General features: G+C 38.7%; 52 protein-coding genes and 1 tRNA gene (1 of these 53 cut by a window edge). 33 read left to right on the forward strand and 20 right to left on the reverse strand.

Going from position 1 to position 57,671, the window contains the following annotated elements:
* Positions 1-25 precede the first annotated feature (25 nt).
* The 4 genes from yihX (at position 26) to rluF (ending at position 3,152) form a co-directional block, all read left to right on the forward strand.
* Positions 26-643 carry a glucose-1-phosphatase gene (gene yihX, locus AACQ49_RS02445; RefSeq protein WP_020946398.1) on the forward strand — a complete coding sequence of 206 codons (618 nt, stop codon included), beginning with the start codon at positions 26-28 and terminating at the stop codon, positions 641-643.
* 79 nt (positions 644-722) lie between these two features.
* Entirely contained in the window at positions 723-1,160 is a 438-nt protein-coding gene (gene dtd / locus AACQ49_RS02450) for a D-aminoacyl-tRNA deacylase (protein ID WP_036904836.1), read from the forward strand.
* Between the two features lie 23 nt (positions 1,161-1,183).
* Complete coding sequence (gene fabY, locus AACQ49_RS02455; protein WP_004246811.1) at positions 1,184-2,098, forward strand: fatty acid biosynthesis protein FabY; 915 nt, start codon at positions 1,184-1,186, stop codon at positions 2,096-2,098.
* A 175-nt stretch (positions 2,099-2,273) separates the two neighbouring features.
* Positions 2,274-3,152: a 23S rRNA pseudouridine(2604) synthase RluF gene (gene rluF / locus AACQ49_RS02460; protein WP_004246812.1), complete on the forward strand. Its 879-nt coding sequence runs from the start codon at positions 2,274-2,276 to the stop codon at positions 3,150-3,152.
* Positions 3,153-3,239: 87 nt separating this feature from the next.
* On the opposite strand, the gene AACQ49_RS02465 is transcribed toward rluF, so the two are convergent.
* The 3 genes from AACQ49_RS02465 to AACQ49_RS02475 all read right to left on the reverse strand — a co-directional run bounded on the left by AACQ49_RS02465 (position 3,240) and on the right by AACQ49_RS02475 (position 6,894).
* Positions 3,240-3,479 (reverse strand): hypothetical protein, encoded by a 240-nt coding sequence (locus AACQ49_RS02465; protein WP_004246813.1) that lies wholly within the window; start codon positions 3,477-3,479, stop codon positions 3,240-3,242.
* 89 nt (positions 3,480-3,568) lie between these two features.
* Positions 3,569-5,257, reverse strand: a complete 1,689-nt coding sequence (locus tag AACQ49_RS02470; protein ID WP_161741959.1) for an AsmA family protein — start codon at positions 5,255-5,257, stop codon at positions 3,569-3,571.
* Positions 5,258-5,502: 245 nt separating this feature from the next.
* Positions 5,503-6,894 carry a uracil-xanthine permease family protein gene (locus AACQ49_RS02475; protein WP_004249087.1) on the reverse strand — a complete coding sequence of 464 codons (1,392 nt, stop codon included), beginning with the start codon at positions 6,892-6,894 and terminating at the stop codon, positions 5,503-5,505.
* Between the two features lie 242 nt (positions 6,895-7,136).
* Here AACQ49_RS02475 and gltS point away from each other — a divergent pair, with 242 nt between their 5' ends.
* Positions 7,137-8,351, forward strand: a complete 1,215-nt coding sequence (gene gltS, locus AACQ49_RS02480; RefSeq protein ID WP_004246816.1) for a sodium/glutamate symporter — start codon at positions 7,137-7,139, stop codon at positions 8,349-8,351.
* Between the two features lie 112 nt (positions 8,352-8,463).
* Here the strand turns inward: gltS and recG are convergent, their stop codons facing one another.
* From recG to AACQ49_RS02510, 6 genes are all read right to left on the reverse strand, one after another.
* The gene (gene recG / locus AACQ49_RS02485) at positions 8,464-10,551 is read right to left on the reverse strand and encodes an ATP-dependent DNA helicase RecG (RefSeq protein ID WP_124725295.1); all 2,088 of its coding nucleotides are present in this window, start codon (positions 10,549-10,551) and stop codon (positions 8,464-8,466) included.
* 7 nt (positions 10,552-10,558) lie between these two features.
* Complete coding sequence (trmH, locus tag AACQ49_RS02490; RefSeq protein WP_004246818.1) at positions 10,559-11,278, reverse strand: tRNA (guanosine(18)-2'-O)-methyltransferase TrmH; 720 nt, start codon at positions 11,276-11,278, stop codon at positions 10,559-10,561.
* A 2-nt stretch (positions 11,279-11,280) separates the two neighbouring features.
* Positions 11,281-13,407: a bifunctional GTP diphosphokinase/guanosine-3',5'-bis pyrophosphate 3'-pyrophosphohydrolase gene (spoT, locus tag AACQ49_RS02495; RefSeq protein ID WP_004246819.1), complete on the reverse strand. Its 2,127-nt coding sequence runs from the start codon at positions 13,405-13,407 to the stop codon at positions 11,281-11,283.
* 29 nt (positions 13,408-13,436) lie between these two features.
* Positions 13,437-13,712, reverse strand: coding sequence for a DNA-directed RNA polymerase subunit omega (rpoZ, locus tag AACQ49_RS02500; RefSeq protein ID WP_004246820.1), 276 nt, complete (start codon positions 13,710-13,712; stop codon positions 13,437-13,439).
* Between the two features lie 54 nt (positions 13,713-13,766).
* Positions 13,767-14,390, reverse strand: coding sequence for a guanylate kinase (gene gmk, locus AACQ49_RS02505; RefSeq protein ID WP_004246821.1), 624 nt, complete (start codon positions 14,388-14,390; stop codon positions 13,767-13,769).
* A 301-nt stretch (positions 14,391-14,691) separates the two neighbouring features.
* Positions 14,692-15,309 (reverse strand): trimeric intracellular cation channel family protein, encoded by a 618-nt coding sequence (locus AACQ49_RS02510; RefSeq protein WP_004246822.1) that lies wholly within the window; start codon positions 15,307-15,309, stop codon positions 14,692-14,694.
* Between the two features lie 136 nt (positions 15,310-15,445).
* On the opposite strand from AACQ49_RS02510, the gene AACQ49_RS02515 reads away from it, so the two are divergent.
* From AACQ49_RS02515 to AACQ49_RS02530, 4 genes are all read left to right on the forward strand, one after another.
* Positions 15,446-16,732, forward strand: coding sequence for a DUF3748 domain-containing protein (locus tag AACQ49_RS02515; protein ID WP_017628657.1), 1,287 nt, complete (start codon positions 15,446-15,448; stop codon positions 16,730-16,732).
* 216 nt (positions 16,733-16,948) lie between these two features.
* Complete coding sequence (locus tag AACQ49_RS02520) at positions 16,949-17,179, forward strand: hypothetical protein (protein WP_237612794.1); 231 nt, start codon at positions 16,949-16,951, stop codon at positions 17,177-17,179.
* Between the two features lie 35 nt (positions 17,180-17,214).
* Positions 17,215-17,832: an endonuclease/exonuclease/phosphatase family protein gene (locus tag AACQ49_RS02525; protein WP_237612795.1), complete on the forward strand. Its 618-nt coding sequence runs from the start codon at positions 17,215-17,217 to the stop codon at positions 17,830-17,832.
* Complete coding sequence (locus tag AACQ49_RS02530) at positions 17,825-18,259, forward strand: hypothetical protein (protein ID WP_004246827.1); 435 nt, start codon at positions 17,825-17,827, stop codon at positions 18,257-18,259. Before AACQ49_RS02525 ends, AACQ49_RS02530 begins: the two co-directional genes overlap by 8 nt.
* Before the next feature lie 61 nt (positions 18,260-18,320).
* On the opposite strand, the gene glyS is transcribed toward AACQ49_RS02530, so the two are convergent.
* Positions 18,321-20,393: a glycine--tRNA ligase subunit beta gene (glyS, locus tag AACQ49_RS02535; RefSeq protein WP_049218505.1), complete on the reverse strand. Its 2,073-nt coding sequence runs from the start codon at positions 20,391-20,393 to the stop codon at positions 18,321-18,323.
* Between the two features lie 9 nt (positions 20,394-20,402).
* Positions 20,403-21,308, reverse strand: a complete 906-nt coding sequence (gene glyQ / locus AACQ49_RS02540; RefSeq protein ID WP_004246832.1) for a glycine--tRNA ligase subunit alpha — start codon at positions 21,306-21,308, stop codon at positions 20,403-20,405.
* A 250-nt stretch (positions 21,309-21,558) separates the two neighbouring features.
* Here glyQ and AACQ49_RS02545 point away from each other — a divergent pair, with 250 nt between their 5' ends.
* Positions 21,559-22,140, forward strand: a complete 582-nt coding sequence (locus tag AACQ49_RS02545; RefSeq protein ID WP_012368524.1) for a DNA-3-methyladenine glycosylase I — start codon at positions 21,559-21,561, stop codon at positions 22,138-22,140.
* Positions 22,141-22,312: 172 nt separating this feature from the next.
* Positions 22,313-23,566 (forward strand): valine--pyruvate transaminase, encoded by a 1,254-nt coding sequence (locus AACQ49_RS02550; RefSeq protein ID WP_036908872.1) that lies wholly within the window; start codon positions 22,313-22,315, stop codon positions 23,564-23,566.
* 272 nt (positions 23,567-23,838) lie between these two features.
* Here AACQ49_RS02550 and AACQ49_RS02555 read toward each other — a convergent pair whose 3' ends face one another.
* A complete protein-coding gene (locus AACQ49_RS02555; RefSeq protein WP_049218506.1) occupies positions 23,839-25,497 on the reverse strand; it encodes a putative transporter in 1,659 nt (552 codons plus the stop codon).
* Between the two features lie 378 nt (positions 25,498-25,875).
* Here AACQ49_RS02555 and AACQ49_RS02560 point away from each other — a divergent pair, with 378 nt between their 5' ends.
* Positions 25,876-26,205, forward strand: a complete 330-nt coding sequence (locus AACQ49_RS02560) for a YceK/YidQ family lipoprotein (protein WP_004246836.1) — start codon at positions 25,876-25,878, stop codon at positions 26,203-26,205.
* 57 nt (positions 26,206-26,262) lie between these two features.
* On the opposite strand, the gene AACQ49_RS02565 is transcribed toward AACQ49_RS02560, so the two are convergent.
* Positions 26,263-26,565: a DUF5339 family protein gene (locus AACQ49_RS02565; RefSeq protein WP_004250065.1), complete on the reverse strand. Its 303-nt coding sequence runs from the start codon at positions 26,563-26,565 to the stop codon at positions 26,263-26,265.
* Positions 26,566-26,864: 299 nt separating this feature from the next.
* Between AACQ49_RS02565 and AACQ49_RS02570 the strand changes: the two genes are divergently transcribed.
* The 10 genes from AACQ49_RS02570 (at position 26,865) to AACQ49_RS02615 (ending at position 39,521) form a co-directional block, all read left to right on the forward strand.
* Positions 26,865-26,941 (forward strand) — tRNA-Pro (locus AACQ49_RS02570).
* Positions 26,942-27,167: 226 nt separating this feature from the next.
* Positions 27,168-28,850: a ShlB/FhaC/HecB family hemolysin secretion/activation protein gene (locus AACQ49_RS02575; RefSeq protein WP_049219547.1), complete on the forward strand. Its 1,683-nt coding sequence runs from the start codon at positions 27,168-27,170 to the stop codon at positions 28,848-28,850.
* A gap of 522 nt (positions 28,851-29,372) precedes the next feature.
* On the forward strand, positions 29,373-30,980 hold the full coding sequence (gene dppA, locus AACQ49_RS02580) for a dipeptide ABC transporter periplasmic-binding protein DppA (protein WP_004249098.1): 1,608 nt from the start codon (positions 29,373-29,375) through the stop codon (positions 30,978-30,980).
* A 169-nt stretch (positions 30,981-31,149) separates the two neighbouring features.
* Entirely contained in the window at positions 31,150-32,169 is a 1,020-nt protein-coding gene (gene dppB, locus AACQ49_RS02585) for a dipeptide ABC transporter permease DppB (RefSeq protein ID WP_004246841.1), read from the forward strand.
* 10 nt (positions 32,170-32,179) lie between these two features.
* The gene (gene dppC / locus AACQ49_RS02590) at positions 32,180-33,082 is read left to right on the forward strand and encodes a dipeptide ABC transporter permease DppC (RefSeq protein WP_004249100.1); all 903 of its coding nucleotides are present in this window, start codon (positions 32,180-32,182) and stop codon (positions 33,080-33,082) included.
* Positions 33,083-33,094: 12 nt separating this feature from the next.
* Complete coding sequence (gene dppD / locus AACQ49_RS02595) at positions 33,095-34,078, forward strand: dipeptide ABC transporter ATP-binding protein (RefSeq protein WP_004250066.1); 984 nt, start codon at positions 33,095-33,097, stop codon at positions 34,076-34,078.
* The gene (dppF, locus tag AACQ49_RS02600; RefSeq protein ID WP_036895743.1) at positions 34,071-35,072 is read left to right on the forward strand and encodes a dipeptide ABC transporter ATP-binding subunit DppF; all 1,002 of its coding nucleotides are present in this window, start codon (positions 34,071-34,073) and stop codon (positions 35,070-35,072) included. The genes dppD and dppF overlap by 8 nt, the downstream gene beginning before the upstream one ends.
* 126 nt (positions 35,073-35,198) lie before the next feature.
* Positions 35,199-36,893 carry a two-partner secretion domain-containing protein gene (locus AACQ49_RS02605; protein ID WP_161778878.1) on the forward strand — a complete coding sequence of 565 codons (1,695 nt, stop codon included), beginning with the start codon at positions 35,199-35,201 and terminating at the stop codon, positions 36,891-36,893.
* Between the two features lie 232 nt (positions 36,894-37,125).
* Complete coding sequence (locus AACQ49_RS02610; RefSeq protein ID WP_004246847.1) at positions 37,126-37,836, forward strand: HAMP domain-containing protein; 711 nt, start codon at positions 37,126-37,128, stop codon at positions 37,834-37,836.
* Positions 37,837-38,048: 212 nt separating this feature from the next.
* The gene (locus tag AACQ49_RS02615; RefSeq protein ID WP_237612796.1) at positions 38,049-39,521 is read left to right on the forward strand and encodes an insulinase family protein; all 1,473 of its coding nucleotides are present in this window, start codon (positions 38,049-38,051) and stop codon (positions 39,519-39,521) included.
* Between the two features lie 92 nt (positions 39,522-39,613).
* Here AACQ49_RS02615 and AACQ49_RS02620 read toward each other — a convergent pair whose 3' ends face one another.
* The 3 genes from AACQ49_RS02620 to AACQ49_RS02630 all read right to left on the reverse strand — a co-directional run bounded on the left by AACQ49_RS02620 (position 39,614) and on the right by AACQ49_RS02630 (position 41,591).
* Positions 39,614-39,820, reverse strand: a complete 207-nt coding sequence (locus tag AACQ49_RS02620; protein WP_004246849.1) for a 2-hydroxymuconate tautomerase family protein — start codon at positions 39,818-39,820, stop codon at positions 39,614-39,616.
* Between the two features lie 79 nt (positions 39,821-39,899).
* Positions 39,900-40,922 carry an inner membrane protein YhjD gene (gene yhjD / locus AACQ49_RS02625; protein WP_004246850.1) on the reverse strand — a complete coding sequence of 341 codons (1,023 nt, stop codon included), beginning with the start codon at positions 40,920-40,922 and terminating at the stop codon, positions 39,900-39,902.
* 276 nt (positions 40,923-41,198) lie between these two features.
* Complete coding sequence (locus AACQ49_RS02630; RefSeq protein ID WP_004246851.1) at positions 41,199-41,591, reverse strand: DUF1090 domain-containing protein; 393 nt, start codon at positions 41,589-41,591, stop codon at positions 41,199-41,201.
* 180 nt (positions 41,592-41,771) lie between these two features.
* On the opposite strand from AACQ49_RS02630, the gene AACQ49_RS02635 reads away from it, so the two are divergent.
* The 5 genes from AACQ49_RS02635 (at position 41,772) to AACQ49_RS02655 (ending at position 48,413) form a co-directional block, all read left to right on the forward strand.
* Positions 41,772-42,614 carry a 23S rRNA (adenine(2030)-N(6))-methyltransferase RlmJ gene (locus AACQ49_RS02635; RefSeq protein ID WP_004246852.1) on the forward strand — a complete coding sequence of 281 codons (843 nt, stop codon included), beginning with the start codon at positions 41,772-41,774 and terminating at the stop codon, positions 42,612-42,614.
* 145 nt (positions 42,615-42,759) lie between these two features.
* A complete protein-coding gene (gorA, locus tag AACQ49_RS02640) occupies positions 42,760-44,112 on the forward strand; it encodes a glutathione-disulfide reductase (protein ID WP_004246853.1) in 1,353 nt (450 codons plus the stop codon).
* 413 nt (positions 44,113-44,525) lie between these two features.
* A complete protein-coding gene (locus tag AACQ49_RS02645) occupies positions 44,526-45,947 on the forward strand; it encodes an NAD(P)/FAD-dependent oxidoreductase (protein ID WP_004246855.1) in 1,422 nt (473 codons plus the stop codon).
* A 40-nt stretch (positions 45,948-45,987) separates the two neighbouring features.
* Positions 45,988-46,485 (forward strand): RidA family protein, encoded by a 498-nt coding sequence (locus AACQ49_RS02650; protein WP_004246856.1) that lies wholly within the window; start codon positions 45,988-45,990, stop codon positions 46,483-46,485.
* 269 nt (positions 46,486-46,754) lie between these two features.
* Positions 46,755-48,413 (forward strand): alpha-glucosidase, encoded by a 1,659-nt coding sequence (locus AACQ49_RS02655; RefSeq protein ID WP_161778880.1) that lies wholly within the window; start codon positions 46,755-46,757, stop codon positions 48,411-48,413.
* A gap of 89 nt (positions 48,414-48,502) precedes the next feature.
* Here the strand turns inward: AACQ49_RS02655 and mobB are convergent, their stop codons facing one another.
* Together mobB and mobA are read right to left on the reverse strand one after the other, a co-directional pair.
* Positions 48,503-49,021 (reverse strand): molybdopterin-guanine dinucleotide biosynthesis protein MobB, encoded by a 519-nt coding sequence (gene mobB / locus AACQ49_RS02660; RefSeq protein WP_049221038.1) that lies wholly within the window; start codon positions 49,019-49,021, stop codon positions 48,503-48,505.
* 11 nt (positions 49,022-49,032) lie between these two features.
* Positions 49,033-49,617: a molybdenum cofactor guanylyltransferase MobA gene (mobA, locus tag AACQ49_RS02665; protein ID WP_049257554.1), complete on the reverse strand. Its 585-nt coding sequence runs from the start codon at positions 49,615-49,617 to the stop codon at positions 49,033-49,035.
* 218 nt (positions 49,618-49,835) lie between these two features.
* Between mobA and AACQ49_RS02670 the strand changes: the two genes are divergently transcribed.
* The 5 genes from AACQ49_RS02670 (at position 49,836) to polA (ending at position 55,948) form a co-directional block, all read left to right on the forward strand.
* Positions 49,836-50,105, forward strand: coding sequence for a YihD family protein (locus tag AACQ49_RS02670; protein WP_004246861.1), 270 nt, complete (start codon positions 49,836-49,838; stop codon positions 50,103-50,105).
* A 14-nt stretch (positions 50,106-50,119) separates the two neighbouring features.
* On the forward strand, positions 50,120-51,115 hold the full coding sequence (locus AACQ49_RS02675; protein ID WP_004246862.1) for a serine/threonine protein kinase: 996 nt from the start codon (positions 50,120-50,122) through the stop codon (positions 51,113-51,115).
* Positions 51,116-51,135: 20 nt separating this feature from the next.
* The gene (gene dsbA, locus AACQ49_RS02680) at positions 51,136-51,759 is read left to right on the forward strand and encodes a thiol:disulfide interchange protein DsbA (RefSeq protein WP_004246863.1); all 624 of its coding nucleotides are present in this window, start codon (positions 51,136-51,138) and stop codon (positions 51,757-51,759) included.
* A 681-nt stretch (positions 51,760-52,440) separates the two neighbouring features.
* Positions 52,441-52,839 (forward strand): SemiSWEET family transporter, encoded by a 399-nt coding sequence (locus AACQ49_RS02685; RefSeq protein WP_004246864.1) that lies wholly within the window; start codon positions 52,441-52,443, stop codon positions 52,837-52,839.
* Positions 52,840-53,149: 310 nt separating this feature from the next.
* Positions 53,150-55,948, forward strand: a complete 2,799-nt coding sequence (gene polA, locus AACQ49_RS02690; protein WP_161778881.1) for a DNA polymerase I — start codon at positions 53,150-53,152, stop codon at positions 55,946-55,948.
* 223 nt (positions 55,949-56,171) lie between these two features.
* Here the strand turns inward: polA and def are convergent, their stop codons facing one another.
* Complete coding sequence (gene def / locus AACQ49_RS02695) at positions 56,172-56,690, reverse strand: peptide deformylase (protein WP_020946372.1); 519 nt, start codon at positions 56,688-56,690, stop codon at positions 56,172-56,174.
* A gap of 286 nt (positions 56,691-56,976) precedes the next feature.
* Here def and AACQ49_RS18415 point away from each other — a divergent pair, with 286 nt between their 5' ends.
* Positions 56,977-57,024, forward strand: coding sequence for a hypothetical protein (locus tag AACQ49_RS18415; RefSeq protein WP_438361642.1), 48 nt, complete (start codon positions 56,977-56,979; stop codon positions 57,022-57,024).
* Between the two features lie 124 nt (positions 57,025-57,148).
* Here the strand turns inward: AACQ49_RS18415 and yihA are convergent, their stop codons facing one another.
* Positions 57,149-57,671 carry the 3' portion of a ribosome biogenesis GTP-binding protein YihA/YsxC gene (gene yihA, locus AACQ49_RS02700; protein ID WP_004249106.1) on the reverse strand. The gene runs 101 nt beyond the window's last position, so 523 of the gene's 624 nt are visible here — the last part of the coding sequence; the start codon falls outside the window, past its right edge; it ends in the stop codon at positions 57,149-57,151.

The raw sequence follows: 57,671 nt of genomic DNA on the forward strand, positions 1-57,671 counted from the left end.
GAGTTTTCTATTATGGAGAGAATTTATGCTTTATATCTTTGATATGGGTAATGTGATTATCGATATTGATTTCAATCGTGTTTTTGCCGTGTGGAGTAAACTCAGTGGGGTTCCATTAGCCAGTATAAAAGATAATTTTACGACTGGGGAAACCTTTAAATTACACGAACGAGGCAATATTACGGATATAGAATTTGCAGAAGCTGTCTGTGCTGAGCTTGGTATTGGACTGAGTTTTGAACAGTTTGCGGAAGGATGGCAGGCTATTTTTATCGCTGTTCGCCCAGAAGTCATAGATATAATGAATAAGCTAAGAGAGCAAGGTCATCGTGTGGTGGTATTGTCAAATACTAATCGATTACATCAAGATTATTGGCCTCAGCACTATCCTGAAATCGCCGCTTCAGCGGACTTTCTCTATTTATCCCAAGATATCGGTATGAGAAAGCCAGATCCTGAAGTGTATAAATATGTGCTACAGTCCGAAGGCGTTGAAGCACAAGATGCTGTCTTCTTTGACGATTTACAAACCAATGTCGATGCAGCCATTGCGCTAGGTATTCAAGGCGTTCATGTCGTAGATAAAAATACGATTGTTGAATACTTTAAAGATCATGATTTTACTCTCCCAGTAACAGAATAACGTTGTAATAGGATAACAATTAATTGAATTTGTTATCCTTTTTTATAAACACATATTCGGTGTTAATCAGGAATACAGTATGATTGCGTTAATCCAAAGAGTGACACAAGCGAAAGTCGATATTGCCGGTGTGACTGTTGGCGCCATTAATCACGGCTTACTCGTGCTATTAGGAGTAGAAAAAGACGATAACCAACAGAAAGCAAAAAGATTGTGTAAAAAAGTGTGTGGTTATCGTATTTTCAGTGATGAAAATGACAAAATGAATCTGAATGTACAACAAGCAGGTGGTAGCCTATTAGTCGTATCGCAATTTACACTGGCTGCCGAAACCCAAAAAGGGATGAGACCGGGTTTTTCTAACGGAGCGCCTCCTGAAATGGCTGAAAATTTATATCACTATTTTGTTGAGCAGTGTAAGCAACAAGGTTTAGAAACCCAAACAGGGCAATTTGCTGCTGATATGCAGGTCACCCTGACTAATGATGGCCCAGTAACATTCTGGTTGCAGGTCTAGTTGAATTATAATAGGAGCTTACTATGTATCATTTACGAACCCCTAAGACGCAAGCAGAATTAGCAGCTTATTATACTTTTCGTTGGGAAATGCTTCGTAAACCGTTACATCAGCCCGAAGGCTCCGAAAAAGATGGTTATGATACCTTAGCGCATCACCAGATGGTGGTTGATGACAGTGGGCAACCCGTTGCTATTGGTCGTCTCTATATAAATGCCGATAATGAAGGTGCAATCCGCTTTATGGCGGTACGTGAGGATGCTCAAGGTAAAGGATTAGGCTCTTTAGTTGCCATGGCGTTAGAGTCTTTAGCTCGCCAAGAAGGGGTAAAGCGTATTGTTTGTAGCGCCAGAGAAGAGTCTGTTCGTTTCTTTGAAAAATTAGGTTATGAGAATTGTGGTTTAGTCACAGGTCCTCAAACTACCCCGATCAAACATTACTTTATGAAAAAAAGTATTGAATCATTAGATGATATTCTCCATCGTCCTGATTGGTGTGCGGAGTTACAAAAACAGTGGCATCAGCATATCCCCCTAAGTGAAAAAATGGGGTTACGTATTACGCAATATACGGGCACCCGTTTTTATACCACGATCCCTGAATCCGGTAATCAAAACCCACACCATACTATTTTTGCCGGTAGCCAGTTTTCTTTAGCAACACTGACCGGTTGGGGGCTGATTTGGTTGTTAATGCAAGAGCATAAACTGCAAGGCGATATTGTGCTGGTGGATGCGCATATTCGTTATCGTAAACCAGTCTCTGGTCGGCCGTCAGCCGTTGCTGATATGGAAAATTTAAGTGGTGATTTAGGACGATTAGCGAAAGGAAGCAAAGCACGTATTAAGTTAGATGTTGATATTTGTGGTGATGAAGGAACGGGGGCGGTTTTTAGCGGCACTTACATTGTGTTACCCTCACAAAATAAACAGTGCTAAATAATAAATCTCTATTTAATTGAAAATTAAGTTATTTATTGTTTTTATCTCTCTTTTTTTCTACCTTTTTCTTATCATGGAAATGGGGAGTGAGAAATCTCTGCTTTAGTGTCTACCTAATAGTGTTTCTATCGTCACTTAATTGAGGTATATTCCGCAGTTTACGGAGGGAAGCATGGACACCAATTTATCTACTCGTCTTAATAAATATATCAGTGAAAGCGGTATCTGTTCACGTCGTGAAGCCGACCGTTATATCGAGCAAGGTCTGGTTCTTATCAATGGTAAGCGCGCAGGCATTGGCGATCGCGTAACGGCTGGCGATGAAGTGAAAGTGAATGGACGATTAATTGAAGCGCAAGATAATTCTGAGCTGGTGTTGATCGCACTGAATAAACCTGTAGGTATCGTCAGTACCACAGATGAAGGTGAGAAAGATAATATTGTTGATTATGTTAACCATAGCACCCGTGTTTTCCCAATTGGTCGTTTAGATAAAGATTCTCAGGGACTGATTTTTTTGACTAACCATGGTGATCTGGTCAATAAAATCTTACGGGCGGGTAACTCCCATGAAAAAGAGTATTTGGTCACGGTTGATAAACCCATTACTGATGAATTTATTCGCGGTATGGGGGCGGGTGTTCCTATTCTGGGACAAAAAACCAAGAAATGTAAGGTGAAAAAAGAAGCTGCAATGGTATTTCGTATCACCTTAGTACAAGGTCTAAACCGTCAAATTCGTCGTATGTGTGAATATTTTGGTTATGAAGTCACCAAGCTTGAACGTATCCGTATTATGAATGTTAGTTTGGCGGGATTACCTGTCGGGGAATGGCGTGACTTAACGGATGATGAGCTGATAAAGCTATTTGATGCTATTGAAGCATCAAGCTCTGAAGCCCCTAAACAGAAGCAAAATAAACCTAAGAAACAGATAAGTAGTAATGCGAAAGCGTTAGGGATCCATATTCCGAAAACAAAAGCCAAAGAGACGGAAAATAATACGCGTAAACGCTTTGCACAACCGGGGCGTAAAAAGAAAAAACGTTAGTTTGTTTCTTTTGTCATTCTGAGTTAAATAAGCGCCTATAGCGGGAGAAATTAGCGCTTATCCCGCTTTATTCCTCACTGCAATCAATCACTCTAAATCCAGTTCATCGAGTTTCTTTTGGCGACGTTCAAGTACAATGGCGGCTAATTCTGCATCCATAATACGCCCCATTAGCGTGTCATAATCCTGTTTTGATAGGCAATAAAATAACGGAGTTTGGTTATTATCACACACTTCGACACTACTACTATTTTCAAGTGCGGTTAAGGGTGCTTGCTGAAATTCATCAAGAGTGATTGTTGGCAGGGAAAAATTGTCATCAGACATGAAAACTCCGCAATAAGAAAATAGAAAGAGTCTGCATTGTAACGCTTTTTGCAGCAGGCGCAATCTATGCGCCTGCTAAACCATCAACATCAAAAGGATAAATTATTTATTATTTCGCCGTCTTGCATCCTGTCATCGATAGGCGTTTGGTCATCTTTTTTACCTATTAATGTACCATTTAAGGTCGGTATAACAGCGTCAGCGGCTAAGTTGCCTTTAAGCTTTAAGGTAAATTGTCCTGTTTCATCGGTAGGTTGCGATAATTTCCAACCCATATTATTAGGCAAAGAGAGGGGCACATTCAGCCCATTGACGATAAGAGAAAATAGTCTTTGGTTATTGTTTTGTTCTAATGCAGCAGAGCCACGCACGATGCCTTTATCTACGAAAGCAGAAAACTGTGGAATAATGGCAGTATCTTGTTGTGTGATTAATGTTAGGTCAGGGCGGCGAAGCTCTACGCCATTTAATGTACCACTATCAGCACTTAACGTCGCGGTGCCTTGCCATAATCCCCATTGCCCATCTTTGGCGATGATTAAATTTTTCAGTTGGCCTGTTAGGCCGGTAAATTGAAAAGGAAAGAGGGGATTAATATCAATGAGGATAGATTGGTTTAATGATAACTGCTTAATATTGATACTCTTCACATCTTGCTCAATAGGTTTAGCAAAGAAGGAGAGCCATTGCTCAGGTAGGGTATATAAAATACCTGAGAGTGTTGCATCTTCAATATTTAAAGTCTTTGTCTCGCTGTTCCATTGTCCTGCTAGTTTTATTAGCCCTTTTTCATAGCGTAAGCTTAAATTATCTATGTTAAATAAATCATCTTGCTGATTTAACTTAGCGATCACATCAGTGACATGTTGATTTTTATACACAATATCATCGGTGTTTAGCTCACCGGATGTCAGTGATAGGCTATTATTCCACGCAATTTGAGAAAACTGCCCAGCCAATCCACTTATTGCCCACTGTTTCCCTTCGGCAGTAAAATCAACAATGTTCAATTGCTTGATAGTCATTACTGGAGATTGACTTAATGATTGTTGTAACTCTTCTAAGGTTTTTGTGGATTGCCAACGCAGTCCGGTTAAGTAAACATCATTAAGTTGCCATTGGTTATCTTGATATTGGCCTGATAAAGAGAGTGAGCCATTAAGGAACTGGGTGGCTAATTTTTCAATCAAAATACGATTTGGTTGATATTCGCCAGCAACGATAAAATTATTAAAGCTATTTTTTCCTATCATGCCATCAGCAATGGAAAACTGAAAATGCCCCGCACCAATAGGATCGGTCGAGGTAGGTTTCCAAGGTGTGATACCTCCCGTTATTTTGTTAGCGCTAAAGGTGAATGTTGTGCTAGATGTTGGCATGCTATCTAACTGCATATTTTTAAACTGGAGAATATCTGCACTAACAGGAAGGGGAGCTATTTTATTAGCTAAAATAATTTTACCATTCTCTAAAGTAATTTTTTGCAGATGAGACGGCATAGTAAAAAATTGCCAGTTAAACCTAAGTTGTGCTGATTGGGCTAATACGGCGGTTTTATCTTGTTTGGGGTTAATGGACAGATCATAAACAACAATTTGTTCTGGTTGAGTTAAATCATGTTCAATACCGGAAAAGCGAATGTCATAATCACTATACTGTGTTAACCATTCACTGGTTTTTTGCGCACCCCATTGTGTTTGAAGAAAGGCATAAATCACAATAATAAATAAAATAACGATAAGTATCAGAGATACCAAACTTTTTATCAGCCAGCGCATAACCTTTCTCCTGTTTTATACTCCATCAAAACATCATACAGTTATGCCTGAAAATTGACTTTTGCTCAAGTATTCATCAATAAAAGAGTAATTATGACATTCTCTTTTATCTAGCCGATATTCTTGCCTAAAAGTAAATAATAATTTTGTTGCCTTAAGTAATAATTAAATAATGTTATTAATCAATTTATTAAATGCGCTATTCCGATCAAAGAGTGAAATAGCGCCGGATTGTGTTTCAGCTATTATTTTTCGGGTGGAAAAATCAGGTTTAAAATAATAGCGGTTAGACCGCCTGCAGCAATACCGGATGACAGTAATGTTTTTAGCCAATCTGGTGCAAACTGTAATATTTGAGGTTGCTGTGATACCCCAAGTCCTACGGCTAAAGAGATGGCGAGGATCATAATAGCACGACGATTTAGCGCTTCTTTAGAGACGATACGCACCCCAGATGCAGCGATAGTACCAAACATAACAAGCGTTGCCCCCCCTAGTACAGGTTCAGGAATTCGTTGTACAAATTCTGCCACAGAGGGAAATAACCCTAAAATAATCAACATGGCTGCTACGACATAGCCCACATAGCGACTTGCCACACCTGTTAATTGAATAACGCCGTTATTTTGCCCAAAACAGGAGTTTGGAAAGGTATTAAAAAACGCAGAAACCATAGAGTTCAATCCATTTGCTAATACGCCCCCTTTAATGCGCTTCATATAAAGTGGCCCACTGACGGGTTGTTCTGAAACATCTGAGGTGGCAGTAATATCACCAATGGTTTCTAATGAGGTGATCATAAACACCAGCATTAGTGGGATAAGCAAATGCCAATCAAATGAGAGGCCATAATAGAAAGGTTCTGGTACGGTGATAATCGGTGTTTCTTGTTGTTCAGGCGGTGTAGGTAGCATATCTAGCCACCATGCCAAAATATAACCGACAGCCATAGCAATCACTAAAGAAGCGACACGTAAATAAGGATTTCTTTGGCGGTTAAGTAAAATAATAACCACTAATACCGAACCCGCTAATAAAAGGTTTTTAGGTGAGCCAAAGGTGTTACTTTCAATAGCGGCGTAACCACCACCAATAGAAGTAAGCCCAACTTGAATTAAAGAAAGGCCGATAATCATCACCACAATTCCTGATACCAATGGTGTGATAATCCGGCGAGCTAAATGTAAAAAACGCGATAATAGCACTTCGGTAAGTGAAGCAACCATTAAAGTGCCAAATAGAGCCGCCATCATTGTTGAAATATCCGCGCCACCATTTTTTAATGCCAACCCCCCCATAATCAGAGGAGCCACAAAATTAAAACTGGTGCCTTGAATTGATAATAAACCTGAACCTACGGGACCCCAAGCTCGAATTTGGATCAGTGATGCAATACCTGAGGCGAATAATGACATGCTGATAATGCGTTGAGTGTCATGTGCAGGTAACCCTAATGCTTGGCAAATTAAGATAGCAGGGGTTATTACGGCGACAAACATGGCTAATAGATGCTGACAAGCCGCAAATAGTGTTTGTGGTAATGGAGGCTTTTCTTCTAAAGCGAATAGAAGCTCACTCGTTTTTTGGGGCGAAATCTGACTACTTTGTGACAAATTACGATTTTCTGAAGTAACCATGATGTGAATTTCTTATCTGGCAAAAAGCGTATTTTAATGATCTGCGCCACAAAAGCAATCGTTTGCGTAAAATTGATGTTATCAAAATGCATAAGAGGCGCTCACATTTTTATATGTTTTAACTTGTGTTTATCGTCGTTTTTTTTTCTAATCGGGGTATACCTGCTTTTGGCGTTGTTCATGGATGAACTTAGCGTCGTAGTTTTTTTATACAAAATTAACAAATAAGACGGGGTACATAAATGTATCATCTCGATGTTTATGGCACGCTAGTCGCGGCCACTTTGGTTCTTTTACTCGGACGTAAGTTAGTGAAATCTGTTCCTTTTTTAGAACGGTATACGATCCCAGAACCCGTTGCAGGTGGGTTACTTGTTGCAGCTCTTTTACTTGCATTAAAATCATTTATGGACTGGGAAATTAGCTTTGATCTCTCCTTAAAAGATCCACTGATGCTCGCTTTTTTTGCAACAATTGGTTTAAACGCGAACCTTGCCAGCTTAAAAGCGGGAGGAAAAGCGCTATTTATTTTTGTGTTTGTGGTCGTTGGATTACTTTTAGTTCAAAACACAGTAGGTATTGCATTAGCAGAAATGCTAGGCCTTGATCCTCTTATGGGATTATTAGCCGGTTCTATCACCTTATCAGGTGGTCATGGAACGGGTGCCGCTTGGGGGAAAACATTCGTTGAAAGCTACGGCTTTATGAGTGCCTCTGAAGTGGCTATGGCTTGTGCAACCTTTGGTTTAGTGTTAGGTGGATTAATTGGTGGCCCTGTTGCGCGTTATTTAATTCGTAACATTCCAACCCCTGGCGCAGGCAGTGATGATCATGAAATGCCTACAGCCTTTGAGAAACCCGCTACGGGGAGAATGATCACTTCAATGGTGTTATTGGAAACCATTGCGATGATCTCTATCTGTTTAATGGCTGGGACTTTCTTATCTCAGTTACTAGAAGGTACGGCTTTCTCATTACCTACCTTTGTGTGTGTACTGTTCATTGGCGTTATTTTAAGTAATAGTCTATCAATGCTCGGTTTTTATCGTGTATTTGATAGAGCCGTTTCTGTTTTAGGTAACGTTAGTTTATCGTTATTTTTAGCGATGGCGCTGATGAGCTTAAAATTATGGGAGCTGGCATCACTGGCAATACCTATGTTGGTTATTCTCGGTGTTCAAGCGGCAGTAATGGCATTGTATGCAATTTTTGTCACTTTCCGTGTTATGGGTAAAAATTATGATGCGGCAATTTTGGCAGCGGGTCACTGTGGTTTCGGTTTAGGCGCTACGCCAACGGCTATCGCTAATATGCAAGCTGTGACAGATCGTTTTGGTCCTTCTCATCTTGCATTCTTAGTTGTTCCGATGGTCGGTGCATTCTTTATTGATATAGTGAATGCGATAGTGATCAAATTATATCTGATGCTACCATTCTTTACGCCTATAGCAGGGTGATGACAGTGTTCATCTAGTTCGAATGAGAACGGCACAGATAAGTCTGTGCCGTTTTCTTTTATAACAAGTATTAAGCCCTCAAGTGCGCTCTAAGCCATTTAAACGGTGTCGTTTAAGCTTGGCTATATTGGGTCTTTGCAGGTAGCCAGCGTTCGATTAACGCTTGCGAATGCTTAGGATAATGTTGATGTAAATAACGAGCAATACGTTGTACTTCAGGAATAAGCGCCTGATCGCGTAATAAGTCTGCGACTTTAAATTGAGCATTGCCCGTCTGCTTAGTTCCTAATAGTTCACCTGGTCCTCTTATCTCGAGATCTTTTTGTGCAATAACAAAGCCATCATTACTGTCTCTGAGCACTTGTAAACGTAAACGAGCAGTTTGAGTTAACGGCGTTTTATATAATAAGACACAATGGGAAGCCACAGCACCTCGACCAACACGCCCTCGTAGCTGATGTAATTGTGCAAGACCTAATCGTTCAGGGTTATCAATGATCATTAAACTGGCATTAGGTACATCTACCCCGACTTCTATCACGGTCGTTGCGACCAAAAGCTGTAGTTTGTTTTCTTTAAAGTCGGCCATCACCGCCTGTTTTTCTGCCGGCTTCATTCGACCATGAACCAATCCAATCTTGATTTCCGGTAAGGCAATCGTCAGCTCATCATAAATAACTTGTGCTGCTTGTGCTTCAAGGACTTCGGAGTCTTCAATTAACGTACAAACCCAATAGGCTTGGCGATTTTCTTCGCTACAAACCACCCTGATACGTTCAATGATGTCATTTCGCCGAGTGTCAGGGATAGCCACTGTCGTTACTGGGGTTCTACCAGGAGGTAGCTCATCGATAATGGAGGTATCCATATCCGCGTAAGCGGTCATCGCCAGTGTTCGAGGAATGGGGGTTGCGGTCATCACCAATTGGTGTGGATGAAAGCCTTGCTCTTCGCCTTTTTTCCATAATGCAAGGCGTTGATGTACTCCAAAGCGATGTTGCTCATCGATAATGACTAATGCGAGAGAGTGAAACTTAACTTGCTCTTGAAAAATGGCGTGAGTGCCAATAATGATGGAAACCTCACCATTAGCTATTGCATTTTGTTGTGCTTCTCGCGCTTTACCTTTTTGTTTGCCAGCCAACCACCCCACTTGAATACCAAAAGGCTCAAACCATTTTCTAAAGGTGAGGGCATGTTGCTCCGCTAGTAACTCAGTGGGCGCCATTAAAGCCACTTGTTTACCATTGGCTATCGCTCTTAATGCACTTAGTGCAGCAACTAAGGTTTTACCTGAGCCAACATCCCCTTGAATTAGGCGCATCATAGGATAATTTTTTTCTAGATCTTGCTCTATTTCATGGACGACGCGCTGTTGTGCTGTGGTGGGTGTAAAGGGCAATGTTGCAAGAAATTGTTCACGTAATGTTGAGCCATGTGGCATTAGTAAGGGTTCTGCACGATAGGATTGTGCTCCTGCCCGAGCATTAAGCATACCTAAGTTATGCGCCAATAATTCTTCAATAATCAGCCGTTTTTGTGCAGGATGTTGCCCCTTTTCAAGTTCAGCAAATGCAATATCAGGGGGAGGATTATGTAAGGTTCGTAACGCGGTAGCGAGTGGCGGTAAACCATAAATAAATTGATCAGGAAGCAGTTCATTAATGGCACAAGTATCAAGTAAGGTTAAGGCTTGTTCTATTAATTTACGCAATGATGTCTGGCGTAAGCCTTCTGTTGTTGAATAAATAGGGGTAAGCGTTTCTTGTAACTTAACTTCTGAGCCAGCTACTTTAATTTTGTATTCGGGGTGAATAATTTCAGGGCCTCGACTTCCTCGTTTTATTTCACCATAAGCGATAACTTGCTTACCCTGAGCAAGGTTATTTTTCATGGCTGCCGTGAAGTTAAAGAAGCGTAAGGTTAAAATACCTGAACCATCAGAAATTTGGCAGGTCATCATTTTTCGACGACCAAAATTTACTTCGGTTCTTAAGATTTCACCGGAAACAGTGGCTGGAATACCAGGAAGTAGATCGCTGATGGCATATAGATGGGTTTGATCTTCATAGCGTAAAGGAAGATGAAGCAATAAGTCTTCCACAGTGACTAACCCTATTTTGGCCAGTTTATCTGCCTGACTTGCACCTACGCCGTGAAGAGTGGTTAAGGGGATTGCATCAAGCAGTTTTCCTTTCATGGGAAAGTTACTCCGTCAGTTTAAATTTCCTAAGTTGTTTTTGTGTCATTTGCATTTCTGCCCACCATGAGTCCGGTGCTTCAATTTCACCACGATCATTAATATAAGGGCGAGGCAGTCCTTTACGACGAGAAACTTCAGCAAGTACTGGATAGCCACCTTCAAAGAGTAAAATTTGTTGCTCTTCTGCAGTTAATGCACTTTCGGTTCGATTATACATGCCCGCCGCCTGACGTTGGCGTTGTGCTTCATATAAAATTAATGCACTCGCCACAGAAACATTCAAAGATTGCACCATACCCATCATCGGTACAATGATATCTTGATCGGCCAGCGCGATAGCTTCTGGTGATATACCGGTTTTTTCTTGCCCCATAATAATACAGGTTGGTTGTGTGTAATCAATCTCACGAAAATCAACCGCTTTATCTGAGAGATGGGTCGCAAGAACTTGCATGCCCTGTGCACGAAAAGTGTTGATGGCGTCGGCAATGGTTGGATGAGTGTTAACATTTACCCAGCTATTACTGCCCGCTGCGGGAGAAACCAGCATACGCATTTTTTCTTCAGGCCAGATAGCATGGATTTTAGGGATCCCCACCGCGTCCGCAGTGCGTATTACAGCAGCAACATTATGAGATTTATGCACTTCTTCAAGGCAAACAGTGAGATCAGGTTGCCGCATCGCCATCATTTGGCAGATGCGGGCATAGCGTGTTGGATTCATAATTAGTTTTTATTACGGCTGACACGTAATACATCAGGCATGATACGAAGTTTACGCATAATATTGGCTAATTGGATGCGATCTTTGGCTGTCAGTCGAATAAATGCACAATAGACGCGTCCATCTTTCTCTTCGGTATTCATGCTCTGAATGCTTGAATTAGCGTCATTAATTGCTGCGGTTAAATTCGCTAATGCACCTTGATGGTTTATCATATCGACTTTGATTTCGGTAATAAAATCACCATCAATATCTTTATCCCACTCAACTGGCATGAATTTTTCTGGCTCTTTTTGATAACCGCGAATATTACGACAAGATTCGTGGTGAATAACTAAGCCTTTACCAGGGCTAATGTGCGCAACAATAGGATCACCAGGAATAGGGCGACAACATTTAGCAAATGAGATAAGTACACCATCAGCCCCTTTAATAGGTAATTTAGGTGTTTCGTCATTGGTTATGCTTAGATGTGTGTGTTCTTCTTGTTGTTGGTTGTCAATCAATAAGTTACGCGCCACGACAACACTCATCGCATTACCTAAACCTATCTCAGCCATAATATCGTCCATTGAGTGAAGCTTCATGCGCTTCAACTCTCGTTCAATATTTTCTAGCGGAATATCTGCCACTTTATGATGGCCTAAAGCGTGATTAAGTAGACGACGACCTAAATTAATAGAGTCTTCACGTTTTAGATTTTTGAGCAACTGTCTTATCTTTGAACGGGCTCTTGAACTGACGACAAAGTTTAACCAAGCCGCATTTGGTCTTGCACCCGGCGCAGTAATGATTTCAACGGTCTGTCCGGTACGTAAAGACTGTGAGAGTGGATAAGGTTGTCTATCAACCCTTGCACCGACACAAGCATGACCAATATCAGTATGAACTGCGTAAGCAAAATCAACCGGAGTCGCACCCGTTGGTAATTCAACAATGCGACCTTCTGGGGTGAAAACGTAAATTTCATCAGGAAAAAGGTCTGATTTCACGTTTTCGATAAATTCAAAAGAGCTACCTGCACTTTGTTGCAATTCAAGTAAACTTTGCATCCAACGTTGTGCTCTGACTTGGGCTGTTGTCCCCGGCTGCTCACCTTGCTCTTTATAAGCCCAATGGGCCGCAACGCCCATTTCAGCCATTTGATCCATATCTTCGGTACGAATTTGTACTTCAACAGGGACACCATGAGGACCAATGAGCGAAGTGTGAAGGGATTGATAACCATTAGCTTTGGGGATAGCAATATAGTCTTTAACGCGGCCAGGGCGAGGTTTATAAAGGCTATGCATTTGGCCTAACACGCGATAGCAGGTATCGACATCTTTAACGATGACGCGAAAGGCATAAATATCCATAATTGAGTGAAAACGTTGCTCTTTTAGCAACATTTTACGATAAATGGAATAAAGGTGTTTTTCGCGACCGTTAACTTTGCATTGAATACTCGCTTCTGTAAGGCGCCCTTCAATTTCAGAGAGGATTTTATTAATCATCTCTTTACGGTTACCACGAGCTGCCTTAACAACTTCTTTAATCACGCGGTAGCGATTAGGATGTAGTGCCTCAAAGCCTAATTCTTCTAGCTCAGTTTTAATATGGTGTATACCTAAACGGTGAGCAAGAGGACTATAAATTTCCAGCGTTTCGCGTGCAATACGGCGACGTTTATCTGGGCGTAGTGAACCCAGCGTGCGCATATTGTGAGTTCGGTCTGCCAATTTGATCAAAATAACGCGAATGTCTTTTACCATCGCCATGATCATTTTGCGAAAGTTTTCAGCCTGAGCCTCTTTTTTATCTCGAAACTTTAATTTATCGAGTTTTGAGACGCCTTCAACCAGATCTGCCACCGTACTGCCAAACAGAGTTTCGATATCTTTAAATGTTGCAGGTGTATCTTCAATGACATCATGCAACAATGCCGCCATTAGCGTTTGATGATCTAATCGCATATCGGCAAGAATACAGGCAACCGCCACAGGGTGAGTAATATAAGGCTCACCACTTGAACGAGTCTGCCCCTCGTGGGCATCTCTGGCGACGATAAAGGCTTTTTTGAGTTGTTCAACTTGCTCAGGTGGCAAGTATTTTTGAACGATTTGATTCAGGCTTTCAAACAGGTACAAGGCAGACCTACCCCTATTTTATGAGACGATTAACGACGACCTTCCGCAATCGCTGAAACCGCTTGTAATTCTGCGGCTTCTTGCTCTTGCTGCTCTTGACGTTCACGAGCATCAAGAATTTTACCGTTAATCAAACCTTCTTCGATTTCGCGTAGTGCGATAACCGTCATTTTATCATTTTCTTCTGGTACTAAAGGATCTTTAGCGCCAACTTGTAACTGGCGCGCACGACGTGCTGCGACCAGAACGAGGTCAAAACGGTTACCAATTTTCTCTACAGCGTCTTGAACGGTTACGCGTGCCATATTTGTGTTACTCCACCATTAACGAAATGACTGGGCATAATACTGAAACTTGTCTCAGTCTGCCAATAATTTGCTGATTAAATCACCATGTCGTAGTGTTTGACGATCAAGGCGTAATTTTTCTGAGCGAATGATTGATTGTAAATCAGCAAGCGCAGTATTGAAATCATCATTGATGAGCAAATAGTCATACTCATTAAAATGTTCCATTTCAGACACAGCTTGTGACATACGTTTAGCAATCACTTCTTCACTATCTTGCCCACGCCCGCGAAGTCGGCGGTAAAGCTCTTCTTTAGACGGTGGCAGAATAAAAATACTGCGAGCTTCAGGCATCTTTTTACGTACCTGCTGCGCACCTTGCCAATCGATATCTAAAAAGACATCAACGCCACTGGCTAAGATCTGTTTGATAACTTTACCCGATGTACCGTAATAGTTACCAAACACACAAGCGTGTTCGATAAAATCTCCACTTGCTATCATACTTTTAAATTCTTCTTCAGTGACAAAGAAGTAATGCTCACCATGGTTTTCTCCTGGTCTCATTGGGCGGGTAGTATGAGAGACAGAAACCTGTGTGTCATATAAAGGCTGTGTTTTTAATAAAGCCTGAATAAGACTTGATTTACCCGCACCGCTTGGAGCGGAAACAATATAAAGTGTTCCTTGGATCATGATGACTTTCTGAATTTGACTGGAGAATTAATATAAATGTATGTCTAGGGAGCAAATCCCCCTATAGTATACACATACCACGAAGCACATACAGTGCCCTTGTTTAATACAGGGCTATTTTTTTCTTAATTCAGCTATTTTTTTGTTTTGAAATAAGAGAAAAATTGAGTAAGCCCAATATTAACATACAAATAACGTCTCAGTGATAGGAATTGCCTTTTATCATCATCGAGAAAAGAGATGATACTTTGAGATACCCCACAGAATCTACAATAATTGCTGTTGTTATTACTCCGTTTCGCTAATCTTGATTTTCATAATTAAATACGGGTAAGCCAAGCTTATAGCGGATAGCGAGTAGCCGAGCCGTGAGTCCGGCAACAAGCGTAATAATAATCACGACATCTTTAGGGAGTGGCGTGTAAAACAGTAATCCCATGTAGAGCCAAGCGGCGCCAAATGCGACACCCGCATAGATCTCTTTTTGGAAGACGAGGGGAATGGTATTACACAGCATATCACGTAAAACGCCACCAAAAGCGCCGGTGATCACGGCTGCAATGGCAGCAATAATAGGACCATATTCCATATCGAGTGCAATTTGGGCACCGATAATAGAAAAAACCATCAATCCGATGGAGTCTAAAATGAGAAATAAGCGTCGTAGGTGTTTCATCATGGGGGCGACCCAAATAGTGATCACCGCAGCACAAGCTACTGTGACAATATACTCAGGGTGTTTGACCCAACCTAAAGGGTAGTGACCAAGAAGAATATCTCTTACTGAACCACCACCAATAGCAGTGGCTGATGCAATGATGATAACGCCAAAAACATCCATTTTACGGCGACCAGCGGCAAGTGCCCCTGTCATGGCTTCTGCGGTAATACCAATAATATAAAGAACACTAAGTAACATGATTTTTTAATTTTTTGACTGTTTAGTGAGGGTAGAGTAATCACCTTGCGAAAAAGTCTCGACTGAGTTTTTTTAGTGCCAGGTAAAATCAATTAGTTTTTATAATGTGGAAATTTATTTCCCGATAAGGATAACTATGTCTTTTCAGGAACAACAGATTACATTTGATAGTCGTCATCATCAGTTAACCAATATAAATGTTTGGACACCAGATAGCCAGTGGTTAGTTTATGATGTACGTCCCAATGGTGGATCATTTACAGGATTAACCATAGAAAAAATTCATGCGAAAACAAAACAGCAACAGATAATTTACACCGCCACTCAAGGTGCTCATGTTGGGGTTGCCACAATCAGCCCTGTGGCACCGGTACGTTATGCTTTTATTCATGGCCCAGAAAATCCCGATGATTTATGGCATTATGATTTTCATCACCGTCGCGGTGTGATTGTTAATGAGCAGGAAGATCTTGGTGCAGTTAATATTGATGCTTGTTCCCTGACATCGCCTTATCAAGCTGGCGCGTTACGTGGTGGAACCCATGTGCATGTGTTTAGCCCTGATGGTACACGTTTAAGCTTTACTTATAATGATCACATAATGCATGAGTTAGGGCGTGAGTTCGATCAACGTAATGTTGCAATCGCAGTGCCACTCAAAGCCGTTAAAGTTGCGAAAAAGCACCCTCGTGAGTATGACGGTGAATATTTCTGTACCTTGATAAGCCAAACAGTCGCTCATCCACAAAAAGGCAGTGATGAAATTAATAAAGCCTATGAAGAGTGTTGGATAGGTAAACAAGGTTATACCAAAGCTGATGGCTCACAACAGCGCTGGGCTATTGCTTTTATTGGTGATACGGTCAGTGAAAGTGGTGAGAAGGTCGCTGATATCTTCTTAGTTGATTTGCCAGATGATGATCATGCTTTCAGTCTAGAAGGTGATAAACCTCTGGCAGGAACAGAGACGACGATGCCAGCTCCTGCACAAGGGATTGAACAAATTCGCTTGACGAATACCCACCATAGAAAATATCCCGGTGTTTTAAATCAACCTCGTCATTGGTTAAGAAGTTCACCGCAAGGAGATGCGATTGCTTTTCTGATGAAAGATGATGATGGTGTTGTCCAGCTATATACCGTTTCGCCAACTACCAAAGCGATTAGACAGGTCACTTCACAGCAATGGGATATTCAATCTGCATTCACTTGGAGCTATAGCGGAGAATATCTCACCTTTATTTGTGATAATAGCGTGATGTTATGTAATGCTAAAACAGGTGAATTAACGCGATTAACTGATAAAACAGCACAAGCACCAAGTGGTGACGCAGTCGTATTTTCACCTAATGATCAGTATATTGCTTTTATGCGTGATATTGATGGTTATCGGCAAATATTTACGGTAGAAAGTGGGTTATAACGTTTTTTATTGTGAAAGGTAACTGATTTTGATGTTACCTTTTCTATTATTATTAATATACATATTATTTAAATAAAAATTAAAATATTTATTTGTCTTGATTCATTTTATTGGTTTTTATAAAGCTAATTGTCATGTTAAAGTTAACTTATTGTTTTAATAATAGTTATTAGTGATTAAAAATCAAATATATTTTAATGGATATAAAATATAACAATGGAATTAAATTTATGCTGGTGGAATATAGGAATATCTCCACCGACAAAATCAAAACAGAACGTCAAGACTGAAAAAGTTGGCTTAGCGAAAAAATATCTTGAAGAACTTATCATTAAAAAAACGCTTGATATCATTGTGTTGAGTGAGGTTTCTGAAAACGAGAGCTACGCTTTTAAGCAGTTGGCGACTCAATTAAAAATGGGTATATCGATCTCTCAGGAAAAATAGGCCGGATTATTATTGATATATCATTAATATATCAAATGAATAAACTAGAGTTTATTTCAAGTAAGTTTTTAACTAAACTCCAGCCTGATAATAGAATGGTAAGGGTAGGCGTTGCTGTTGTATTTAAAGAAATCGAACATCAAAAAATAATCACCCTTTTTTTATCACATTGGCCATCAATATTAAGTGCTAATGATACAACTCGAGAAGTGGCAGCTGCAGGATTAAGAAGTAGTATTAATAAACTCTTTGAAAATAATGGAGATGATGTTCAGTTTATTTGTATGGGGGATTATAATACAGAGCCTTATTCTAATGCGATGCTTAATATATTGTATGCGACAAGAGATTATCATTTAATAAAAAAGAAAAGAAAACTATTATTTAACCCATTTTGGTATCTCTTATCTGATAAGAAGACTAATAATTTAGGTACATATTATTATAATTCCGCATCTATTAATCGTTGGTATGTGTTTGATCAAATGATTTTTTCTTCATCATTTTTATATGGAAAAGAAGATTGTTTTAAATTAGATCTTGAACAGCTTGATTTTTATCGCGTCCTAAATGATGATAATCACTGCCTTGATGATATCTTTTTTAAAAAATTTGATCATTACCCCATATTTTGTAGGATCTTCCATGAATGATGAACATAAGATATTCGAAAAAATAAAAGCTTCACTCAATAGAGCATCTTTTATTATTGATCTACGAAGTAAGATAGAAGATAAAATCAGTGCAGTGGTCAAAAAGCTAGAAGTGATCACCAATAATAAAGTTAAAGTATCATTTGAAGATAATAATAAAAGTAATATTCATTTTATAAATAGTGAACGCCTTGTTTATATTAATAATGCTGATTTAAGTAAAGAGGGTGGTTTTATACTATTTGGTTATAGCTTTAGTAAAATAAATGGCTTTCCTATTGAGATAGAAACGGAAATAGAATCTTTTCACGCAGAAGATATTGAAAATTTATTACATATTATTGTTAATATTATTGATAATGAGTCTATCAGGATCATCGAACTTACTCATCATACTATTTATAATAAATTGATTAATCACCAATAAAAAAACCGGCACTGCTTTCGCAATGCCGGTTTTATGTTGTTGTATGACTAAGTTTTATAACTTATTGTAAAACAGAAATATCAGCGACTTTTAAGAACAACTCGCGTAATTCATGTAGCATGGTTAAACGGTTGATACGAATTTCTTCGTCTTTATCCATTACCATCACTTTATCAAAGAAGTTATTCACAACATCACGTAAAGAGGCGAGTTCAACTAATGCTTCTTGGTATTTACGTTCAGCAAATAGAGGGGCTAGCTTATCTTGTAGCACAGAAAGATTAGCCGCTAGCTGAACTTCTTCAGGCGCTTTTAGCACCGAGGCTAATACTTTATCGTTGAGCTTAACATCTGCTGATTTTGCTAAGATATTAGAAACACGTTTATTGGCTTCGGCTAATGCAGCTGCTTCTTCTAAGGTTCGGAAGTAAGTAACGGCTTTTACACGAGCGTTAAAGTCAGCAGGTTGTGTTGGGCGGCGCGCTAATACCGCTTGAATAGTATCAATACTATAACCCAGCTCTTGATACCAAGCACGGAAACGACCTAGCATAAACTCTACGACATCACTGACGACATTTTTGTTCGTCAGTTTGTCACCATATAGGCGAGCCGCTTCTTGGGTTAATTCTTCAATATCTAATGGTAAATCTTGTTCAACAATAATACGTAGCACACCAAGGGCAGCACGACGTAAAGCGAAAGGATCTTTATCCCCTTTAGGGTGTTGACCAATACCAAAGATACCCGCCAGCGTATCCATTTTTTCAGCTATAGCGACAGCACTTGCTACTGGGTTAGATGGTAGTGCATCACCTGCAAAACGTGGTTGATATTGCTCTTTTAATGCGACAGCAACTTCTTCATCTTCACCATCATGGCGAGCATAATGCATCCCCATAACCCCTTGGGTATCGGTGAATTCAAACACCATATTGGTCATTAAGTCACATTTTGATAATAAACCAGCACGTGTTGCTTTATTGACATCAGCACCCATTTTCTCAGCAATAAAACCGGCGAGAGCTTGAATACGGTCTGTTTTGTCGCGTAGAGAGCCTAAATCTTTTTGGAAAAGAACAGTTTCAAGGCGTGGTAAGTTATCTTCTAAACGCTGTTTTCGGTCAGTTTTAAAGAAGAATTCCGCATCCGCTAAACGAGGGCGAACCACTTTTTCGTTACCACTGATTATCTGTTGAGGATCAGAGGATTCAATGTTAGAAACGAAAATAAAGTGAGGTAATAGCGCACCTTGTTTATCGTAAACAGGAAAATATTTCTGATCGCCTTTCATGGTGTAAACCAGTGCTTCAGCCGGAACTTCAAGGAATTTTTCCTCAAATTTTGCCGTTAACACCACAGGCCATTCAACTAATGAAGTGACTTCTTCAACTAGGCTGTCACTTAAATCAGCGACACCACCTAGTTTTTCAGCCGCAAGACGTGCATCATGAAGAATGATGGATTTACGGTTTTCGTAATCGGCAATGACCTTACCACGTTCATAAAGGATTTCAGGGTACTGGTCCGCATTATCGATAGTAAATTCAGCTTCACCCATAAAACGGTGGCCACGAATAATACGATCGCTTTGTACACCTAAGATTTCACCGTCAATGAGGGTATCACCCAATAATAAAGTAACAGTATGCACTGGACGCACAAAATGCGTTTCTTTATCACCCCAACGCATTAATTTAGGGATAGGCAGTTTTGCCAGTGCATTGCTTACCATACCAGCCAGTAGTTGGTTAACGGCTTCGCCTTTAACTTCAGCACGATAAAAGAGCCACTCACCTTTATCCGTTGATAAACGTTCAGCTTGATCAACAGTGATGCCGTTACCTCTAGCCCAACCTTCTGCGGCTTTAGTTGGCTTACCTTCAGCATCAAATGCTTGCGCTATAGCAGGGCCTCGTTTTTCAACGATCCTATCTGCTTGAGATTTCGCCATATTCGCCACTTTGATGGCTAAACGACGAGGAGCGGCAAACCAAGATACATCACCATGAGTAATATTGGCGTTATCCAGTTCAGCCGTAAAATGGGTCGCAAAATATTCGGCTAAAGAACGAAGCGCTTTCGGCGGTAACTCTTCTGTGCCGATTTCCACAAGGAAAGTCTCAGTTGTCATAATAGCCTCTTACTTTTTACACATAGGGAAACCAAGCGCCTCACGGGAAGCATAATAAGCTTCAGCGACGGCTTTGGTTAAAGTACGGATACGTAAAATATAGCGTTGACGCTCTGTAACAGAAATCGCTTTACGTGCATCCAATAAGTTAAAAGTGTGACCTGCTTTTAAGATACGTTCGTAAGCAGGTAAAGGCAGAGGTTTTTCTAACTCTAACAACTCACGAGCTTCTTTTTCATATTGTTCGAAACAAGAGAATAAGAAGTCAACATCTGCATATTCAAAGTTATAAGTTGATTGTTCCACTTCATTTTGGTGATAAATATCGCCGTAGGTGGTTTTACCTAATGGGCCATCACACCAAACTAAGTCATAAACGCTATCAACGCCTTGAATGTACATTGCCAGACGCTCTAAACCGTAAGTAATTTCGCCAGTGACGGGTTTACACTCTAATCCGCCAACTTGTTGGAAATAGGTAAATTGCGTCACTTCCATGCCGTTGAGCCAAACTTCCCAGCCTAATCCCCAAGCACCTAATGTTGGGTTTTCCCAGTTATCTTCAACAAAACGAATATCATGGATAGTAGGATCTAATCCTAATTCTCTTAAAGAGCCAAGATAAAGCTCTTGGATGTTATCCGGTGATGGCTTGATGATAACTTGGAATTGGTAATAGTGCTGTAGACGGTTAGGGTTTTCACCGTAACGTCCGTCAGTTGGACGGCGTGATGGTTGAACATAAGCCGCTGCAATAGGCTCTGGACCTAATGCTCGTAAACAGGTCATTGGGTGTGAGGTACCTGCTCCTACTTCCATATCTAATGGTTGAACAATGGTACAGCCCTGACGAGCCCAATAATCCTGTAATGTCAGGATCAGCCCCTGAAAGGTTTTGGTATCAAACTTTTGCATGTTATATCCGCATGGCGATACATAGAATAAAAAGAAAGGTTTCAGTATACCTTCTAGACGAAAGATATACAGCAAGGAATACGGGCAATTTTCTCTTGATCAAAAAAATAGTGCCTTAATCGTTGTTATAACTATGCTCAAATAGGCAGAATGATTTTTTCTTAGTCTATTTACATGTGTTTTTATACAGTATATAAAGAGCGATATCAATTGTATGAATAACACCTATAAAGAACAAGGAATGTAGCAAATGAATAAACAACGTTGTGATTGGGTAACTCAAGATCCTGAATATCTCGCATACCATGATAATGAATGGGGAAAACCACAGCGAGATAAATACAAACTTTTTGAGATGATCTGCCTTGAAGGACAACAGGCAGGTTTGTCGTGGTATACCGTATTAAAGAAAAGAGCGGGATTTCGTCGTTGCTTTTTTGATTTTCGTCCTGAAAAAATAGCACTAATGACTGAAAAAGATGTGGAAACACTACTACAAGATCCGTCTATTATTCGTCATCGTGGCAAAATTAACGCCATTATCAATAATGCGCGTGCCTTTTTAGCGATGGAAGCTCAGGGTGAAGATTTCAGTGAATTTATTTGGCAATTTGTTGATGGAAAACCCATTGATAACCAGTGGCAGACTATTTCACAGGTTCCTGCTTTTACTGAAATTTCAGATGATATGGCTAAGGCGTTAAAGAAAAAAGGGTTTAAATTTGTTGGTACCACCACCTGTTATGCATTTATGCAAGCAGTAGGCATGGTTAACGATCATATACTCTGTTGTTTTTGTCGGCAATCTCAGCTGGAAAGTAGTATTAAATAGAAGAATACTAGTTTAGTTATCTTTAATTGGATTTAAAACTGAATTTATATTTCAATATTGGTTTTAAGGTTGGTGTTGATATTTAAGTATACATCTGTTAACGGTTGATGCTGAGTCCGGCTCACGGTATGGTGTTTATCTAATGAAAAACGACAAAGAAGATCCTGCAAAGATGACTCAACTATCACGATTTGGGCAAAAATTTGCTCGCCACTCAGGTATTTCTCGCTTGATGCAAGACTTAAATGAAGGAATACGTACACCAGAAGCGGTGATGTTAGGAGGAGGAAATCCTGCCCATATTCCTGAGATGGACAGCTATTTTCACCAATTATTACAAGAGATGGTGAATAATGGCTCATTAAGTGATGCCGTATGTAATTACGATGGGCCACAAGGTAAAGATGCGATGCTCAACGCCTTGGCTATTTGTTTAAAAGAAAAATTAGGATGGAATATTTCCGCTAAAAATATTGCGCTTACTAACGGCAGTCAAAGTGCTTTCTTTTATCTTTTTAATTTACTCGGTGGCCAATCTGCTGAGGGTAAAAAGCGCAAAATTCTTTTTCCCATCGCTCCGGAATATATTGGATATGCCGATGCCGGATTAGAAGAAGATTTGTTTGTTGCGAATAAACCCACTATTGAAATGCTACCTGATGGACAATTTAAATATCATGTAGATTTTGAACATTTAACGATAGGTGATGATATTGGTGCTATTTGTGTTTCTAGACCAACAAATCCAACAGGTAATGTGATCACTGATGATGAAGTAAAAAAGCTGGATGCCTTAGCGAAAAAACATGATATCCCACTGATTATTGATAATGCTTACGGCGTGCCCTTTCCGGGGATTATTTTTTCCCAAGCAACTCCCCACTGGAATGACAACACCATTCTTTGTATGAGCCTCTCTAAGCTAGGATTACCGGGGGCTCGTTGTGGCATTATTATCGCTAATGAAGAGCTTATTACTGCAATCACGAATGTGAATGGCATTATTAGTCTTGCCCCTGGAGGTATTGGCCCTGCGATGGCATTAGAAATGCTCAAACGTGATGATTTAATGCGATTATCCCAAGAGATAATTAGATCTTTTTATCATCAACGAGTACTTGAAACTATTGATATTATTCGTCGCTATCTACCTAAAGAGCGTTGCCTTATCCATAAACCGGAAGGGGCTATTTTCTTGTGGCTTTGGTTTAAAGATTTACCAATCTCAAGTGAAGAACTCTATCGGCGTTTAAAAAAACGTGGTGTATTGATGGTTCCTGGTCACTATTTCTTTCCAGGCTTAGAAGAGTCGTGGCAACATGCACATCAATGTATGCGAATGAATTATGTACCAGAGCCTGCATTAATTGAAAAAGGAATAAAGATCCTATCGGAAGAGATAGAACGATGCTTATCGCCAGAATAAATAAGTAATAAAAATGCCCCTTCAGCGAGAAGAAGGGGCAAAGACAATAACGAGGACTTTTGAGCATAAGTTTGACGGAAAGAAATTGATTACTAAAAGTTAGCAATCCGTCTCAATCTAAATTTCTTAGCACGAGCGCTATTAAAACAGATAATAATAAAATCGATGGCTTAAATAAGCCCCTTTTAAGCCCTTTATTATCCTTCTGTAAAGTGAAATTAAGCATTTGATAACAAATTGACTGCAACCATTTAATATATCTATTAAATTCGCTACAAAGCCCAAATAATCAGTGCCATTAGTTGTGGCGTGATGATGCGTAAAAACATAGCTAAAGGATAAACCGTGGCATAAGAAAGTGCGGCTGCACCGCTATTTTGATGAATAGAATTAGCGAATGCTAGAGCGGGAGGATCAGTCATCGAGCCTGCAAGTACGCCACATAGGGTAAGGTAATTTAACTTAAAAACGAGACGAGCCATTATACCGACTATCAATAATGGGAGTAGTGTGATCGCGATACCATAGCCAATCCAACTTAATCCTTGTCCATATATTAAGGTATCAATAAACCCGCCACCGGAATTAAGGCCAACCACAGCTAAAAACATGACGATCCCGAGTTCACGTAGTGCAAGATTAGCACTTGGGGGCATAAACCAATAGAGTTTCCCGAAAGTACCAATACGGCCTAAAATCAAGGCCACGATCAGCGGCCCGCCAGCAAGGCCTAATTTTAGTGCAACAGGGATCCCCGGAATAAAAATAGGGATAGAGCCTAATAAAACCCCTAAACCAATGCCAATAAAAACAGGCAACATTTGTACTTGTTCTAATTTTTGTCGTGCATTACCCAAAAGTACCGTAATTGCTTCTATGGCCCCAGGTCTACCCACAACATTTAAAATATCGCCAAACTGTAGCATACTGTTATTACTAGGAATTAATTCAATTCCAGCTCGATTCAATCGTGTGATAACAACATCATATTTTCTTTTTAAATCGAGATCTTTTAATCGTTTACTCAATACTGTGTCATTCGTGACAACAATGCGCACAGATTGTAATTGATGGGTTGAGGTAGAAAGTGAAGCATCTACTTCTTCGCCTAAAATAAGGCGAACCTTATTGAGATCTTCTCTTGAGCCGACAATATGCAGTAAATCGCCTAACTGAATAATAGTGGAAGGCATCGGAACCATAATCTCGTCGCCACGTTTCAAACGTGAACAGACAAGGGCATCTTCATTGAGTAGTGGGATATCTTGCATTAATAAGCCATCTAAATTGGGATTGCGAATGGCAATGTTAATGGTATGCAGTGTCTCTTTAGTGCTGTTTTGCTGATGGTTAAAGTGTTTTGCTTCTCGCTCTATATTGATTTTAAACAGCACGCGAATAAACCACATGACCAAAAGAATGCCACAAATTCCCATGGGGTAAGCCATAGCATATCCCATTCCCATTTGACTGATTATGGCTGGATCGATATTAAGGTCGGTGAGGATTTGTTGCCCTGCACCTAATGAAGGCGTGTTCGTTATCGCTCCGGAAAAAATGCCAAGAATAATGGGTAGTGGCACATTAAATAAGTGATAAATAAAGGCTGTTACTAGTGAACCAAGTAAAATAATCAAAATGGCAAAGGCATTGAGCTTAAGCCCAGATACACGTAAAGAAGAGAAAAAACCAGGGCCGACTTGGATACCAATGGTATATACAAAGAGGATAAGGCCGAATTCTTGAATAAAATGGAGTATCTGTGTGTTGAGCACCAGTCCATAACGTTGAGCTAAATGGCCGACAATGATCCCTCCAAACAGCACTCCGCCAATTCCTAAACTGACCCGATAGATTTTAACGTTACCTATCCAAAGTCCTAAGGCGCCTGCTAATGACAACATCACCATTGTTAATGCAATATCACTCATAAAACAGATCCTATGCCAAGTGAAATAGCCAAGTAACTCACTAGCTAAAACGATACATCTAGTTTGCCAAAAAGATAAAAAAACGCTGTGTCTTATTGCACAAATTCAGCATATATAACGATCAAAAAAATAAAAAAGATAAATATTCAGTTAAAATATTTATTTAAAATGAATAGGGTTGAATTTTAATATCAGTGAAACATAATAATTTATAACATCAGAATTATTATATAAAATGAGTTTATTTTTAGATTAAATTAATTACCTGTGTTATTAAAAATAAACCCCTTAGATCTTCTTTTTCTTGTCCTAACAAGGAAAACAGGTTTAACTATGTAATAAAGGTGTTTAACCCTAACGGCTTTTTATAGGTGCTCTATGAGATCCATAATCATTAACAAGTTAATACTAGCGACGTTTATGCTATCACTGACAGGGTGCTCAAGTGTTATGACGCATGCAGGCCCTAATAACGAGCTTTATTCAGGAACAAAAAATAACGTTAATATGCTTTCTGATGATGAAACAGGGTGGGCAATGAAACCGTTAGTTATTCTTGATCTTCCTTTTAGTGCGTTATTAGATACTTTATTGCTTCCTTATGATTATTATACACAACATGATGACAACAGTGATAATTCACCTAAAGAAAGGATAAAAAAATTAGGTAGCACTAATGATACACTTAATACTGGAAATAAAACCTAATTATTATAAATAAGACTAAATATAATCACTTATTTATTATTTAGTCATTATTTATATTTATTTTTTTGCTGTAGCTTCTTTTGGACCAAACATCTTGTTAAGGTTATCAAGCTCTTGCATTCCTTTTTCACAAATTGCTTTTTGCTCTTTTAGGGTGGAAGAACTGATCAACTTTTTATTTTGTTCAAAATTACCTTTTATTTCAGGCATGTTCTGTTTTAAGTCATCTCTTGTAGCAATATATTGTAAGAATTTATCGGCTTCTTTAAAGTAAACCCGACAAGTTTGTGATGTAGTCGCTTGGACTGAAAATGTGGTGACGAATAAAAGTAATGTGCTAATGCCCCAACGTGATTTCATGCTCTAAATTCACCTAACTGATTTGACATAGGGTAATTATATAAAAAGTGCATGAAATAAACGATAACAATAAAGAATAAATTTGTCATTTTTCATGATGTTTTCTGATAACTGTAAAGAAAAATAGCTGTTTCATATAACTTAAGTAAAAGTAGGGTTTATGATGCGGTTAATTTCAGCAATAGTGCTAATAAAAAGTTAAAAATCAGTCGTTTTGGTTGAAAACCATACGAACAGTTGGGAGATAAGAAAAAAGTATTGACGCTTTGGCTTTCAGGCAGTAAGATGCACCTCGTTTTCGGCGAGTAGCGCAGCCTGGTAGCGCAACTGGTTTGGGACCAGTGGGTCGGAGGTTCGAATCCTCTCTCGCCGACCATATTTAGAAACCCCGCTTTTTTAAAGCGGGGTTTTGTCGTTTTAAGGCATCTCTTTATAAATAATCGCTTATGATTTTTTACTCTCTGATCTGATAAGTCGACATAGTTGCATTATTGGTAACTGTGTAGGTAAGCCAGGGTAAAAAGACGGTTTTTATAAATCTTTTTTGTTTCTCTTTACATATACATAGCACTCCTATTTCCGGTGATAAGAGTGTAAATTGAATGCGTATTGAGTTGTCTATTTTAATCTATTGTATTTTATGGTGTTGTGCTTTTTTTTCTGTAGCGAATGAAAGTCATATCGATCCCCCTGTACCAGTAGATTTACCGACAGAAACACAACTTAGAGATCAATTACTACAACAAAATGACAATGTCTCTTTAGTGAACTTAGCACCACAAAATAAAAGGGAATTTATCACACCTTCTGTACATTGTTTTTCAATCAAACAGGTAAAACTCCATCATCTCGATGAGTTTTCTTCCCCATCACTGCAACGCCAAATGGCAAAATGGCAAGCTGAATTAGTTGGGCATTGTCAGTCACAGGCATTGTTAGAACAAGATATCAATATTCTGAATGCGCTGCTTTATGATGCAGGTTATGTGACTAGTGAGGTGGGTAAAGTTGATCTTTATGCCGATGACGAGGTATTGGATATCACATTAAATGTCGGGAGAGTGCAAGACATTGTTTCCGAAGCCCCGACAGATAAACGCTATTTGATTTCACAGGCAGTGCCTGTCAAAAAAGGTGATGTTTTAAACGTTAAAGATATTGAACAGGGGGCTGACAATTTCAGATCCCGTCCTAATAGTAATGTCAAAATTCAGATAGAACCCTCGTCAAAAGAACATGAGTCAATTATTTCTCTTTCTCAAGTGGGGAAAAGGACAATGGCAGGCTCGGTATCGATTGATAATAAGGAGCAGAAAATTTACGGAGATCTATTTGGTACTACAAGGCTAAGCTTTGGTAATCTAGCGCAACTTAATGATACTTTAATGGTTATTCTTTCTAGTCAACTCGATACCTTAAAATCAAGAGGCATCAAAAAGCAGATCTTTTTATGGCAAGTACCTTATCATTATTGGCGTGTGACATTATTTGGTTATGATATTGGTTCAAAAATGAGAGTCTCTGAAGTGACAAAAGAGTTACAAAAAACGCGTCAACAGCTTCTTTCTTTTGAGATCCAGCGCCAATTTAGACCTTCAACACAGCGTACGGTGACTTTAAGTGGTGGAATACAATATTACACTTATCGCAATGAAGTGTCAGGCTATCGCTTATCAGTCCATGAGCGTCGCAGTCCTTATGTTAATGCGGGTATTGAGCAAAATTATCGCTTTATGAGAGGGGGTTACCTTAATGCTAAACTTCATTATAAGCAGAGTGTTTTTATTCCTGGCGCAAGACTATCACCGATAGATTCCCTTAATGGTGTACCCATTTTTAATCTTAATTTTGATGCATTAATTCCTTTTAAAATCACTTCACAGCAATTTTTTTATCAACCAGAAATGATATTTCAACTGACTCGCTCAGATATTGATGGATTACTTGATAAAGCAACCATTGGTGGTCTGTATAGCGTGTATGGTTTTGAGTCCGGCAAAGGTTATTCTGATGCCAATCAGTTTGTTTCCCGGCATAAGGTTACTTGGCTTACACCCTTGAATAACCAAATGCTATTTTCCGCCATAGATTATGGTTCCGTTTCAGAAGATAGAAAAAACATTTTTTATAATAAAAATAAATATTTAGTTGGTGCGGCAATAGGATTAGAAGGTAGCTTTAAGAAACTAAGTTATCAGTTAGTATGGAGCATACCGTTATCAGCCCCTTCTAGTCGAGAAGCAACAGGATCGCAGTTTAATTTTAATACCCAATTTAACTTCTGATTATGGAGGTTTATTTTATATTTTTTACTACTGTTTTTATAAATTATTTAATAAATAACTATAGATTATTAGCTTATATAGCATACTAGTAGTCAAAGAGAGAAAAAGGTATTTTTCTCTCTTTGGATTAACGGAGTATTGCGCTGATTATCTTCTATATACTGGTGTTATTCTTCACTACTAACAGAATAAACCACCCACTTCTTTGTTTCATTTCAATATATTCGTTTAATATTTAAGCGTTCAATCACAAAATATCGTTTTTTTTAAAATAGTCATTTAACTTAAGACTTACTTAATGTGTGGTTTAATTCTCTACCATTAAATCAATTTGTCCAATTTTTATCCTGTAATTGTTTGGTATTTGTTTCGTTTATGTTTGCAACTTGTTCATTTTGGCGTAAAGCCCCTTATTGACGGAAACGAATACAGTTGGTTAATTGAACAATGACAAAATAAAAAGGTATTCCGTTTTTAAACAGGAAACCAAAAAACACAACAGAATAATGACGGAGAATAATGATGAGAAGCTCCAAAAAACAGACAGGGTTGCTAACCGCTACAATCGGCTTACTCGCTTTGGCTATTTCAGCGGGTGTGCAAGCGAAAACATTAGTGTACTGTTCAGAAGGCTCACCGGAAGGATTTAACCCCCAACTATTTACCTCAGGTACGACTTATGACGCAAGCTCAGTACCGCTTTATGATCGCTTAGTTGAGTTTAAACTCGGCACCACTGAAATTACTCCCGGCTTAGCTGAAAGTTGGGAAGTGAGCGATGATGGTAAGGTGTATACTTTCCATTTACGTAAAGGGGTTAGTTGGCATAGCAACAAAGAGTTTAAGCCCACTCGTGAATTTAACGCAGATGATGTGATATATACATTTATGCGTCAAATGGACCCAAATCATCCTTATCATAAAGTCTCTGGTGGAAGTTATGAATATTTCACTGGGATGGATATGAATAACATGATCGAGAAGATCGAAAAAGTGGATGACAATACGGTTCGTTTTGTACTTACCCGTTCAGAAGCGCCTTTCTTGGCTGATATGGCAATGGACTTCGCATCTATTCTTTCTGCCGAGTATGCAGATAATATGATGAAAGCAGGGACTCCTGAGAAAGTGGATCTCAATCCTATTGGTACGGGACCTTTCCAACTGCAACAATATCAAAAAGACTCACGTATTCTTTATAAAGCGAATGATAAATATTGGGGGAAAAAACCTGATATAGATCGTTTAGTTTTCTCTATTACGCCAGATGCTTCAGTTCGTTATGCCAAATTACAAAAGAACGAATGTCAGGCAATGCCTTACCCAAATCCTGCTGATATCGCCAAGATGAAACAAAATAAAGATATCCAGCTACTGGAACAACCCGGATTAAACGTGGGGTATATCTCTTTTAATGTGGAGAAAAAACCGCTCGATAACCAAAAAGTACGCCAAGCATTAAGTATGGCGGTGAATAAAGACGCCATTATTGAAGCTGTCTATCAAGGTGCAGGTCAGAAAGCGAAGAATCTTATTCCACCGACAATGTGGGGTTATAACGATGATATCGTCGATTATGAATATAACCCTGAAAAAGCCAAAGCATTGCTAAAAGAGGCCGGCCTTGCAGATGGCTTTACTATCGATTTATGGGCGATGCCAGTGCAACGGCCATATAACCCTAATGCTCGCCGTATGGCTGAAATGGTACAAGCTGACTGGGAAAAAATTGGTGTGAAAACCAAGATCGTCAGTTATGAGTGGGGTGAATATCTGAAACGTGCTAAATCAGGTGAACACCAAGCTGTGATGATGGGCTGGACGGGAGATAACGGTGATCCTGATAACTTTTTTGCCACACTGTTTAGTTGCGCTGCGAAAGAGCAAGGCTCTAACTACTCGAAATGGTGTTATAAGCCGTTTGAAGATCTGATCCAGCCTGCGCGGATCACGGCAGATCACGATAAGCGTGTTGAGTTATATAAGCAAGCTCAAGTGGTGATGCATGACCAAGCGCCAGCACTGATTATTGCTCACTCCACGGTATATGAACCAATCAGTAAAAAAGTAGAGAACTATGTGGTCGACCCATTAGGTAAACACCACTTTAATAATGTCTCTCTAAAATAGTCGTGATATTAACGAGCTGAGTTATCTTTACCACGGTACTTCTCTGAGCGTTTAGAGAAGTACCGCTATCCAATAATAATCAATACATTCAGTACACTGTGAGCGCAGGGGCTTTCCCCTGATTTATCAGCGCTATCTTTTAGCTGATGTGTAAAAAGAGAATTAGGATATGCTGCAATTTATCCTTCAGCGTTTGGGGCTCGTGATCCCAACGTTTATCGGAATTACGTTATTAACCTTTATTTTTGTCCATCTTATTCCGGGTGATCCGGTCATGATTATGGCGGGAGAGCGTGGATTATCACCAGAGCGTCACGCTTATTTAATGGCGGAATTAGGACTAGATAAACCGCTATGGCAACAATATTTAAATTACCTTAACGGCATTATGCACGGTGATTTAGGTATTTCACTAAAAAGTCGTATTCCTGTCTGGGATGAATTTTTGCCACGATTTAAAGCAACCTTAGAGTTAGGTATTTGTGCCATGATTTTTGCTGTTTCAGTGGGCATTCCCGTTGGGGTGCTTGCGGCAGTAAAACGAGGTTCTATTTTTGATCATACGGCAATCAGTGTGTCACTTGCAGGATATTCTATGCCTATCTTCTGGTGGGGGATCATGCTGATTATGCTCGTTTCAGTGAAGCTTGATCTAACACCTGTATCAGGCCGATTGGCGGATAGTGTCTTTCTAGATGATAGCTATCCACTAACGGGATTTATGTTGATTGATACGCTCTTTTGGGGGGAAGAAGGTGATTTTCTTGATGCGCTACACCATATTATTTTACCGGCCATTGTGCTTGGGACTATTCCATTAGCGGTTATTGTGCGCATGACGCGTTCGGCAATGTTGGAAGTATTGGGAGAAGACTATATTCGCACTGCCAGAGCAAAAGGATTAAGTCGTGCACGAGTGATTTTGATCCATGCATTACGTAACGCAATGTTACCTGTTGTGACGGTGATTGGTTTACAAGTTGGTACGATGCTAGCCGGAGCGATACTGACAGAAACTATTTTTTCATGGCCGGGGTTAGGTCGCTGGTTAATTGATGCTCTACAACGTCGAGACTACCCTGTTGTTCAAGGGGGAGTATTGCTCATTGCCACTATGATCATTTTCGTGAATCTATTAGTGGATGTGCTATATGGCATTGTTAACCCACGTATCCGTCATAAGAAATAAGGAGTGCATCATGGCTGAAAATAACGTAACACCGGTCATTAGTGCACCGGTGCCAATGACCCCCTTTCAAGAGTTCTGGCACTATTTCAAACAAAATAAAGGGGCGGTTGTTGGCTTAATTTATATTGTCATTATGCTGTTGATAGCGGCCCTTGCAGGCGTTTTAGCGCCTCATGCACCCAATGAGCAGTTTCGTGAGTTTCTTCTAACGCCCCCAGTATGGCAAGAAGGAGGAAGCTGGAGTTTTATTTTAGGCACTGATGATGTTGGGCGGGATATTCTCTCTCGCTTAATGTATGGTGCGCGTCTTTCATTACTCGTTGGTTGCATTGTCGTTATACTTTCACTGATTTTAGGCATTATTTTAGGTTTAATGGCCGGCTATTTTGGTGGCATCGTTGATATCGCCATTATGCGCGTAGTCGATATTATGCTGGCATTACCCAGTCTTTTATTAGCATTAGTGTTAGTGGCTATTTTTGGGCCTTCGATTATTAATGCTTCAATCGCTTTAACCTTTGTTGCCCTACCTCATTATGTTCGACTGACGCGTGCGGCAGTGTTAACAGAAATTAACCGTGATTATGTTGTGGCGTCTCGTGTTGCGGGAGCAGGCTCTATACGCCAAATGTTTATCAATATCTTGCCTAACTGCCTTGCTCCTTTAATTGTGCAAGCCTCTTTAGGTTTTTCTAATGCCATCTTAGATATGGCTGCCTTAGGTTTTTTGGGAATGGGCGCACAGCCACCGACACCAGAATGGGGAACCATGTTATCTGATGTACTGCAATTTACCCAAAGTGCATGGTGGGTAGTGACTTTTCCGGGGTTAGCTATTTTGTTGACGGTTTTAGCCTTTAACTTAATGGGTGACGGTCTACGAGATGCACTCGATCCAAAATTAAAGCAGTAACGGAGTAAGAGCATGGCGTTATTAAATATAAATCAATTATCAGTTCACTTTGGTGATGAAGATACTCCGTTTAAAGCGGTAGACCGGATCAGTTATCAAGTAGAAGAAGGTCAAGTAGTGGGCATTGTTGGCGAGTCAGGCTCAGGGAAATCAGTCAGTTCATTAGCGATTATGGGGCTTATTGATTTTCCCGGTCGAGTATCAGCACAAGCCTTGCAATTTGATGGACGTGATCTGATGCAAATTTCTGAATCTGAACGTCGTGATTTGGTTGGTGCTGAGGTTGCCATGATATTTCAAGATCCGATGACAAGCCTTAACCCTTGTTTTACGGTCGGTTATCAAATTATGGAGGCCCTCAAAGTTCATCAAGGAGGAAGTCATCGTACGCGTAAACAGCGGGCGATTGATCTATTAACGCTGGTGGGTATTCCTGATCCCGCATCACGTTTAAATGTTTATCCTCATCAACTGTCGGGTGGAATGAGCCAACGGGTGATGATTGCGATGGCAATTGCTTGCCAACCTAAATTATTGATTGCTGATGAGCCAACTACTGCTCTTGATGTCACCATTCAAGCGCAAATTATCGAGCTATTACTTGAATTACAAAAACAAGAAAATATGGCGTTAGTGTTAATTACTCATGATTTGGCATTAGTTGCAGAAGCTGCAGATACCATTATTGTGATGTATGCAGGGCAAGTTGTTGAATCAGGCCTCGCAACAGAAATTTTCAAAGCGCCTCGCCATCCTTATACGCAAGCTTTATTAAAAGCATTACCTGAATTTGCGAGTGATAAAGCTCGGCTTGAGTCATTACCGGGCGTGGTTCCGGGACGTTATGATAGACCGATGGGGTGCTTACTTAATCCTCGTTGCCCCTATGCACAGGATACTTGTTTTCAGATAGAGCCAGAATTGAAAGAGATGGGTAAACATCGAGTGAAATGTCATACACCATTGGATGATACAGGGAGACCAACATATGGCTAATGTTAATCCGAATACTGCAGTGCCTTTATTAAAAGCGGTTAATCTTGCCAAATATTACAGCGTTAAAGGTGGACTTTTTACGAAGGAAAAAACCGTTAAGGCACTAGATGGCGTCTCTTTTGAGCTCGAGCGAGGAAAAACGTTAGCCGTGGTTGGAGAGTCTGGCTGTGGTAAGTCTACTTTAGGTCGATTATTAACGATGATTGAAGTACCAACCTCAGGAGAGCTTTCATACCAAGGGCAAAATTTATTAGTTAAAGATAAATCAGCGGAAAAATTACGGCGCCAAAAGATCCAAATTGTCTTTCAAAATCCTTATGGATCATTAAATCCACGTAAGAAAGTGGGGCAAATATTAGAAGAGCCTCTATTAATTAATACCACGTTAAGTGCACAAGATCGTAAAGAAAAAGTACTTTCTATGATGGCGAAAGTAGGTTTAAAGGCTGAGCACTATAGTCGTTATCCGCATATGTTTTCAGGAGGACAACGCCAACGTATTGCTATCGCCCGTGGTTTAATGCTTGAACCTGATATTGTGGTTGCTGATGAGCCTGTATCTGCCCTAGACGTTTCTGTGCGAGCTCAGGTGCTTAATTTAATGATGGATCTCCAGCAAGAGATGGGACTTTCTTATGTTTTTATTTCCCATGATCTTTCCGTTGTTGAACATATTGCAGATGAAGTGGTGGTGATGTATTTAGGGCGCTGTGTTGAAAAGGGCACTAAAGCACAGATATTTGAAAACCCACAACATCCTTACACCCAAGCGTTATTATCAGCAACACCAAGATTAACACCGACATTAAGGCGAGAGAGAATTAAATTAACGGGTGAATTACCTAGTCCGTTAAATCCACCACCAGGATGTGCTTTTGCTGCTCGTTGTCGGCGCGCATTTGGAATGTGTACACAATTACAACCGACTTTAAAAGAGTATCATGGGCAGTTGATTGCTTGTTTTGCCGTAGAGCAAGATCACGGCGAGTTTTAATCAATAGATTGATAAATTTGGTTTATAAAATAAGAACAATGATATTATGTGTTGTTCTTATTTTTATATGACTAGCGTTTCTTATTATTTAGTCTCCCTTTAAATTTACTAAATAAAAGGGACGTTATGTTTTATAAAAAATTGCCATCATTAAATCTTCTAGTTATCTCTATTTCATTTGCTTTTATACATAATAGTGCAGTAGCCAATAACGTTATTGTAGATGCAGGAAAATCTGCAAACACAACAGTGAGCAAGAATGGAGATGGTTCAGAAACTATTTCTATCAACAAAGCAAACGATATGAATTTATCAGTTAACTATTTTGAACAATTTAATGTTGGAAAAGAAGGCGTTAATATTGATAATAGCGAGGCAAAAGCAAAAGTTATTCTTAACGAAGTGACTTCAAAAAAAACGAGTTCATTAGAGGGTAAAATCTCTGTTTTAGGACAAGATGCAGAATTGATTATCGCCAATCCAAATGGAATTGATTGCTACGGATGTCAATTTTCAGGTTCAGATAAGGTGATGTTAATTTCAGGGAAGTTAGATAGTATTACAGGCAAAAAAATTTACTTATCAGATGGTTATGTTAATCTAAAGAATGTTAATAATTTCAATGAAAAACAAACAATCAATGTTTTTTCTAATCGTATTAATATATTGGGTAAAAATAAAATCCCAGTTTTTAATGTGATCAATGGCTATGAAACGGTTAGTTTTGTTGATTATGATTGGAAAGGTGACCAAGGAAAAGAGCTATCTAAAGATAACCAAGAAGGTCTCTCTATTTTAGAAAATAGTTCATTAAAAACAGATCTTTTCTCTCTACAAGGTGGCATTTTTAATCTTGATGGGGATCTAATCACTAAAAAAATCAATATCATTCGTAATAAAGAAATTAATGCTAATGAAAAATCAGTATTCGGAATTATTAATAAAAAAAATGAATTTAGAGCATATAATGAAGTAGATCTAATGTTCATGTTAGCATCTATGAAGTTATATTTTCTTGAAATAGATGCAAAAAAATCAGCTGAAATAGCATTAGAATTAGAGGCATTAGAAGAAAAAATAATGGAGTTAGAGCCTCATAATATACATAAAAATAGACTAAAGAAAATAAGAGAACTAGCTACTGAAGCTAGGAGAGTTGCTGATCAACAGCAAGCAGAATATAACAAGATCCAGAGTGCTGTTCTTAAAATCGATGAAGCTAAACAAGCAGAAAAAAGAAAGTTGGAGGCTGAGGGTAAAGAAATAGGATCAGCACTTCAATATATAGAAAGTGACAATATTAACTTTAAAGGTAAACTAGCTATTATAAATAGCGAAGTTTTATTTAATGGGAGAAATATTAATGTTGATATTGATAAAACAACTTCTTATGTCAGAAATTCTGGTGTCTCATTTAATGCCCATCAAGATAATAACTACTCGGGTAGATTTGCGCTGAGAAATAGCAGTATCAGATTTTTAGGTTATCGAAATATCCCGATAGGAGATGGTAACGACAATAATAGCTTAGATAAAAATAAGCTTAATGATATTAATTTAAATAAACTATCTATGCTTGGTTTTGGTCAAATTTTTGCACATGGAGATAACATAAATATAACAGATGTTAAATTTAAAGAAAGGCCTTCAGACGATGGATTAAGCAAAACTTATATAGATTTGATAGCTGATAATGAAATTAATATTAAGGGTCAGTTTAAAACTTCTTTAATTAATGAATATAGCTTATTTAAGTTCGCTAGCAAGATAACGGAGAATGATAAGGTTATTTTCGATATTAATCCACATAAAACTAAATAATTTAAATGATGATATTTAATAATAACAATTAAAAGAGTAATAAAATTATCATCTAAAAAAGATGAATATTATCTGGCTATTTGAGTTTATAGCCAGATAATTCTTTTTATTGATTTTAACCTAAGTAGAGATGCAGGCTTTCGTGTGTTTTTTCTTTATTGATTGTGATACATAATCGAAAAAATACAGTATAATCACCGTTGTTCAAGCATGGTTACTGGAAATAGCACTGATGAAACCTCATCTCAAACGTTCACTAACAATCAAACAGATGGCAGCTGTTGCAGGTGTCACGTTGGTGACTATTGCTATTTTTATTAGTATTCAGCTTGTTTATTTGATTGATCAACGCCGAGAAGATTATCAAAATCAGCTATTTAATGCGGCAGTCAGTATACAACAACCGCTAGCTGATGCGCTATTGCGTTCAGATTTAAATGATGCCAAACAACTGATCATTAGTTTAAAAACGACCGGGATACTGGGTAAAGCGATTGTGACACAACCCGAAAATGTTCAGGTGATGAACTTAGATTTTGCACCGAAAAAATCAGTTTCTCAATTTTCACGTTGGCTGTTTGGCATCCCTGTTGAAGTGACTATCCCTTTACAGCCTTTAGGTATTACCTCCGCTGACGATAAAGCCTATACCAGTCATCTTATTTTACAGGCAGATACTAACCGTTTTTATCGTTTTGCGAGTAATACTGTCGCACTGATGTTGACGACTTATTTATTAATGGGCCTTATCCTCACTATTGCAATTAGCTGGTGTATTAATCGTATTATGGTAAAACCGTTGCGCCACATTGCTGTGACTCTTAATAAAAGTAATCAGGTTTCGATGTTGTCGTGTTCAGAATCTCATCGTGATGATGAGATTGGTTTGCTGATTAAAGGATATAATCAACAAAAATCTGATCAAAAAGAGTCAGATATCTGAACCTTCTTACACCACTATGACTCTAATCACGTGAGTGATTTTATTTTAGCGTTCTGTGGTGATAAAGATGACAACGCAACATACAGACATTTTACATCTAACATGTCTTCCGGCATTTATTGTTAAACCTCATAAGTGGTTTAATACCAAGGATTAATAAAACAGAGGTTCACATGCAGGGTGCAATGACACGAATTTTATTGGGAAGCGTTATGTTCAGCGCTGCTATTTGTCAGGTTCAAGCTGAAGCACTGCAGCCTGATCCTGCTTGGCAAGAAGGGCGACTCGTAAATGGTTTCCAATGGCAAATTTTACAAACACCACAACGCCCAAATGATAGGATCCAAATTCGCTTATTAGTGAATACGGGCTCTTTATCAGAAAAGCGCAGTGAAACAGGGTTTTCATCTCTGGTGTCAAAACTGAATGTGTTAGAAAACACCGGATTAACACCAGAAAAACGCGATAATCTTTGGAAAAATGCATTCGATCCTGATTATCCATTGCCACCGATGATCGTCTCTTATGACTTTACGGTTTATAACTTAAGCTTGCCTAATAACCAGCCTGAATTATTAAAAGATGCCTTTGCATTATTGGCGGGCATAGCAAAACCGGCACAATATACAGAAGATGCGGTTCGAAATGCGATTCAATCACCGCTTCCGGTGGTGACTTTTCCCGCTAATATTGATGATCCTATCTGGCGTTCACGTCTAGAAGGCTCAAATCTAAAAGGCCATAATCCAGGTAAACCGGTTAATCATTCGGTAAATACAAAAGAGTTATCAGATTATCAACAGCGTTGGTATACCCCAGATATGATGACATTATATATTGCCGGTAATGTTGATAATCGTATCTTAACCGAAAGTATTAATCAGGCATTTTCTTCTCTGGAAGGAAAACGCGTGACACCTGTGCCTGTGCCCGTTCTTGCCGATATGAAACCAGAAACATTGTATGTGCAAGAACCCATGCGAAAAAATGACCAAATCTCTCTTATTTGGGATCTAGATTGGTCACCAGTGAAAGATTCTGACACACTGAGCCGTTATTGGTTAAGTGATTTAGCGCGTGAAGTGATTTTTGTGCACTTAGGTCGTAGTCTCGAACAGCGTAAAGAAAAAGAAAGTACGCAAGTGAATATCGATTGTCGAGTGCAATATCAACGAGCCAGTTGCTCGTTAAATGTTGATACAGCAACGGCAAATATTCCTGCACTTGCCACTTGGGTGGGGGAAGAGCTTGGCGAATTACGTAATCAAGGTGTCAGTGATGAATTGTATCAAGATTTACTTCAAGAAAAGCAAATTCAACTCACTCAATTGTTTGCGCGTTATGCCAAAACAAGTACTTCTATCTTAATTAATCAGCGTTTATTGTCTCAGCAAAGCAATATTATTGATATTCCACCAGAGCAATATCAGCGTTTACGCCAAGCATTTTTAGCGGGTTTAACGAAAGAGATGTTAAATCAAGAGTTATCGAGAATTCTATCTGAGGATATCACTTTTGTATTAACGCAAAGTAGCGAGACGCCAACGGTAAACTTGGGTGAATTGCGTGTGCAATTTGAAAAGCAAGTTCACCCAGAAACAGCGAATAGCTCAAACACGGCTAAAACATCGTTAACTACTGGTGAAAAAGCTTCGGTGCAGGCAGATGCACAACAGACAAAATAGATAAGTAGTACGGCATTAACTTAATAAATAAAAGCTGGAAATAGCCTAACGCTATTTTCAGCTTTTTTATCGTTATATGTTAAACCGCTAGCTTATTTTTTTGCACTGGCACGTAAATCGGTTACTGTTTTACCACCTATCCCCCAGTTATCTGTATCAACTTCATCGATAACGACGACAGTTGTCGCAGGATTTTTGCCTAACACATCCACTAAAAGCTGTGTTGCCCCAGCAATTAATTGTTCTTTTTGTTCTGCTGTTGCACCTTCGCGGGTAATTTTAATATTAACGTATGGCATTTATTTTTCCTTATTACGTTTTACATTATTGATAGGTGGTTAATGCAGGGAATTAACCCTATCTCGTGAGGTTACAATTTTAGGTGATAGATTGCGTTTCACTCTTGTGTTTTTCTTTGCGCATATTAGGTCCATCTGTTGCAATCCAAGCGGCACAAAAGAGTGTTAGTCGTGCAAAAAAGTAGAAGAAAGCCATTAAACCAATCACAGAGCCAAAAGCTGCACCAGAAGGTGAACTGGCTAATCTAGGTAATAACCATGTCATCACCGACTTTAAGATCTCAAAGCCAATTGCGGCGATAAGCGTTCCTTTTAATAATGAGATACGTTTAGGTTGGTGACGAGGTAAGATCCACAATATCCACAAAAATAACAGATAATTGGCACTAATAGAGATAGTTAAACCAATGGTTGTCCAAGCAGGTGTGAGCCATTCAATACCATCTAAACCTAATGTATGCACAATCAATTTTTGTGCGGAGCCAGCAACGGAGGTTAGTGTAATAGTGATAACAAGTGCAACAAGTAAACCGATAAGGGCTAAAAAATCGCGAAAATAACGAAAGTAAATTTTTTCTTGATCTTCTTTGTTGCGTTCCCATATCGGGCGAGATTGAGCCAAAATGGCTTGGCGTAAGTTTCCGACCCAGTTAACACCAGAATACAAGGCGATGGCTAACCCTGTTAAACCTACGGTTGTACGTTGACGAACCGCAGTATCAATACTTTGTTGAACGGTTGAGGCTAAAGTTGGATCATCAATACTATTGGCAACTCCCGTAATTAATTTGGCCAACAAATCAGGGTTTGAAGCTAAAATAAAACCCGCACAAGCAAAAGAGAGCATTAGTACAGGAATTAATGATAAAAATGAGAAGTAAGTGATAGCCGCACCAAACTGGTTTCCCATTCGGTCAGTAAAACGCTCTGCCGCTCGAATAAGGTGAGCAATAAAGGGAATGTTGGTAACAAAATTAGTGAATTTTATACCAATACCAATGGCTTTTTTTCCACCATGAAGCCCTTTTTCTAACCCATGCTTAATGGGCTGAGTCAGTTGAGTGTTTTTATTGGATGCCTTTTTCTGTGTCTCTTCTGACATATATCCTCTTTAATTAAATCAGTCCATTCTTAAGAATTGAGTACTATTATGATAATGATTATTGAAAAATAGCATAAGGTTATGCCTATTACATAACTTAATGCTTATTATCATTAGCTATCTATTAGGGTAGCAGAGTTGTCTGCTTTGGCTTAAGTATGATGATATTTTTAACAGTTATGCGCTTTTTATCTAAGCAAACCTATGATTAGCAGGTAGTTCGAATGAATAATAATTCCCATTATATGGCTTAATATAATGGGAATTTACGGGGCATTATTTTTTTGTGAGTAGCTCTAACTCTTCTTCAGCTGCTTTCAACTCAGCTTTTGCTTGCGCAAGTTTATCTTCTCTTTTAGTAATTTTATCGCGCTCTCCCTTAAGTTGCGCTTCTTTTAATTCTAATTCACGCTCTTTCACTTCCAGTTGTTTTTCACGTAATTCTAGGCGGGTATCTTCAACAACCTTTTCTGGAGTGCAATAACGTTCTACTTTATTAAGTGCTCGCTCTAAGCCTTGTACTCGATATTGATTACCATGCATTTTGGCATAGTCGATTTGTCGTTGAATATTCTGTTTTTTGATGTCACAACCATTAACCGCTGTTTCTGCTGATGCATAACTAGCTGTTAAACTAAGAATAATTGCAGTAAAAATATATTTTTTCATTCTATTCCTTTATCTGACTTAAGTTAAATATTGATTTATCATAACCTCTGCCTGCCAAGACTCAATGTTTCTTTTTCTTTCAATAAAGAAGTTCAGCTTTTTCTGATACACTTAGCTTATTCACTCTTTTCAGAGTAAGTTAATTACTTTGCTATGCCCATTTCTAACGGAAGATAAAGAATGCTGAGCTATCGTCATAGTTTCCACGCTGGCAACCACGCCGATGTATTAAAACATATTGTTCAAACCCTGATTATTGAGTCTTTAAAAGAGAAAGAAAAACCGTTTCTTTATTTGGATACTCATGCTGGCGCTGGACGTTATCAGCTCACCAATGCACATGCGACTCGCACGGGAGAATACTTAGAAGGCATTGCACGCTTATGGCAACAAGAAGAGGTGCCTGAACTTATCTTGCCTTATTTGGAGGCGGTCGGTTCGTTAAATACATCTGATGAGTTACGTTATTATCCCGGCTCTCCTTTATTGGCTGCTAAATTATTGCGTGAGCAAGATCTGTTAATGCTAACTGAATTACATCCTACCGATTTCCCTTTATTACGTACTGAATTTTCTCGCGATAAACGTGTGAGAGTGTGTCGGGAAGATGGCTTTGGACAATTAAAATCAAAACTCCCTCCCGCCAGTCGTCGTGGGTTTGCTTTAATTGATCCACCTTATGAACTTAAACAAGATTATAGTGCGGTTGTTAAAGGCATTGTGGAAGGCTATAAACGTTTCGCCACTGGGACCTATGCAATTTGGTATCCTGTTGTGCATCGCCAACAAATTAAACGGATGCTAAAAGAGCTAGAGGCCACCGGTATTCGTAAAATTCTGCAAATTGAGTTGGCAGTGAAACCAGATAGTGATCAACTAGGTATGACAGCATCAGGTATGATTGTTATTAACCCACCTTGGAAATTGGCATCACAAATGGCATCTATCTTGCCTTGGCTACATAAAACCTTGGTTCCTGAAGGTACTGGACACACATTAGTTGAATGGGTTGTACCAGAATAAGTCATTTATTACTGTTTTACCTATTACTGTAAAAGCGAAAACCTAACCTGCTAAGTAATAAAATTTGTCATAATAGACTTTATTACATGAAAGAATTAGCCTGTTAGGTACCTATTTTTCTACAGATAAATGGATTAGATCAATTATGAGCAAACATTACGATTATATCGCCATTGGTGGCGGTAGTGGTGGCATCGCATCAATCAATAGAGCGGCTATGTATGGCCAAAAATGTGCATTAATTGAAGCGAAAGCGCTAGGTGGCACTTGCGTTAATGTCGGTTGTGTCCCGAAAAAAGTGATGTGGCATGCTGCGCAAATTGCCGAAGCAATTCATCAATACGGTCCTGATTATGGTTTTGATACTACAGTAAACCGTTTTGATTGGGATACATTAATCAGTAGCCGTACTGCTTATATTGATCGTATCCACCAATCTTATGAACGTGTATTAGGTAATAATAAAGTTGATGTTATCCAAGGCTTTGCCCGTTTTGTTGATGCGCATACTATTGAAGTAAACGGTGAAAAAATTACCGCAGATAATATACTTATCGCCACGGGAGGCCGTCCTATTCAGCCAAACATTCCAGGGGCTGAATATGGTATTAACTCTGATGGTTTCTTCGAACTTAGCGCATTACCAAAACGTGTTGCTGTTGTGGGTGCCGGCTATATTGCTGTTGAATTAGCGGGTGTATTAAATGCGTTAGGGAGTGAAACACACTTATTTGTGCGTAAACATGCACCATTACGTAGTTTTGATCCACTAATCGTCGATACGCTGGTGGAAGTCATGGAAGCGGAAGGGCCTAAATTACACACCCATGCAGTTCCTAAAGCTGTGGTTAAAAATGCCGACGGTAGCTTAACGTTACAACTTGAAAATGGCTTAGAGCAGACGGTAGATACTTTAATTTGGGCGATTGGTCGTGAACCTGCTACAGATAATATCAATTTAGCGGCTACGGGTGTTAAGCTAAATGAAAAAGGGTATATTCAGGTTGATAAATTCCAAAATACCAATGTGCCCGGTATTTATGCCGTAGGTGATAATACAGGTGCGGTAGAATTAACCCCTGTTGCGGTAGCCGCTGGACGTCGTTTATCAGAGCGATTATTTAATAATAAACCTAATGAACATTTAGATTATACCAATATTCCAACAGTGGTATTTAGTCACCCAGCTATTGGTACTGTGGGTTTAACGGAACCTCAAGCTATTGAGCAATATGGCGCTGAGCAAGTGAAAGTCTATAAATCTTCTTTTACTGCCATGTATAGTGCAGTGACACGCCATCGTCAGCCTTGTCGGATGAAATTAGTCTGTGTGGGTGCTGAAGAAAAAATTGTCGGAATCCACGGTATTGGTTTTGGCATGGATGAAATGTTGCAAGGTTTTGCAGTGGCATTAAAAATGGGTGCCACGAAGAAAGATTTTGATGATACTGTTGCTATCCACCCAACGGCGGCGGAAGAATTTGTGACAATGCGTTAATTTTTTCACATTTAATTAAAAAGCGAGTACTACTATAGTGGTATTCGCTGTTTATTTTAGCTAATCGTGCTATCGAGTCTATTTATTTTATCTGCATAAATGGTCGCTTTAAATACAACATCAGTCGTTAAATGTTAATAAAATATTTATACCCTTTCTTATCAATACCTCCATCTAAGACATACTTTTCCTTTTAATTCAAGTTAATACTTATTTCGACTCTTTTGTTCCACTTTATTATCAATAGGTTTTTTTTTATAAGTAACCATAATGTTTCTAATGGTATTATGTCTTATTAGTATTATTAACAAATTATTATATTCATTAACATTATAATAAAACATGATATTATAAAGCCTCTAAAAAATAATCTAATAACAATATAAATAGTAAGACTATTACTGAGGTAAAAGATGAACATTTCAAGGAGAAAGCTACTTTTAGGTGTTGGTGCTGCGGGCGTTTTAGCAGGTGGTGCGGCTTTAGTTCCAATGGTTCGCCGTGACGGCAAATTTGTGGAAGCTAAATCTAGAGCATCATTTGTTGAAGGTACGCAAGGGGCTCTTCCTAAAGAAGCAGATGTAGTGATTATTGGTGCCGGTATTCAGGGGATCATGACCGCTATTAACCTTGCTGAACGTGGTATGAGTGTCACTATCTTAGAAAAGGGTCAGATTGCCGGTGAGCAATCAGGCCGTGCATACAGCCAAATTATTAGTTACCAAACATCACCAGAAATCTTCCCATTACACCATTATGGGAAAATATTATGGCGTGGCATGAATGAGAAAATTGGTGCAGATACCAGTTATCGTACTCAAGGTCGTGTAGAAGCGCTGGCGGATGAAAAAGCATTAGATAAAGCTCAAGCGTGGATCAAAACAGCTAAAGAAGCGGCAGGTTTTGATACACCATTAAATACTCGCATCATTAAAGGTGAAGAGCTATCAAATCGCTTAGTCGGTGCTCAAACGCCATGGACTGTTGCTGCATTTGAAGAAGATTCAGGCTCTGTTGATCCTGAAACAGGCACACCTGCACTCGCTCGTTATGCCAAACAAATTGGTGTGAAAATTTATACCAACTGTGCAGTAAGAGGTATTGAAACTGCGGGGGGTAAAATCTCTGATGTGGTGAGTGAGAAAGGGGCGATTAAAACGTCTCAAGTTGTACTCGCCGGGGGTATCTGGTCGCGTTTATTTATGGGCAATATGGGTATTGATATCCCAACGCTCAATGTATATCTATCACAACAACGTGTCTCAGGGGTTCCTGGTGCACCACGTGGTAATGTGCATTTACCTAATGGTATTCATTTCCGCGAGCAAGCGGATGGTACTTATGCCGTTGCACCACGTATCTTTACGAGTTCAATAGTCAAAGATAGCTTCCTGCTAGGGCCTAAATTTATGCACTTATTAGGTGGCGGAGAGTTACCGTTGGAATTCTCTATTGGTGAAGATCTATTTAATTCATTTAAAATGCCGACCTCTTGGAATTTAGATGAAAAAACACCATTCGAACAATTCCGAGTTGCCACGGCAACACAAAATACGCAACACTTAGATGCTGTTTTCCAAAGAATGAAAACAGAATTCCCAGTATTTGAAAAATCAGAAGTTGTTGAACGTTGGGGTGCCGTTGTGAGTCCAACATTTGATGAATTACCTATCATTTCTGAGGTCAAAGAATACCCAGGCTTAGTGATTAACACGGCAACAGTGTGGGGTATGACCGAAGGCCCGGCAGCGGGTGAAGTGACCGCTGATATTGTCATGGGCAAGAAACCTGTTATTGATCCAACGCCGTTTAGTTTGGATCGTTTTAAGAAGTAAACCCTTGTTTTACTGTAATTAAACACATTAAGGAGTTTTCATGCGCTATAAAAGTCTACTTGTTGCTTTACCTTTCGTGTTCGGTGTAGCAAGTGCAAATGCAGCGGAGAATGTTGTGCATCATAAATTAGACGGTATGCCTATTTCAGAAGCAGTTGAAATTAACGCAGGTAATAATCTGGTTTTCTTAAGTGGTAAAGTGCCTACTAAGAAATCCGCAGATGCACCAGAAGGTGAATTAGCTTCTTACGGTAATACCGAAGAGCAAACTATTAATGTTTTAGAACAAATCAAAACTAACCTGAATAACCTTGGTCTTGATATGAAAGACGTGGTTAAGATGCAAGTATTCTTAGTTGGTGGTGAAGAGAATAACGGCACTATGGATTTTAAAGGCTTTATGAACGGTTATTCTAAGTTCTATGACGCTTCAAAAACCAATCAATTACCAGCACGTTCAGCATTCCAAGTGGCTAAGTTGGCTAATCCAGCATGGCGTGTAGAAATTGAAGTGATTGCAGTTCGTCCTGCTAAATAAAGACCCCCTGTATTTTACCTTATTTTAAGGTAAACCAATTTTATAAAACGCTGGAGAAGGGCAACTTTCTTTAGCGTTTTTTTATTTTGTAGATTGACCATCTAGTTTAATGAGGCATTAGTATCATTAATTTATTTTATTCAGTTTGCTATATTTTCTTGCCATAAACTTATCTATATTTTTCTAGGTTAATCTAATCCCTACATATGATCTAATATTAATTAAGGCACCCTTCCTTTTTTACGATGTTATCTTTGTGAGGTGATGATATGTCTAGTGCTTGGTGGAAAGAGGCCGTAGTTTACCAAATATATCCGAAGAGTTTTTTTGATAGTAATGGTGATGGGATTGGTGACTTATCGGGGATCAACGAAAAATTAGATTATATACAATCCTTAGGAACCAACGTTATCTGGTTATGTCCGATTTTTAAATCTCCGATGAAGGATAATGGTTATGATATTGCTGACTATTCTATCGTCGATCCTATTTTTGGCGATAATAAAGCGCTAGATAATTTAATCAGGGAAGCGAAAAAACGCGATATTAAAATCTTACTCGATTTAGTATTAAATCATACTTCCAATGAGCATCCATGGTTTAAATCCGCGCTTAGCGATCCCAATAGCCCTTATGCTGATTATTATATTTTTAAACAATGGGATAAATCGATACCACCAAATAATTTACGTACCTACTTTGACTGCTCTGTTTGGAGTCGTGTTGAAAATACTGATCGTTGGTATTTTAATTCGTTCGGTCCTGAACAACCGGATTTAAATTGGGAGGAGCCACAATTACGCCAAGATATTATCGATATGATAAACGTCTGGATCAAAAAAGGTGTTGCTGGATTTCGTATTGATGCTATTGGTAATTTAAAAAAATCACCTGAAGCCTTGTCGGTACATCACTTCGAACCTGATAAAGATGATGGTAGCGCTTCATTAGTACCTTGGGTATTGAACCAACCGGGGATAGATAAATTTTTAACTGAATTAGCAGAAAAAACGTTTAAGCCCGCTAACTGTATGACGGTTGCTGAAATTGATGTACCAGAAAAAGATCTACAGAATTATGTAGGGGAAAATGGCTATTTTTCAATGGTATTCGATTTCAGTATTGCTGATCTAGATATTTATCATCAAAAACCATTCACAACAGCGCCTATTACTGGTGAAAAATTAAAACCTGTCTTTATCAAAAGTCAATTAGACACCCAGCGTGTAGGTTGGGGAGCTCCTTATCTTGAAAATCATGATCAACCGCGTTCATTAAATAAATTTATTCCTAAAGAGACGATTGACTCCATCAGTGCCAAAATGTTAGCCACTTTTTTATTAACACAACGCGGCACACCCTTTATTTATCAAGGGCAAGAAATAGGTATGACAAATTGTCCTATGACGCTTGAAGAACATAATGATCTGCATGTAGCCAAATTATATGAATGGGGTAAAAATTTGGGTTATAGCGATGAACAGATGATGGCATATTTTAATGATCGTAGTCGGGATAATTCAAGAACTCCTTTTCAGTGGAATAATAAGAATAATGCGGGCTTTACGGTAGGAAAACCGTGGCTAAAGATAAACCCGAATTATAAAAAAATTAATGCAGAGCAACAACGTCAAGATAAAACTTCTCTTTTTGCTTATTACCAACAACTAATTACATTAAGACGTCACTCAGAAATCAGCGATATTTTAATTTATGGGATATTCACACCACTTACTGCTCCTGATAATGTGATTGCCTTCAAGCGAACTCATCAAGAAAAATCCGTTAATATTTACTGTAATTTTAGTCAGGAAGAAAAAGTATTGTCGGTAAGTATCGAACACCTTTATCTGCATAACAGTCCAATAGTGACAAATAAACAAGGTGATCTTGTTCTCCAGCCCTATCAGGCTGTCATTTTTTCTTAGTATGTTATTTTCGTTGGTCACAAAGAAGGGAAATATTCTTCCTTCTTTGTGATAATGCTTGTTAAGCTTTATTGAAAAAAGATGAAATGTTATTTTTGCTGTTGTAGCCAATCACTAATAAATTTAGCAATAGCTTCTGGCGAATTAATATCTAGCAGTGGGAGGGATGTGTCTAAATCACTATCACTAGCTAGTGCAATCACATGTTCATCCAGTAACTCATTAACACTTCGCTCATTGATATGGCGGTAAAGTGCAATTTTAGGGATAGCCTCTGTTTTGAAACCTTCCACTAAAATCATATCGAGTTTACTTGCATCAAAACGAGAAGCGAGATAGTACAAATCCAGCTCAGCTAAATCAGGGGTTTCGGTCATTAATGCCCAACGTTGTTGACTAGCGACTAATGTTTGTTCGGCTCCGGCTTTTCTAAGTTCATAGCTGTCTTTGCCTGGTTTATCGACATCCATATCATGATGGGTATGTTTTATCATACCAACCCGAATATTTCTGTTACGCAACAAAGGAATAAGTTTTTTTAGTAAGGTTGTTTTACCTGTACCACTCCAAGCGGTGATCCCTAACAGCGGTAACTGATTTTGTGTCATCTTATGAGCTCCTATTTTGCTATGTGATTGGCGTTTGCTATATCTTCAGGTGTGTTTAAATTAATAAAGGCTGTGGCCTGATTAGCAAATAAAACCGGTTTAGCGGCGATTTGGCGCATAAATAGCATTAATTTACGGTCACCTTGAGCGAGATAAGCCTCAAGTGTTGGAATAAGACAACGATTTAACAGTGCCAGTGTTGGATGCTCTCGCTGCCCATCGTCGGCATAGACGGCTAAGGCATCCCCTTTGTGACGATAGAGCGTTTCAACCAAGTTGCTAGGAAAATAGGGGACATCACAAGGAACAAACACAACCCAAGGGGTTTGAGCTTGTTTTAATAATGCCAGCATTCCAGCTAAAGGACCGGAAAAATCACTGGTTTCATCGGTGATAACAGGATACTGGCTTTGGCGATAGCGTTCCAGATTACGGTTTGCACTAATCAGAATAGAGGCAACCTGTGGTGATAACTTTTGGGCAATATGGAGGTATAAAGGTAGCCCATGTAAGAGTTGAAGCCCTTTATCAGCGCCTCCCATTCTAGTAGCTTGGCCACCGGCGAGTATACCGCCTGTGATATTCTGGTTTTTCATAGTCAATATTTGTGAATGAGTTTGCGAAAAATTGCGAACAATACTTATCAAGTAAAGACGATATAGTAATAGAAAGCACGAACTTATTCTGGTTACATGTAAAGCAACAGCAATTTTTTTAAAAAAGCGTAATATTTACGCAGATTGACAGAGGTTGTCTTTTTCTCTTAGAGAATACTTGGTACTTTGTTGTTATTTTAATAATAAGGATTTTTTGTATGAAATGTCACCGTCTTAATGAAGTGATGGAATTATTGCACCCAGTATGGGAAGAGCATTCTGATTTAAACTTAGTTCAATTATTACAGAAACTGGCGGATGAAGCAGGTTTTAAAGGTCAACTTGCTGATCTAACTGATGATATTTTGATCTATCATCTAAAAATGCGCAATACCGCACCCACAGATGTTATTCCTGGGCTGAAGAAAGATTATGAAGAAGATTTCAAAACAGCTATTTTACGTGCTCGCGGTGTGATTAAAGATTAATTTCAGGATAGGACATGGCCATATCTGCCTCATTTAATTTTCAAGGATTGTCTCCCGATAGTATTTGGGATGCGCTAATTAATATTGGGTTTTATCCTGATTCAGGGCTGACGGAATTAAACAGCTACGAAAATCGTGTTTTTCAGTTTATGGATGAGCACAAACAACGTTATGTGGTGAAATTTTATCGTCCTCAACGTTGGAGCTATTCACAAATAAAAGAAGAACATGAATTTGTTTTAGCGCTAAAAGAGGCACAGGTTTCTGTCGCAGCGCCTATCGAGGTAAAAGGCGAAACAGTTCATCTTTCTAATGAAGGGTTTTATTTTGCATTATTCCCAAGTATTGGGGGAAGAGCATATGAAACTGATAATCTATTTCAGCTTGAAGAGGTGGGGCGGACATTAGGACGTATTCACCAAATAGGTAGAAAAAAGAGCTATCAATATCGGCCGACACTGTCTGTTGCGGACTATTTGGTCGCGCCAAAATTAGAATTTGAACAAAGTGATTTAGTTCCAACGCAATTAAAATCTCAATTTATTGATGCTATTGATAAAATTATTCATGAAGTGAGTCCTAAATTATCAGACTCAACATGGAAAAAATTACGACTACATGGGGATTGTCATCCCGGCAATATATTGTGGCGTGATGAAGTCGTTATGGTTGATTTTGATGATTCTCGTATGGGAAGTGCAATTCAAGATTTTTGGATGTTATTAAGTGGCTCAAAGCAAGATCAGCTTATACAGCTAGATACATTGCTTGAGTCTTATAATGAATATCAAGATTTTGATGTGAGAGAACTATCATTAATTGAACCTCTACGTGCGATGAGAATGGTGCATTATATCGCATGGGTATTAAAGCGCTGGAAGGATCCTGCTTTTCCAAGAACCTTTGTTTGGTTTCAAGAGCAAGACTTTTGGTTTAAACAACTCGCTTTATTTAAAGGGCAAGTGGAGCAATTAAATGAGCCACCTTTACAACTTAGCCCAATGTATTAATTTTTAGGAGATAATACGAAATGAAAAAAATTTGGCTGGCGTTAGCAAGTATGGTGTTAGCATTTGGTGTTTCAGCTGCCGATATTTCTGAAGGTAAGCAGTATACAAACCTTTCTAAGCCTGTTGCAGGTGCTCCACAAGTGGTTGAATTTTTCTCTTTTTATTGCCCTCATTGCTATCAGTTTTCTGAAGTGTATAAGGTCAATAGCACAGTTGAAAAAAATGTACCAGAAAACACCAAAATGGCTCGTTACCACGTTGACTTCTTAGGGCCGTTAGGTAAAGAGATGACCCGTGCATGGGCGGTTGCTATTGCATTAGGTGTTGAAGACCAAGTCTCTCCAGCCTTATTTAAAGGAATACAAGAAACACAATCTATTCGCTCTGTTGATGATATTCGCACTACCTTTATTAATGCAGGGGTAAAAGCGGAAGATTATGATGCAGCAATTAATAGTTTTGTGGTTAACTCATTGGTAAGCCAACAACAAAATGCGGTAACTGATTTCCAAATTAATGGTGTACCGGCAATGGTTATTGATGGTAAATATAAAATGAAAAATGATGGCATTAGTGCTAAATCACCAGAAGAGTATGCAAAAGCTTATTCTGATGTCGTCAATCAATTACTGATGAAAAAATAATTGATCAATTATTGCTAATTGATAGATAAGTAGAAATAGCTACCAATGTTAGATAAAAATGGCACCCACTGTTTGTGAGTGCCATTTTTTTATTCTTCATATTTCCTTCATAATATAACTATCCACATTAATTGATGTATATCTAATTAATTCAATATAATTAGTAATGCATCGTAAGTCATTGATTTTTTAATTATGTTAATAAAGTGAAAATAGACTTAATCACTTAATATAGATAGGGTTACAAAAATACTCACAGAGTTATCCACAGGATATTCATGAATAACACAAACAATGTAATGTCAGGGAAATAGTCTGTAATATTACTGTAAATCAATATTAACGAACTGACTCTTTTGGTTCCTTGTTTATGGTTGTGTTGCGCTAATTTTTTTAGGTAAAGAAGCAATAACTTGTTATATTTTAGTTTATTATTTTTCGCTGCTAAGTGTAATTGCTTAGTGTTTGGAAATGTTAATATAGTTAACCTCTTAGAATAATGAAGAATGTAGATTTTATGTTAATAATGATTATTTATCATTTAATTTAACTGCTTTATTCTCCCATTTTGCTTATTTGACAATATTCTTTTACTTATGCTAGAACTGGTAATAGTTATATTTATTATCCAATATAAAAAATTCATTCTTATATATTGGATAAATAACAGTAGGAGGCGTGATGCAAAACGAAACAGATCCTGAAAATCTTACTTTACTCGATGAATCTACCTCAACAAGCCTTGTTCCTTATCGTGGAATTAGATTAGCGAATAACCCAATAAATAAATTAATGAGGAAAATTAAACAGAAACTCGCCACGCTAAATGAAATTAATATTGTCACATTAGTCAGTTGGATTGCAACAGTCACTGCCTGTGGTATGTATGTCTCTTATATTCCACAAATAATGGACAATCTTAATGGCATTAAAACTAGCCCATTTCAGCCTTTTGTTGCAGCCATAAACTGTTTATTATGGACTTATTATGGCGTGAAAAGTAAAGAATATCCCGTTGCGATTGCTAATGCTCCCGGTATTCTATTTGGTACTATTGCTTGCCTTACTGCAATTATTTAATTAATTAACTATACCGTATTTTATTAAAAATAATATAGAGAATATAAATAACCATATATTATTGAGGTGTTTCTATATTATTTTTAGTCATTATTTTGTATAAAAACGAATAATATTTATCGTCTTTTTATTAAGATAAAATTGATCTGCTTGATTTATTCGAATCAATGATTGTCGGTGACTAACCGATAATTATATCTGTCTATCGTGATAAGAAGTTTGTCAATAATCTCAGGTAATATTCGTCTATTGCGTTGCAATGTGGCATTCTAGTCATATCAATGAACCTCAGAACAATGATGAACAGATTATGGTCCAGATAGCAGAAAACCCCTTTATCCTTGTAGATGGCTCTTCATACCTTTATCGTGCCTATCATGCTTTTCCTCCGCTAACTAATAGCAAAGGTGAACCCACAGGGGCGATGTATGGTGTGTTAAACATGCTACGCAGCCTAATAATTCAGTATAAGCCTAGTCATGTGGCGGTTGTGTTTGATGCTAAAGGCAAAACATTCCGTGATGAGTTGTATGAGGAATATAAATCTAATCGCCCACCAATGCCAGATGATCTGCGTGAGCAGATTGAGCCTTTGCATGAAATGGTTCAAGCTATGGGCTTACCGTTACTTTCTATTACTGGCGTCGAAGCTGATGATGTGATTGGCACATTGGCATTAAAAGCAGCCAGTGATGGTCGTAATGTGTTAATCAGTACCGGTGATAAAGATATGGCACAGCTAGTTACGCCCAATATCACACTTATCAACACGATGACGAATGTTATTTTAGGCCCCGATGAAGTTAAAGAAAAATATGGGGTGCCACCGGAGTTGATTATCGACTTTCTCGCCCTGATGGGTGACTCATCAGATAATATTCCCGGTGTTCCGGGGGTGGGTGAAAAAACAGCATTAGGGCTATTGCAAGGACTTGGTAGCTTAGAGGATATTTATCAACAGCTTGATAAAATAGCCACATTGAGTTTCCGAGGTGCGAAAACACTTGGCGCTAAAATGGTTGAACATGAGAAAGTTGCCAAACTTTCTTATCAATTAGCGACAATTAAAACAGATGTAGCGCTTGATAAAACCTTTGATGACTTAGTGGTTAATGAACCTAATTTAGATAAGTTACTTGAAATGTTTACGCGTTATGAATTTAAACGCTGGATAAGTGACTTACAAAATGGTGGTTGGTTAGCTCAACGCAGTAGCCGTAAAGCGCCAGTCCCCTATAGTGCAGAAGTCGCAACACCCAAAGAGCAGCCAGCTGCAGACAATTTTCCGGTTATCTCTCAAGAGAACTATGAGTCTATATTGACTCATGAAAGCTTAATGCGCTGGGTTGAGGTACTGAAAAAAGCGCCCGCCTTTGCTTTTGATACTGAAACAGATAGCTTGAATAATATTGATGCACGTTTAATCGGTCTGTCATTTGCGGTAGAGCCTGGCAAGGCCGCTTATATTCCATTGCGTCATGATTATCTAGATGCACCAGAGCAATTACCTGTTGATGAGGTACTAACTGCTTTAAAACCGATTTTAGAAGATAAAACCATCTTAAAAATTGGGCAAAACCTGAAATTCGACCGCGGCATTATGGAAAATGAAGGCATCGAATTAAACGGTATTTATTTTGATACCATGTTGGAGTCTTATGTCTTAAATAGTGTGAGTAGCCGCCATGATATGGATACCTTAGCGGAAAAGCATTTAAATCATAAAACGACGACATTTGAAGAGATTGCTGGTAAAGGTAAGGGGCAACTTACCTTTAATCAGATTGAGGTTGAACAAGCGACCTTATATGCAGCGGAAGATGCTGATATTACCTTGTTACTGCATCAAGCGCTTTATCCTCAAATAGAGGCGATTGCACCGCTAAAACACGTTTATCACGATATTGAGATGCCATTAGTCCCTGTGCTTTCACGCATGGAGCGTAAGGGCGTATTGATTGACGCACAAGTGCTTGCCATGCAATCCCAAGAAATCACTCAACGTTTAGCTGAGATTGAAAAAGAGACATTCGCGTTAGCAGGGCAAGAATTTAATCTCTCTTCACCTAAGCAATTACAAGAGATTTTATTTGAAAAACTCAATCTTCCTATTATCAAGAAAACGCCAAAAGGTGCCCCTTCAACAAATGAAGAAGTGTTAGAAGCGTTAGCGCATCGTCATGAGTTACCTCGTTTAATTTTAGAACATCGTGGATTGGCAAAATTAAAATCGACTTATACGGATAAATTGCCGTTGATGGTCAATAGTAAAACTAAGCGGGTGCATACTTCATATCATCAGGCGGTGACTGCGACAGGACGTTTATCTTCTCGTGATCCTAATCTGCAAAATATTCCAGTAAGAAATGAAGAGGGGCGTCGTATTCGCCAAGCGTTTATTGCCCGTGATGGTTTTAAAATAGTTGCTGCCGACTATTCTCAAATCGAATTACGTATTATGGCGCATTTATCGCAAGATAAAGGTTTGCTTGATGCTTTTGCTCAAGGGAAAGATATTCACCGAGCTACTGCATCTGAAGTGTTTGGTATACCTTTAGACGAAGTCACCTCTGAACAACGTCGTAGTGCGAAAGCGATCAACTTTGGTCTTATTTATGGTATGAGCGCATTTGGTTTATCACAGCAGATTGGTGTTGAACGAAAAGAAGCACAGCGATATATGGATCTCTATTTTGAACGTTATCCAGGGGTATTAGATTATATGGAGCGTACCCGTAAACAAGCGTCACAGCAAGGCTATGTGGAAACGCTAGATGGACGCCGTTTATATCTGCCAGAGATTAATTCTAAAAATGCGATCCGACGTAAAGCATCAGAGCGTGAAGCGATTAACGCACCTATGCAGGGAACAGCAGCCGATATCATTAAAAAAGCAATGATTGCGGTGGATAATTGGATCTGTCATGAATGCCCTGATGATGTACATATGATTATGCAGGTACACGATGAATTAGTGTTTGAGGTACGAGAGTCATATTTAGAAAAAGCAAATGCGATGATCCATAAGCTCATGGAAAGTAGCATGGAGCTTGCTATTCCACTGAAGGTCGAAGTCGGAGTCGGTAATAACTGGGATGAAGCCCATTAATGACGAGATAACACTTTGTTTATAATAGATATCAGTATGGTTTTTTAACTGATGAATTTAAGCGGGATAGCTATAAGGTTTTCCCGCTTTGCTATATTTAAAGCTAGGGAAGGGGAACAATAGGAATTGTGGGGGGATAAAAAATAAAAAGCCCAGTTGTTTGACTGAGCTTACACTATAAAAGTCATTAGTATTAACAATATCAAAAGTTAAATACATTCCATTAAGCAACTTGGGTGCTATTGAGTTTGCTTAATTTTTTCTGTTTTTTCTCGATACGTTGACGTTTTAACGGCGATAAATGGTCTATAAATAGTTTACCATTGAGGTGATCTAGCTCATGTTGAATACAGCCAGCAAAGAGATCGGCTGCTTCTAGCTCGATTTCATCACCATTTCTATCTAGTGCTTTGACTTTTAAGTAGCGAAAGCGTTGTGTGGGAGCAAAAGAGTCTGGGATAGAAAGACAACCATCCATCATATCCATTATTTCATCTTCAGTACTGATAATTTCTGGGTTAATAAGAACAATGGGTTGATCTCTATTTTCAGAAACATCAATAACGACAATACGTTTAGAGACATTAACCTGAGGAGCCGCTAAGCCAATTCCTCTTTCTGCGTACATGGTTTCAATCATGTCATCGATTAATGTGCGTATTTCGTCATCTACTTTTTCCACAGGTGTAGCAACTTTGCGTAGTCGCTCATCAGGAAAATGCAGTAGCGTTAATACAGCCATGAATACCTCATTTTATCGCTAATTTACAAATTTATTACGGTCTCGCGATAAGCCTATCACAAAATTAGTCTGTATAAACCGCACATTTTGTGTGATTTGTTTTATTTTTAAGCACTTTTTACAGGTGATTTAGATCTCATAAATATGTAATTAAACTACATTTATTGAGCGTTTGAATACATAAACATCAAGCTGAATCGTGTTTGCATGTGAAAAAAAATTACAAAAGGGCTTTTATTAGCCAAAAAAATAGAGTACATTATCTCTTGTAGGGTACAGAGGTAAGATGTTCTATCTTTCAGACCTTTTACTTCACGTAATCGGATTTAGCTGAATATTAGCTGCCCCAGTCGACTTTATTTCGACTGGGGCATTTTTTTATCTAAAATTTGCACGAGTGATTAATGCTAAGAATGGAAGGGGAAGCCATATTTTCCCCTAATAAAGCGGATAGTGAGTTAAGCTTCTGTCTCTGGTTCGTTAGTATCAGTAAACCACTCATTTAACGTATTACGTAATTTATCAATGCCTATTTTTTTCAAAGAAGAAAAACATTCAACACGTATATCACCTGATTTTTCTGACAGTGCATTTTGTACCGCCATTAACTGCTTTTTACGTGCCCCTGATGCTAATTTATCCGCTTTAGTGAGCAAGACGAGAGTCGGAAGCTCTGAATCCACCGCCCAATCAATCATCTGCATATCGAGATCTTTTAATGGATGACGGATATCCATTAAAATAACAACTCCTTTTAAGCACTCTCTTTTTTGCAGGTATTCACCTAAAGAGCGTTGCCATTTGCGTTTCATCTCTTCGGGGACTTGAGCATATCCGTAGCCAGGTAAATCGACTAAACGTCGTCCTTCCTCAATTTGAAACAGATTGATAAGTTGAGTACGACCGGGTGTTTTACTGGTTCTTGCCAATCCATTTTGTTGCGTTAGTGCATTTAACGCACTGGATTTACCCGCATTAGAA

This window comes from Proteus sp. G2675, assembly GCF_963886535.1.
Lineage (GTDB): Bacteria > Pseudomonadota > Gammaproteobacteria > Enterobacterales > Enterobacteriaceae > Proteus > Proteus mirabilis.

Excerpts from the sequence above, each read along its gene's own strand:
- yihX (WP_020946398.1), top strand. The coding sequence starts at position 26 with ATGCTTTATATCTTTGATATGGGTAATGTGATTATCGATATTGATTTC.
- dtd (WP_036904836.1), top strand. The coding sequence starts at position 723 with ATGATTGCGTTAATCCAAAGAGTGACACAAGCGAAAGTCGATATTGCC.
- fabY (WP_004246811.1), top strand. The coding sequence starts at position 1,184 with ATGTATCATTTACGAACCCCTAAGACGCAAGCAGAATTAGCAGCTTAT.
- rluF (WP_004246812.1), top strand. The coding sequence starts at position 2,274 with ATGGACACCAATTTATCTACTCGTCTTAATAAATATATCAGTGAAAGC.
- AACQ49_RS02465 (WP_004246813.1), bottom strand. The coding sequence starts at position 3,479 with ATGTCTGATGACAATTTTTCCCTGCCAACAATCACTCTTGATGAATTT.
- AACQ49_RS02470 (WP_161741959.1), bottom strand. The coding sequence starts at position 5,257 with ATGCGCTGGCTGATAAAAAGTTTGGTATCTCTGATACTTATCGTTATT.
- AACQ49_RS02475 (WP_004249087.1), bottom strand. The coding sequence starts at position 6,894 with ATGGTTACTTCAGAAAATCGTAATTTGTCACAAAGTAGTCAGATTTCG.
- gltS (WP_004246816.1), top strand. The coding sequence starts at position 7,137 with ATGTATCATCTCGATGTTTATGGCACGCTAGTCGCGGCCACTTTGGTT.
- recG (WP_124725295.1), bottom strand. The coding sequence starts at position 10,551 with ATGAAAGGAAAACTGCTTGATGCAATCCCCTTAACCACTCTTCACGGC.
- trmH (WP_004246818.1), bottom strand. The coding sequence starts at position 11,278 with ATGAATCCAACACGCTATGCCCGCATCTGCCAAATGATGGCGATGCGG.
- rpoZ (WP_004246820.1), bottom strand. The coding sequence starts at position 13,712 with ATGGCACGCGTAACCGTTCAAGACGCTGTAGAGAAAATTGGTAACCGT.
- gmk (WP_004246821.1), bottom strand. The coding sequence starts at position 14,390 with ATGATCCAAGGAACACTTTATATTGTTTCCGCTCCAAGCGGTGCGGGT.
- AACQ49_RS02510 (WP_004246822.1), bottom strand. The coding sequence starts at position 15,309 with ATGTTACTTAGTGTTCTTTATATTATTGGTATTACCGCAGAAGCCATG.
- AACQ49_RS02515 (WP_017628657.1), top strand. The coding sequence starts at position 15,446 with ATGTCTTTTCAGGAACAACAGATTACATTTGATAGTCGTCATCATCAG.
- AACQ49_RS02520 (WP_237612794.1), top strand. The coding sequence starts at position 16,949 with ATGGAATTAAATTTATGCTGGTGGAATATAGGAATATCTCCACCGACA.
- AACQ49_RS02525 (WP_237612795.1), top strand. The coding sequence starts at position 17,215 with ATGAATAAACTAGAGTTTATTTCAAGTAAGTTTTTAACTAAACTCCAG.
- AACQ49_RS02530 (WP_004246827.1), top strand. The coding sequence starts at position 17,825 with ATGAATGATGAACATAAGATATTCGAAAAAATAAAAGCTTCACTCAAT.
- glyS (WP_049218505.1), bottom strand. The coding sequence starts at position 20,393 with ATGACAACTGAGACTTTCCTTGTGGAAATCGGCACAGAAGAGTTACCG.
- glyQ (WP_004246832.1), bottom strand. The coding sequence starts at position 21,308 with ATGCAAAAGTTTGATACCAAAACCTTTCAGGGGCTGATCCTGACATTA.
- AACQ49_RS02545 (WP_012368524.1), top strand. The coding sequence starts at position 21,559 with ATGAATAAACAACGTTGTGATTGGGTAACTCAAGATCCTGAATATCTC.
- AACQ49_RS02550 (WP_036908872.1), top strand. The coding sequence starts at position 22,313 with ATGACTCAACTATCACGATTTGGGCAAAAATTTGCTCGCCACTCAGGT.
- AACQ49_RS02555 (WP_049218506.1), bottom strand. The coding sequence starts at position 25,497 with ATGAGTGATATTGCATTAACAATGGTGATGTTGTCATTAGCAGGCGCC.
- AACQ49_RS02560 (WP_004246836.1), top strand. The coding sequence starts at position 25,876 with ATGAGATCCATAATCATTAACAAGTTAATACTAGCGACGTTTATGCTA.
- AACQ49_RS02565 (WP_004250065.1), bottom strand. The coding sequence starts at position 26,565 with ATGAAATCACGTTGGGGCATTAGCACATTACTTTTATTCGTCACCACA.
- AACQ49_RS02575 (WP_049219547.1), top strand. The coding sequence starts at position 27,168 with ATGCGTATTGAGTTGTCTATTTTAATCTATTGTATTTTATGGTGTTGT.
- dppA (WP_004249098.1), top strand. The coding sequence starts at position 29,373 with ATGAGAAGCTCCAAAAAACAGACAGGGTTGCTAACCGCTACAATCGGC.
- dppB (WP_004246841.1), top strand. The coding sequence starts at position 31,150 with ATGCTGCAATTTATCCTTCAGCGTTTGGGGCTCGTGATCCCAACGTTT.
- dppC (WP_004249100.1), top strand. The coding sequence starts at position 32,180 with ATGGCTGAAAATAACGTAACACCGGTCATTAGTGCACCGGTGCCAATG.
- dppD (WP_004250066.1), top strand. The coding sequence starts at position 33,095 with ATGGCGTTATTAAATATAAATCAATTATCAGTTCACTTTGGTGATGAA.
- dppF (WP_036895743.1), top strand. The coding sequence starts at position 34,071 with ATGGCTAATGTTAATCCGAATACTGCAGTGCCTTTATTAAAAGCGGTT.
- AACQ49_RS02605 (WP_161778878.1), top strand. The coding sequence starts at position 35,199 with ATGTTTTATAAAAAATTGCCATCATTAAATCTTCTAGTTATCTCTATT.
- AACQ49_RS02610 (WP_004246847.1), top strand. The coding sequence starts at position 37,126 with ATGAAACCTCATCTCAAACGTTCACTAACAATCAAACAGATGGCAGCT.
- AACQ49_RS02615 (WP_237612796.1), top strand. The coding sequence starts at position 38,049 with ATGTTCAGCGCTGCTATTTGTCAGGTTCAAGCTGAAGCACTGCAGCCT.
- AACQ49_RS02620 (WP_004246849.1), bottom strand. The coding sequence starts at position 39,820 with ATGCCATACGTTAATATTAAAATTACCCGCGAAGGTGCAACAGCAGAA.
- yhjD (WP_004246850.1), bottom strand. The coding sequence starts at position 40,922 with ATGTCAGAAGAGACACAGAAAAAGGCATCCAATAAAAACACTCAACTG.
- AACQ49_RS02630 (WP_004246851.1), bottom strand. The coding sequence starts at position 41,591 with ATGAAAAAATATATTTTTACTGCAATTATTCTTAGTTTAACAGCTAGT.
- AACQ49_RS02635 (WP_004246852.1), top strand. The coding sequence starts at position 41,772 with ATGCTGAGCTATCGTCATAGTTTCCACGCTGGCAACCACGCCGATGTA.
- gorA (WP_004246853.1), top strand. The coding sequence starts at position 42,760 with ATGAGCAAACATTACGATTATATCGCCATTGGTGGCGGTAGTGGTGGC.
- AACQ49_RS02645 (WP_004246855.1), top strand. The coding sequence starts at position 44,526 with ATGAACATTTCAAGGAGAAAGCTACTTTTAGGTGTTGGTGCTGCGGGC.
- AACQ49_RS02650 (WP_004246856.1), top strand. The coding sequence starts at position 45,988 with ATGCGCTATAAAAGTCTACTTGTTGCTTTACCTTTCGTGTTCGGTGTA.
- AACQ49_RS02655 (WP_161778880.1), top strand. The coding sequence starts at position 46,755 with ATGTCTAGTGCTTGGTGGAAAGAGGCCGTAGTTTACCAAATATATCCG.
- mobB (WP_049221038.1), bottom strand. The coding sequence starts at position 49,021 with ATGACACAAAATCAGTTACCGCTGTTAGGGATCACCGCTTGGAGTGGT.
- mobA (WP_049257554.1), bottom strand. The coding sequence starts at position 49,617 with ATGAAAAACCAGAATATCACAGGCGGTATACTCGCCGGTGGCCAAGCT.
- AACQ49_RS02670 (WP_004246861.1), top strand. The coding sequence starts at position 49,836 with ATGAAATGTCACCGTCTTAATGAAGTGATGGAATTATTGCACCCAGTA.
- AACQ49_RS02675 (WP_004246862.1), top strand. The coding sequence starts at position 50,120 with ATGGCCATATCTGCCTCATTTAATTTTCAAGGATTGTCTCCCGATAGT.
- dsbA (WP_004246863.1), top strand. The coding sequence starts at position 51,136 with ATGAAAAAAATTTGGCTGGCGTTAGCAAGTATGGTGTTAGCATTTGGT.
- AACQ49_RS02685 (WP_004246864.1), top strand. The coding sequence starts at position 52,441 with ATGCAAAACGAAACAGATCCTGAAAATCTTACTTTACTCGATGAATCT.
- polA (WP_161778881.1), top strand. The coding sequence starts at position 53,150 with ATGGTCCAGATAGCAGAAAACCCCTTTATCCTTGTAGATGGCTCTTCA.
- def (WP_020946372.1), bottom strand. The coding sequence starts at position 56,690 with ATGGCTGTATTAACGCTACTGCATTTTCCTGATGAGCGACTACGCAAA.